Annotated in this window: 49 protein-coding genes, 1 tRNA gene and 3 pseudogenes (1 of these 53 cut by a window edge); 24 read left to right on the top strand and 29 right to left on the bottom strand. The window is 70.0% G+C overall.

Annotated features, from left to right (window positions below; translation table 11 throughout):
• Positions 1-626, bottom strand: the 5' portion of a protein-coding gene (locus tag AB0D12_RS25120) for a phosphatase PAP2 family protein (protein ID WP_362686986.1). The gene continues 253 nt to the left of window position 1, outside the view; only the first 626 of its 879 coding nucleotides appear in the window; the start codon lies at positions 624-626; its stop codon lies off the left edge, out of view.
• Positions 627-811: 185 nt separating this feature from the next.
• Here AB0D12_RS25120 and AB0D12_RS25115 point away from each other — a divergent pair, with 185 nt between their 5' ends.
• A complete protein-coding gene (locus AB0D12_RS25115; protein ID WP_362686983.1) occupies positions 812-1,408 on the top strand; it encodes a histidine phosphatase family protein in 597 nt (198 codons plus the stop codon).
• A gap of 27 nt (positions 1,409-1,435) precedes the next feature.
• On the opposite strand, the gene AB0D12_RS25110 is transcribed toward AB0D12_RS25115, so the two are convergent.
• Positions 1,436-2,833 carry a tetratricopeptide repeat protein gene (locus tag AB0D12_RS25110; RefSeq protein WP_362686980.1) on the bottom strand — a complete coding sequence of 466 codons (1,398 nt, stop codon included), beginning with the start codon at positions 2,831-2,833 and terminating at the stop codon, positions 1,436-1,438.
• A 240-nt stretch (positions 2,834-3,073) separates the two neighbouring features.
• Here AB0D12_RS25110 and AB0D12_RS25105 point away from each other — a divergent pair, with 240 nt between their 5' ends.
• Positions 3,074-3,529, top strand: coding sequence for a hypothetical protein (locus AB0D12_RS25105; protein WP_362686977.1), 456 nt, complete (start codon positions 3,074-3,076; stop codon positions 3,527-3,529).
• Positions 3,530-3,660: 131 nt separating this feature from the next.
• Positions 3,661-4,545, top strand: a complete 885-nt coding sequence (locus AB0D12_RS25100; RefSeq protein ID WP_362686974.1) for a fused MFS/spermidine synthase — start codon at positions 3,661-3,663, stop codon at positions 4,543-4,545.
• On the opposite strand, the gene AB0D12_RS25095 is transcribed toward AB0D12_RS25100, so the two are convergent.
• Positions 4,542-5,090: a hypothetical protein gene (locus tag AB0D12_RS25095; protein ID WP_362686971.1), complete on the bottom strand. Its 549-nt coding sequence runs from the start codon at positions 5,088-5,090 to the stop codon at positions 4,542-4,544. The genes AB0D12_RS25100 and AB0D12_RS25095 overlap by 4 nt on opposite strands.
• A gap of 69 nt (positions 5,091-5,159) precedes the next feature.
• Between AB0D12_RS25095 and AB0D12_RS25090 the strand changes: the two genes are divergently transcribed.
• The 3 genes from AB0D12_RS25090 to AB0D12_RS25080 all read left to right on the top strand — a co-directional run bounded on the left by AB0D12_RS25090 (position 5,160) and on the right by AB0D12_RS25080 (position 9,021).
• Positions 5,160-5,936 (top strand): response regulator transcription factor, encoded by a 777-nt coding sequence (locus tag AB0D12_RS25090; RefSeq protein WP_362686968.1) that lies wholly within the window; start codon positions 5,160-5,162, stop codon positions 5,934-5,936.
• Complete coding sequence (locus AB0D12_RS25085) at positions 5,933-7,333, top strand: HAMP domain-containing sensor histidine kinase (RefSeq protein ID WP_362686965.1); 1,401 nt, start codon at positions 5,933-5,935, stop codon at positions 7,331-7,333. The genes AB0D12_RS25090 and AB0D12_RS25085 overlap by 4 nt, the downstream gene beginning before the upstream one ends.
• 200 nt (positions 7,334-7,533) lie before the next feature.
• The gene (locus AB0D12_RS25080; RefSeq protein ID WP_362686962.1) at positions 7,534-9,021 is read left to right on the top strand and encodes a cellulose binding domain-containing protein; all 1,488 of its coding nucleotides are present in this window, start codon (positions 7,534-7,536) and stop codon (positions 9,019-9,021) included.
• An 85-nt stretch (positions 9,022-9,106) separates the two neighbouring features.
• Here AB0D12_RS25080 and AB0D12_RS25075 read toward each other — a convergent pair whose 3' ends face one another.
• Positions 9,107-10,522, bottom strand: coding sequence for a S41 family peptidase (locus AB0D12_RS25075; RefSeq protein WP_362686959.1), 1,416 nt, complete (start codon positions 10,520-10,522; stop codon positions 9,107-9,109).
• 159 nt (positions 10,523-10,681) lie between these two features.
• Between AB0D12_RS25075 and AB0D12_RS25070 the strand changes: the two genes are divergently transcribed.
• Both AB0D12_RS25070 and AB0D12_RS25065 read left to right on the top strand, forming a co-directional pair.
• On the top strand, positions 10,682-11,128 hold the full coding sequence (locus AB0D12_RS25070; protein WP_362686956.1) for a haloacid dehalogenase-like hydrolase: 447 nt from the start codon (positions 10,682-10,684) through the stop codon (positions 11,126-11,128).
• A gap of 99 nt (positions 11,129-11,227) precedes the next feature.
• The gene (locus AB0D12_RS25065; protein ID WP_362686953.1) at positions 11,228-12,187 is read left to right on the top strand and encodes a trypsin-like serine protease; all 960 of its coding nucleotides are present in this window, start codon (positions 11,228-11,230) and stop codon (positions 12,185-12,187) included.
• Here AB0D12_RS25065 and AB0D12_RS25060 read toward each other — a convergent pair.
• From AB0D12_RS25060 to AB0D12_RS25045, 4 genes are read right to left on the bottom strand one after another with little or no spacing between them, the layout of a single operon-like run.
• Entirely contained in the window at positions 12,155-13,600 is a 1,446-nt protein-coding gene (locus tag AB0D12_RS25060; protein WP_362687343.1) for a GH1 family beta-glucosidase, read from the bottom strand. The two genes, AB0D12_RS25065 and AB0D12_RS25060, sit on opposite strands and share 33 nt — an antisense overlap.
• Before the next feature lie 55 nt (positions 13,601-13,655).
• Positions 13,656-14,501 (bottom strand): carbohydrate ABC transporter permease, encoded by an 846-nt coding sequence (locus AB0D12_RS25055; RefSeq protein ID WP_362686950.1) that lies wholly within the window; start codon positions 14,499-14,501, stop codon positions 13,656-13,658.
• Positions 14,502-14,510: 9 nt separating this feature from the next.
• A complete protein-coding gene (locus tag AB0D12_RS25050) occupies positions 14,511-15,557 on the bottom strand; it encodes a sugar ABC transporter permease (protein ID WP_362686947.1) in 1,047 nt (348 codons plus the stop codon).
• 12 nt (positions 15,558-15,569) lie between these two features.
• The gene (locus AB0D12_RS25045) at positions 15,570-16,883 is read right to left on the bottom strand and encodes an ABC transporter substrate-binding protein (RefSeq protein ID WP_362686944.1); all 1,314 of its coding nucleotides are present in this window, start codon (positions 16,881-16,883) and stop codon (positions 15,570-15,572) included.
• A 233-nt stretch (positions 16,884-17,116) separates the two neighbouring features.
• Between AB0D12_RS25045 and AB0D12_RS25040 the strand changes: the two genes are divergently transcribed.
• Positions 17,117-18,166, top strand: a complete 1,050-nt coding sequence (locus AB0D12_RS25040) for a LacI family DNA-binding transcriptional regulator (protein ID WP_362686941.1) — start codon at positions 17,117-17,119, stop codon at positions 18,164-18,166.
• A gap of 126 nt (positions 18,167-18,292) precedes the next feature.
• Here the strand turns inward: AB0D12_RS25040 and AB0D12_RS25035 are convergent.
• The 4 genes from AB0D12_RS25035 to AB0D12_RS25020 all read right to left on the bottom strand — a co-directional run bounded on the left by AB0D12_RS25035 (position 18,293) and on the right by AB0D12_RS25020 (position 21,131).
• Positions 18,293-18,365: transfer RNA gene (locus AB0D12_RS25035), tRNA-His, on the bottom strand.
• Positions 18,366-18,479: 114 nt separating this feature from the next.
• Positions 18,480-19,082, bottom strand: coding sequence for an oligoribonuclease (gene orn / locus AB0D12_RS25030; RefSeq protein WP_362686938.1), 603 nt, complete (start codon positions 19,080-19,082; stop codon positions 18,480-18,482).
• A 10-nt stretch (positions 19,083-19,092) separates the two neighbouring features.
• On the bottom strand, positions 19,093-20,310 hold the full coding sequence (locus AB0D12_RS25025) for a helix-turn-helix domain-containing protein (RefSeq protein WP_362686935.1): 1,218 nt from the start codon (positions 20,308-20,310) through the stop codon (positions 19,093-19,095).
• Positions 20,311-20,696: 386 nt separating this feature from the next.
• Positions 20,697-21,131 carry a hypothetical protein gene (locus tag AB0D12_RS25020; RefSeq protein ID WP_362686932.1) on the bottom strand — a complete coding sequence of 145 codons (435 nt, stop codon included), beginning with the start codon at positions 21,129-21,131 and terminating at the stop codon, positions 20,697-20,699.
• 367 nt (positions 21,132-21,498) lie between these two features.
• Here AB0D12_RS25020 and AB0D12_RS25015 point away from each other — a divergent pair, with 367 nt between their 5' ends.
• Positions 21,499-22,020, top strand: coding sequence for a universal stress protein (locus tag AB0D12_RS25015; protein ID WP_327328326.1), 522 nt, complete (start codon positions 21,499-21,501; stop codon positions 22,018-22,020).
• A gap of 256 nt (positions 22,021-22,276) precedes the next feature.
• On the top strand, positions 22,277-22,849 hold the full coding sequence (locus tag AB0D12_RS25010; protein WP_327323731.1) for an acetate uptake transporter: 573 nt from the start codon (positions 22,277-22,279) through the stop codon (positions 22,847-22,849).
• A gap of 140 nt (positions 22,850-22,989) precedes the next feature.
• Here the strand turns inward: AB0D12_RS25010 and glmS are convergent, their stop codons facing one another.
• The 3 genes from glmS to AB0D12_RS24995 all read right to left on the bottom strand — a co-directional run bounded on the left by glmS (position 22,990) and on the right by AB0D12_RS24995 (position 26,092).
• Positions 22,990-24,807, bottom strand: a complete 1,818-nt coding sequence (gene glmS / locus AB0D12_RS25005) for a glutamine--fructose-6-phosphate transaminase (isomerizing) (RefSeq protein ID WP_327328325.1) — start codon at positions 24,805-24,807, stop codon at positions 22,990-22,992.
• A 46-nt stretch (positions 24,808-24,853) separates the two neighbouring features.
• On the bottom strand, positions 24,854-25,132 hold the full coding sequence (locus AB0D12_RS25000; RefSeq protein WP_327323730.1) for a hypothetical protein: 279 nt from the start codon (positions 25,130-25,132) through the stop codon (positions 24,854-24,856).
• A 66-nt stretch (positions 25,133-25,198) separates the two neighbouring features.
• A complete protein-coding gene (locus AB0D12_RS24995) occupies positions 25,199-26,092 on the bottom strand; it encodes a DUF4429 domain-containing protein (protein ID WP_362686928.1) in 894 nt (297 codons plus the stop codon).
• 207 nt (positions 26,093-26,299) lie between these two features.
• On the opposite strand from AB0D12_RS24995, the gene AB0D12_RS24990 reads away from it, so the two are divergent.
• Positions 26,300-27,907 carry a beta-N-acetylhexosaminidase gene (locus tag AB0D12_RS24990; RefSeq protein ID WP_362686925.1) on the top strand — a complete coding sequence of 536 codons (1,608 nt, stop codon included), beginning with the start codon at positions 26,300-26,302 and terminating at the stop codon, positions 27,905-27,907.
• 190 nt (positions 27,908-28,097) lie between these two features.
• On the opposite strand, the pseudogene AB0D12_RS24985 reads toward AB0D12_RS24990, so the two are convergent.
• The 6 genes and pseudogenes from AB0D12_RS24985 to AB0D12_RS24960 all read right to left on the bottom strand — a co-directional run.
• Positions 28,098-28,634 (bottom strand): annotated as a pseudogene (locus AB0D12_RS24985) (siderophore-interacting protein); the annotation flags it as partial.
• A 2-nt stretch (positions 28,635-28,636) separates the two neighbouring features.
• Positions 28,637-29,662: an ABC transporter substrate-binding protein gene (locus tag AB0D12_RS24980; protein WP_362686922.1), complete on the bottom strand. Its 1,026-nt coding sequence runs from the start codon at positions 29,660-29,662 to the stop codon at positions 28,637-28,639.
• A gap of 219 nt (positions 29,663-29,881) precedes the next feature.
• On the bottom strand, positions 29,882-31,042 hold the full coding sequence (locus AB0D12_RS24975; protein WP_327323726.1) for an acyl-CoA dehydrogenase family protein: 1,161 nt from the start codon (positions 31,040-31,042) through the stop codon (positions 29,882-29,884).
• Between the two features lie 2 nt (positions 31,043-31,044).
• Positions 31,045-31,986, bottom strand: coding sequence for a hydroxymethylglutaryl-CoA lyase (locus AB0D12_RS24970; protein WP_362686920.1), 942 nt, complete (start codon positions 31,984-31,986; stop codon positions 31,045-31,047).
• Positions 31,983-34,013, bottom strand: coding sequence for an acetyl-CoA carboxylase biotin carboxylase subunit (locus AB0D12_RS24965; RefSeq protein WP_362686917.1), 2,031 nt, complete (start codon positions 34,011-34,013; stop codon positions 31,983-31,985). Before AB0D12_RS24965 ends, AB0D12_RS24970 begins: the two co-directional genes overlap by 4 nt.
• A gap of 8 nt (positions 34,014-34,021) precedes the next feature.
• Positions 34,022-35,638 carry a carboxyl transferase domain-containing protein gene (locus tag AB0D12_RS24960; protein ID WP_362686914.1) on the bottom strand — a complete coding sequence of 539 codons (1,617 nt, stop codon included), beginning with the start codon at positions 35,636-35,638 and terminating at the stop codon, positions 34,022-34,024.
• 121 nt (positions 35,639-35,759) lie between these two features.
• Between AB0D12_RS24960 and AB0D12_RS24955 the strand changes: the two genes are divergently transcribed.
• On the top strand, positions 35,760-36,353 hold the full coding sequence (locus tag AB0D12_RS24955; RefSeq protein WP_362686911.1) for a TetR/AcrR family transcriptional regulator: 594 nt from the start codon (positions 35,760-35,762) through the stop codon (positions 36,351-36,353).
• Positions 36,354-36,451: 98 nt separating this feature from the next.
• Positions 36,452-37,231, top strand: a complete 780-nt coding sequence (locus AB0D12_RS24950) for a phosphatase (protein WP_362686908.1) — start codon at positions 36,452-36,454, stop codon at positions 37,229-37,231.
• On the opposite strand, the gene AB0D12_RS24945 is transcribed toward AB0D12_RS24950, so the two are convergent.
• The 4 genes from AB0D12_RS24945 to AB0D12_RS24930 form a co-directional block, all read right to left on the bottom strand.
• Positions 37,201-38,202, bottom strand: a complete 1,002-nt coding sequence (locus tag AB0D12_RS24945) for a cation diffusion facilitator family transporter (RefSeq protein WP_362686905.1) — start codon at positions 38,200-38,202, stop codon at positions 37,201-37,203. The two genes, AB0D12_RS24950 and AB0D12_RS24945, sit on opposite strands and share 31 nt — an antisense overlap.
• 20 nt (positions 38,203-38,222) lie before the next feature.
• Positions 38,223-39,095 carry an acyl-CoA thioesterase II gene (tesB, locus tag AB0D12_RS24940; RefSeq protein WP_327323719.1) on the bottom strand — a complete coding sequence of 291 codons (873 nt, stop codon included), beginning with the start codon at positions 39,093-39,095 and terminating at the stop codon, positions 38,223-38,225.
• 19 nt (positions 39,096-39,114) lie between these two features.
• Positions 39,115-40,272, bottom strand: a complete 1,158-nt coding sequence (locus tag AB0D12_RS24935; protein WP_362686902.1) for an acyl-CoA dehydrogenase family protein — start codon at positions 40,270-40,272, stop codon at positions 39,115-39,117.
• Between the two features lie 185 nt (positions 40,273-40,457).
• Complete coding sequence (locus AB0D12_RS24930) at positions 40,458-42,050, bottom strand: PucR family transcriptional regulator ligand-binding domain-containing protein (RefSeq protein ID WP_362686899.1); 1,593 nt, start codon at positions 42,048-42,050, stop codon at positions 40,458-40,460.
• A 126-nt stretch (positions 42,051-42,176) separates the two neighbouring features.
• On the opposite strand from AB0D12_RS24930, the gene AB0D12_RS24925 reads away from it, so the two are divergent.
• From AB0D12_RS24925 to AB0D12_RS24915, 3 genes are read left to right on the top strand one after another with little or no spacing between them, the layout of a single operon-like run.
• Positions 42,177-43,643, top strand: a complete 1,467-nt coding sequence (locus AB0D12_RS24925) for a sodium:solute symporter (protein ID WP_362686896.1) — start codon at positions 42,177-42,179, stop codon at positions 43,641-43,643.
• Between the two features lie 41 nt (positions 43,644-43,684).
• Entirely contained in the window at positions 43,685-44,653 is a 969-nt protein-coding gene (gene speB, locus AB0D12_RS24920) for an agmatinase (protein ID WP_362686893.1), read from the top strand.
• Entirely contained in the window at positions 44,650-46,332 is a 1,683-nt protein-coding gene (locus AB0D12_RS24915; protein WP_362686890.1) for a thiamine pyrophosphate-binding protein, read from the top strand. The genes speB and AB0D12_RS24915 overlap by 4 nt, the downstream gene beginning before the upstream one ends.
• Before the next feature lie 147 nt (positions 46,333-46,479).
• Here the strand turns inward: AB0D12_RS24915 and AB0D12_RS24910 are convergent, their stop codons facing one another.
• Both AB0D12_RS24910 and AB0D12_RS24905 read right to left on the bottom strand, forming a co-directional pair.
• Positions 46,480-48,507 (bottom strand): TerD family protein, encoded by a 2,028-nt coding sequence (locus AB0D12_RS24910; RefSeq protein WP_362686887.1) that lies wholly within the window; start codon positions 48,505-48,507, stop codon positions 46,480-46,482.
• Positions 48,508-48,731: 224 nt separating this feature from the next.
• Positions 48,732-49,166: an ATP-binding protein gene (locus AB0D12_RS24905; RefSeq protein WP_362686884.1), complete on the bottom strand. Its 435-nt coding sequence runs from the start codon at positions 49,164-49,166 to the stop codon at positions 48,732-48,734.
• A gap of 191 nt (positions 49,167-49,357) precedes the next feature.
• Between AB0D12_RS24905 and AB0D12_RS24900 the strand changes: the two genes are divergently transcribed.
• The gene (locus AB0D12_RS24900) at positions 49,358-50,116 is read left to right on the top strand and encodes a GntR family transcriptional regulator (RefSeq protein ID WP_362686881.1); all 759 of its coding nucleotides are present in this window, start codon (positions 49,358-49,360) and stop codon (positions 50,114-50,116) included.
• A 109-nt stretch (positions 50,117-50,225) separates the two neighbouring features.
• Here AB0D12_RS24900 and AB0D12_RS24895 read toward each other — a convergent pair.
• Together AB0D12_RS24895 and AB0D12_RS24890 are read right to left on the bottom strand one after the other, a co-directional pair.
• A pseudogene (locus tag AB0D12_RS24895) lies at positions 50,226-50,875 on the bottom strand (response regulator transcription factor).
• A 4-nt stretch (positions 50,876-50,879) separates the two neighbouring features.
• Positions 50,880-51,320, bottom strand: a pseudogene (locus AB0D12_RS24890) (ATP-binding protein); the annotation flags it as partial.
• 30 nt (positions 51,321-51,350) lie between these two features.
• Between AB0D12_RS24890 and AB0D12_RS24885 the strand changes: the two are divergent.
• The 6 genes from AB0D12_RS24885 to AB0D12_RS24860 all read left to right on the top strand — a co-directional run.
• Complete coding sequence (locus AB0D12_RS24885) at positions 51,351-51,647, top strand: hypothetical protein (RefSeq protein WP_362687368.1); 297 nt, start codon at positions 51,351-51,353, stop codon at positions 51,645-51,647.
• On the top strand, positions 51,644-52,393 hold the full coding sequence (locus tag AB0D12_RS24880) for an ABC transporter permease subunit (protein ID WP_362686878.1): 750 nt from the start codon (positions 51,644-51,646) through the stop codon (positions 52,391-52,393). The genes AB0D12_RS24885 and AB0D12_RS24880 overlap by 4 nt, the downstream gene beginning before the upstream one ends.
• A 140-nt stretch (positions 52,394-52,533) precedes the next feature.
• A complete protein-coding gene (locus AB0D12_RS24875; RefSeq protein WP_362686875.1) occupies positions 52,534-53,049 on the top strand; it encodes a DUF3592 domain-containing protein in 516 nt (171 codons plus the stop codon).
• Positions 53,050-53,623: 574 nt separating this feature from the next.
• Positions 53,624-55,114, top strand: a complete 1,491-nt coding sequence (locus AB0D12_RS24870; RefSeq protein ID WP_362686872.1) for a UDP-N-acetylmuramoyl-L-alanyl-D-glutamate--2,6-diaminopimelate ligase — start codon at positions 53,624-53,626, stop codon at positions 55,112-55,114.
• Positions 55,115-55,277: 163 nt separating this feature from the next.
• Entirely contained in the window at positions 55,278-56,213 is a 936-nt protein-coding gene (locus AB0D12_RS24865) for a serine hydrolase (RefSeq protein ID WP_362686869.1), read from the top strand.
• A gap of 102 nt (positions 56,214-56,315) precedes the next feature.
• Positions 56,316-56,404, top strand: an 89-nt coding sequence (locus AB0D12_RS24860; protein WP_362687339.1) for a leucine zipper domain-containing protein, incomplete at its 3' end; no start/stop codon positions are given.

Genomic DNA, 56,404 nt, shown 5'->3' with positions numbered 1-56,404 from the left:
ACGAACGTGGTGAGCAGCGGGTAGGCGACGCCGAGGACCTTCATCAGGGGCGTACGGCCGTGCCGCCACAGCATCACACCGCACCACAGGGCCCAGCCGACGTGCAGGCTCGGCATCGCCGCGTACTGGTTGGTCATCCCGCCCATGCCGCGCGGCGCACTCGCCTCGCCGCCCCACCAGCCGTACGAGCTGTACTGGGCCATCGTGTCGACGAACCCCTGGCCGGCGTCCAGCAGCCGCGGCGGGCAGGTCGGCAGCAGCGTGAACCCGACGAGGCCGAGGAGCGTGGAGAGCATCAGCCAGGTGCGGGCGGCCCGGTAGCGGCCGGGGCGGCGCCGGAAGAGCCAGACCAGAACGGCCGGAGTGACCAGGTAGTGCAGGGACGCATAGGCGAAGTCGGCGGGAACGCCGAGGGCCGGGGTGCTGGTGAAGAGGCGGTTGAGCGGGTGCTCGGCGTTGAGGAGGAGTGCCTTCTCGGCCCGGAGTATCGCCATGCCGTGGTCGACCGCGGCCGACTCATTGCCGCGCGCGAGCAGCCGGCCGGCCGAGTACGCGGCGTAGACCACGACGATGAGCATCAGTTCGGTCCACCAGCGTGGCCGATGACGGGGCGCGGTGTGCGGCATCCGAACGATCTCCATTTTGTATTCAGGGGGCCATCGGCCACCGTTCAACCGTACGGTGTACAAGAAGGCGCGCGTTCATCGGGTACCCGACCTGTACGAGGACGTCGAGATCGCCCGAGAGGTTGCCCTGCGTTCAGGTGCGCGATGATGGAGTGCCACCGAATGTGAACCTCAGGGAGCCCTTCATGGCACCGCGCATCCTGCTGGCCCGGCACGGGCAGACCGAATGGTCCTTGCTGGGCAAACACACCGGCAGGACGGACATCCCTCTTCTCGAGGAGGGCCGGCGCGGCGCGAAGCTGCTGGGCGAACGGCTGCACCGGGCGCCGTGGTCGGGCCTGGAGGGCGTCGAGGTCCGCACCAGCCCACTCGTTCGGGCCAGTGAGACCTGCGCGCTCGCGGGTTTCGGCGACCGGGCCTCCGACTGGGGCGCGCTCATGGAGTGGAACTACGGGGACTACGAGGGCCTGACCCCGGCGGAGATCCACGCGGACCGGCCCGACTGGTTCATCTGGCGCGACGGGGTCCCGGGCGGCGAGGCGCTGGCCGATGTCGGCGCCCGCGCGGACAAGGTCATCGACTGGGCGCGCTCGGCCGACCGCGATGTGCTGGTCTTCGCGCACGGCCACATCCTGCGGGTCCTCGGCGCACGCTGGCTGGGCCTGGACCCGTCCTTCGCGGCCCGTATCCGCCTGGACCCGACCAGCCTGTCGATCCTGGGCTGGGCCTACGGCTCCCCGGCGATGGACCGCTGGAACGACACGGGCCACCTGGAGGTCTGAGCCCGCGACCGCGGCCCGGACCGGGCGCTATGCCTCGCTGAGTGTCATCGCGTGGCGGTCCAGGAACGCCCCCACCCCCGCCGCCCGCCGCTGCGGCAGCAGCACCCTCGCCGTGTCCGACAGCATCGACTGGATGCGCGAGGACTGGACCCGGTCCAGCAGGTCCAGCACCTGGTGGCCCGCCTCCGCCGCCTCGTCCGGTGCGCCCGCCCGCGCAAGGTCCGCCGCCAGTTCGGCCCGGTACAGCGCCAGGTTGCGCGTGAAGCGGCGGTCCTGGAGCGCCGCCGCCCGGCGGGCGTGGCGGGCCGCTCGCGACCATTCGCCGAGCGCCGACCAGCACTGTGCCTGGAGCGCCTCCAGCTCCGGCTCCCCGAAGAACGACATCCACTCCGGGTCCGCGTCCGTCACGCCCAGATCGAAGTACGAGTGCGCCCGCGACAGCGACTGCTCGCAGCTCGTGCGGTCGCCGAGCCCCGCCCAGCCGCCCGCCTCCCGAAGTGAGAGCAGCGAGAGCAGTCGTGGCGAGGCCAGCTGCCGCGCGGCGCGCTGCCCGGCCTGCGCCGAGCGCACCGCCTCGCGGTACCGCCCCGCGTCCCGCGCCAGGAACGACGTATTGCAGAAGGCGTGTGCCTCAAGGGCGGGGTCGCCCGCGACCCGCGCTGTCGCCAGCGCCTCCGCGTAGTGCGAGCGGGCGTCGTCGAAGCGGCCCGAGTCATGGGCCAACCAGCCCACCGAGATGGCGAGTTCGCCCGCTCCGGCGTGCAGTCGGCCGGCGGTCGAGGCGCGGGCCGTCGTCCCCGCGTCGAGCAACGCGTACGCGGCCCGCAGCGGCTGCGCGGCCCGCTGGTAGAGCCCGTCCGCGCCGTGCCGGTCGTCGAGCAGCCGGATCCGTCGTACCGCCTCTTCGACGGCGCTCACCTCCGCCTCGCCGACTCGCCGCTGTGCGGGCACGGTGCCGGAGAGGCCGGGTGTGGAGCCGGGCCTGCCGGGTACGGGCCCGAGTCCGAGCCCGAGGGACGCGGCCGCCACCGTGGCGGAGCCGCTCGTCATGAATGCGCGACGCAGCACGTCGCTCTCCTCGTCGAAGTCGCTGTCACTGTTGCCGTCGAAGGGGCAGAAGGGATGAGCCGGCACGAGCGGCCGGCCCCGGCTGCCCCGTACTTGTTCCCGCGCCGTGAAGCCCAAATCCGCCAGCGTCAGACCGGGGAACATGTGCAGGAACACCCGCTCGTACGCGTAGTTCGGACAGCGAATCTCGCCGGCCTCGACGCGCCCGATGTAGCGGGCATCGCAGGAGACCTGCTCACCGATCTCGCGAGCGGCCTTGCGTACTGCCGCCGCGAACTCTCCGGGCGAGCGTTGCCCGCGCAGTCCGCGGAAGGCGAGGTTGGGAACTGCCCGTGATGCCTGTGACGACGACGCCATGGCCGAGCCCTCTCTTGGTGCAGCCGTGTTCCGGCGGAGCAAGAACGTACCGGCTGTGACGGGCCGCGCACGCAGAGTTTGCCTACAAAAGGGATATGTCCCCCTCGATCTGCCATGAACTGCCATCCTTTGCGGCGGCGTGCCGCCGTAGCCATTGACGCCAACGGGCGTTGAACCATGCGGAGACCCGCTACGTGTCTCCACTCGAGCGAGGAGGGGATCCCCTTGTTGGAGGTCGGCATGGAGAACAGCGTCAACGGCGCCCCACGGAGGACTGCGACGACGGCGACGACTGCTCGGCACACGCCCACCCAGGACAGCAGCGCACCACCCGGGGACGGCGCCGCTGCCGAACCCTGTGATCTGGTGACCGTCCCCGCCCGGCAGGGCCTCGAGGCGGTGGACATCCTGCGCCGGGCGGACGCTCCGGCCGTCGGCCCGGTTCTCCACGACGGCGCCTGCGACACTCTCGGCTTCCTCGTGCCGCCCGGCACCGCAGACGGCTGGGACATGCCGGGAAGTGCCTGTACGCAGACGTCGGGGCGCGGTCTGCGCATCCCGGCCGAGCCGCCGGTCACCGGCAGCGGCTGGCTGCTGCCGCCGGACGACGCCGACCCGGTCACCGACCCCGCGGTCCTGCGCAAGGCGCTCGGCGAGGCGGCCCGCCTCATCGAGGCCGCCGACAACTGCAGCTGAGCCGCGGCCGCCGCCGAGCCGTGCACGACCGCCGAGCCGTGCACGCTGCTGAATCGTGCACGATGCCAAGCCGTGCCGGCCGCCGGGCCCTGCGCGGGCAGCCCACCCGGATCGGTGCCGATAATGGGCTGATGGCAAAAAGTAAACGGCGCGGCCGTACGGGCGGGGGCGGCAGCCCCGAACCCGTCGTCGAGCAGGTGGACGGCGGGCTGGCCGAGCTGATACCCGACCGCGAGCGCCCCCGCGCCTGGACGCTGCTCATCGACGGTGCGCCGCAGTCCCATGTCGACCTCGACGACCCCGCGTTTCTCTCCTTCGAGTACCAGCGCCGCCTCGGCCACATCGTCGATCTCGTCGCCCCGCCCGGCCGCCCCCTCCAGGTCGTCCACCTCGGTGGCGGAGCCTTCACGCTCGCCCGCTACATCGCCGCCACCCGCCCCCGATCCACCCAGCAGATCGTCGAGTTGGACGCCGGGCTGGTCCAACTGGTCCGCAAACAGCTCCCGCTGGACCCCACTGCGCGCATACGCGTCCGGTCCGGCGACGCCCGCGAGGGCCTCGGCAAGATCCCGGACGGCTGGGCGGACCTGGTCATCGCCGATGTCTTCAGCGGCGCCCGCACACCCGCGCATCTGACCAGTACGGAGTTCCTCACCGAGGTGCGAAGGGCCCTGAAGCCGGGCGGACACTACACAGCGAACCTCGCCGACGGTCCGCCGCTCGCCCATATCCGCGCCCAGGTCGCCACCGCCGCCGGCGTCTTCCCCGAACTCGCGCTCGCCGCGGACCCGACCGTGCTGCGCGGCCGCCGCTTCGGCAACGCCGTGCTCCTCGCCTCGGACGTACCGCTGCCGGTCGCCGAACTGACCCGCCGCGTCGCGAGCGACCCGCACCCCGGCCGGGTCGAACACGGAAGGGCACTCGCCGACTTCACGGGCGGCGCGGCCGCGGTCACCGACGCCAGCGCCAAGCCCTCACCCGTACCGCCACCGGCTGCGTTCCGCCAGCTCCGCTAGCGCTCGTCGAACTCGACCATCGGCGGGTGGCCGTTCCAGGTGCAGAACACCGAGACCTCGCGGCCGTTCTGCGTGAAGGTCACCCGGATCCACGACGGCTGCTTCCACACCTGCATCTGCCAGCCGGCGTCCGGGGTCGCCGAGACCAGCTCGGCCGAGACCTGGCCGATGTCGAAGACGACCCGGCCGCCGTCGACCGTGTAGCTCTTCACATTCCCGGACGTCGGCGTCGACGAGGGCGTCTTGGACGACGGCGGCTTCGTCCTGCTCGGCTTGGCGGCGGGAGACGTGTCCGACGGCTTACTGCTCTTGTCCGGCGCGGACGGCTTCGACGGCGAGGGGGTCGGCGGCCGTTGAGTGGAGGAGACCTGCGGCCTCGCTCCCTGCGTGGTGGCGCTGTCCGCGCTGATCGGCAGCGCGCGCGGCCGGTCGTACGCCGTCCCGGACATGACGGTATGGACGCCCCACCAGGACAGCGTCACCGCCGCGCCGGTGGACAGCGACCACGCCATGGCATGTACGAGTCCTCGATGCATCCGGGACATAGTGCACCACGCGCCCTGCGTCTGTCCTTAGGGGGACCCGGGTACTCCGGATGGCGTACGGTGCCGCCCATGGCAAGTGTGCTCGTGGTCGAGGACGACCAGTTCGTGCGCTCCGCCCTCATCCGGCACTTGACCGAGGCCTCCCACACGGTACGGAGCGTCGGTACGGCCCTCGAGGCGCTGCGCGAGGTGGCCCATTTCCGTTTCGACGTGGTCATTCTCGACCTCGGCCTGCCCGATCTGGACGGGTCCGAGGCGCTGAAGATGCTGCGCGGTATCACCGACGTGCCGGTCATCATCGCCACCGCGCGCGACGACGAGGCGGAGATCGTCCGGCTGCTCAACGACGGCGCCGACGACTACCTCATCAAACCGTTCTCGGTGGAGCATCTTTCGGCGCGGATGGCCGCCGTACTGCGCCGCTCGCGCGCCGCTGCCGGAGAGGCCCCGCCCTCGCGCGTCATCCAGGTCGGCGGGCTCTCCATCGATCCGCTGCGCCGTCAGGCCGACCTGGACGGCGCCGCCCTCGACCTGACCCGTCGCGAGTTCGACCTCCTGGCCTTCCTGGCCGGTCGGCCCGGCGTGGTCGTACCGCGCAAGGAACTGCTCGCCGAGGTCTGGCAGCAGAGTTACGGCGACGACCAGACCATTGACGTACATCTGTCCTGGCTGCGGCGGAAACTGGGCGAAACGGCGGCCAGGCCCCGGTACCTTCACACCCTGCGCGGAGTCGGCGTCAAGCTGGAGCCGCCGCACGGACCACAGCCGAACGTACCGCAGCCCAATGGGCCGCAGCCGAACGGTCAACAGCCAGGCGGACCACAGCCGAACGGACACCGGCCATGAGATGGGCACTCGTCAAGGTCTCCCTGGCCGTCACGGCGATGGTCGTGGTGGCCTTCGCCGTGCCGCTGGGGCTCGTCGTCCAGGAGATGGCCAAGGACAGGGCTCTCTCCAACGCCGAGCGGCAGGCCGCCGCCATCGGCCCCACCCTCTCCATCACCGCCGACCGCGATCCGCTGGAGCGGGCCGTCATGTCCACCCAGGCCGGTGCGGCCGGGCGGATGGCCGTGCACATCCCGGCCTCCGGCGAGGCGGGCAGCCAGCCGGTGAACATCGGCACCCGCCGGGCCGCACAGAAAGACCTGGAGGCCACGCAGCGGCTCGGCCGTGCCTCCATCACCGAGGTCACCGACGGCTCCGCGCTGCTCCAGCCGACCGCCATCAGCACCGGTCAGATCGCCGTCGTCGAGGTCTTCGTGCCCGAGGGCGAGGTCTCCAACGGCGTCGACACCGCCTGGCTGGTGCTCGCCGGCGTCGGCATCGCGCTCATAGTCGGCTCCGTCGCCGTCGCCGACCGGCTCGGCGTCCGGATGGTGCAGCCCGCCCAGCGGCTCGCGGGCGCCGCGCACGATCTGGGGGAGGGAAGGCTCGGCGCGCGCGTCCCGGAGGAGGGGCCGACCGAGCTGCGCTCCGCCGCCGTGGCCTTCAACTCCATGGCCGACCAGGTGGTCCAACTCCTCGCCAATGAGCGCGAGTTGGCAGCCGATCTCTCGCATCGGCTGCGTACGCCGCTCACCGTGCTGCGCCTCAACGCGGCCTCGCTCGGCGAGGGCCCGGCCGCCGACCAGACCCGGGCCGCGGTCGCCCAGCTCGAGCGCGAGGTCGACACGATCATCCGTACGGCACGGGAGGCCAAACCGCAGACCGCGGCAGTCGGTCCCGGTGCCGGCTGCGACGCGTCGGAGGTCGTCCGGGAGCGGATGGACTTCTGGTCGGCGCTCGCGGAGGACGAGGGCCGCAAGGTACGGGTCGCGGGTGTCGACCGTCCCGTACGTATCCCGGTCGCGCGCCCCGAACTGGCCGCCGCGCTCGACGCGCTGCTCGGCAATGTCTTCCGCCACACCGCGGAGGGGACGGCGTTCTCGGTCGACGTCCACAACGGCGAGGACGCGGTGATCGTCCTGGTCTCGGACGCGGGTCCGGGCATCACCGACCCCGAGGCGGCGATGGCCCGCGGCAACAGCGGTGGCCGGGACGGCTCGACGGGCCTCGGCCTGGACATCGTGCGCAGGGTGGCGGAGTCGACGGGCGGGGACGTACGGATCGGCCGTTCGGTGCTCGGCGGCACGGAGATACGGATCTGGATCGGGCTCGACGGCCGGGAGGGCGCGGGCGGTGAGCGCAGGCGCGGCCACCGCGGAACGGTCAAGCGCCGCAAGCGCGCGGGCCTGGTGCGGTGACCGCGATGCGTGACGGGGGCCGCAGCCCGTTCCGCCCCCGAGAACGAACCGAGTGGTCTCGACCATTAATCCGCTCCCATGCCTTCCTTAAGGCCGTCCTAAGAAGCTCAACCTCCGCCCTGAACCGGCCATTTGTCCGTTTCCAGGCCGCTAGCGTGCTGCCACACCCCCCACCCCCGTAACGCAGAGGCAGGCACGCAATGGGCAGCACTACGCACCGGCGCAGGGCGAGCGTCAGGACCAAGGCGGTCGGCGCGGTCGTCGCCGCCGCGGTGATCGGTGGCGCGGCGTTCGCGCTCACGGGCACGGCCCAGGCCGCCGCGGTGGGCGCCGCATACACCAAGACCAGCTCCTGGAACGGTGGTTACACCGGCCAGTACGTCATCGCCAATGACACCGACAAGGCGCAGTCGGGCTGGACGCTCGAATTCGATCTGCCCACGGGAACCACGATCGGTTCGCTGTGGAACGGTGAGCACACCGTCAAGGGGCAGCACGTCACGGTGACGCCCGCGAGCTGGAACAAGGAGATCGCGCCCGGCAAGTCGGTCACCGTCGGTTTCGTGACCTCCGCGAGCGGTACGGGTACGGCCGCCGACCCGACCTCCTGCACGATCAACAAGATCAAGTGTTCGGTCGACGACGGCGCGACGCCGCAGCCGAGCGGCCGGCCCACCGAGAAGCCCACGCCCACCCCGACGGCGACCGCCACCCCCACGCAGAAGCCCACACCCGCACCCACGCCCACCAACCCCACCCCGACGCCGACCGGAACCCCCGGCGGCGGCACCGCGGCAGGCGCCGGCTTCGCGCCGTACGTCGACACCTCGCTCTACCCGGCCTACGACCTGGTGGACACCGCGACCAAGGCCGGGATCAAGGAGTTCAACCTCGCCTTCATCACCTCCGGCGGCAGCTGCGCGCCGCTCTGGGGCGGCGTCACCGACCTCGCCAGCGACAAGGTGGCTTCCCAGATAGGCGCGCTGCGCGCCAAGGGCGGTGACGTCCGGGTCTCCTTCGGCGGCGCGGCGGGCTCCGAGCTCGGGCTCAAGTGCTCCTCCGCCGACGAGCTCGCGAAGGCGTACGGCAAGGTCATCGACGAGTACAAGCTCACCAAGGTCGACTTCGACATCGAGGGCGCCGCCCTGCCGGACACCGCCGCCAACACCCGCCGCTCGCAGGCGATCGCGCAGCTGCAGAAGTCCCACCCGGGGCTCGATGTCTCCTTCACCCTTCCGGTCATGCCCGAGGGCCTGACCCAGCCCGGCGTGGACCTGATCGCCGACGCCAAGAAGAACGGCGTGAAGGTCGACGCGGTCAACATCATGGCGATGGACTACGGACCGGCGTACAGCGGTGACATGGGCGACTACGCGATCCAGGCCGCGACGGCGACCCAGGCGCAGATCAAGGGCGTACTCGGACTCTCCGACGCCGCCGCGTGGAAGGCCGTCGCCGTCACGCCGATGATCGGCGTCAATGACGTCGCGACCGAGATCTTCAAGGTCGACGACGCGACTCAGCTGGTCGACTTCGCGAAGTCGAAGGGCCTCGGCTGGCTGGCGATGTGGTCCGCGGCCCGCGACAAGGCGTGCCCGGGCGGCGCGAAGAACACCGCGGACGCGACGTGCAGCTCGATCGTCCAGGAGCCGCTGGCCTTCACGAAGGCGTTCGCGGCCTTCAAGTAGGCACCACGAGCCACCCGCCCCCCACCCGCGCGTCCCGGCCGGACCTCCCCCCATCCGGCCGGGGCGCGCGCCCCTGCGTCGTCCTTCAGTGGCCGAGTACGGCGACGGCCCGGTCGAAGGCCGAGTCACGGCCCTTCGCGAACTCCTCGTCGGTGAAGACCGGTTCGCGCAGCTGCGGCGGGATTCCCGGGCCGTCGAACGTACCGCCCGAGCGGGTCAGGAACTCCTCGTTCGGCAGCCGGATCTGCCAGCCTCCGGGCAGCTTGCGCTCCATCGCGTCGGAGAACACGCCCTGCGTGTTCTCGCCGATCCGCACGGTCCGGCCGGGCCGCTCCATCAGCGCCTGTGTGAAGGTCTCGCCGGCACTGATGGTCGAGCCTCCGGTCAGCACCGCGATCGGGCCGGTGTACCGGGGTGCGGCCGCGCGCCGTACGTACTGCGGCTGCGGGCGGGTGAACCGGCTCGCGTCGGCGGGGTCGTTACGGGCCCGCTTGGCGTAGGCGAAGTACGGATGGCCGGTGAAGCGCCCGGCGAGCTGGAGCCCGAGCGAGTCGGAGCCGCCGCCGTTGATCCGCAGATCGATGATCAGGCCGCGCAGCCGGGCGGTGCTCGCGCGGGTGAAGATCGTGTCCAGAGCCTCATCCAGTACGGCGCTGTTGGCGGCGAAGTCGCTCGCCTCGGCGTAGCCGCCGAATCCGGAGATACGCAAGTAGCCTTGGCCGCCCGGCAGTTCGGCGTATCCGATCCTGCCGCGCGCGAACTTCCTGAGCTCGGTGCCCTTAAGATCGCGCTTCTCGATGTACGAGGTGACCTTGGTGTCCAGCTCCTCTCCGGGCATCACGGTGCCGGGCCGGGTCATGCCGAAGCGGCCGGTCTCGCCTGCGAACACGGCGACATGCGCGTCATGCAGCGGTGAGACCATCTCCCGGAAGACCGCGAAGAGTTCGGCGTCGGTGGTGCGCGGGCCGATTCGGGGGCGGTAGCGGTCCCGGACCGCCTGCCAGTCGATGCCCTTGGCGGCGAAGAAGGGGTAGTTCTCCTCGAAGGTCTGCCAGAAGACGTCGAAGGCGGCGACCGGTCCGCCGGGCTTCTCCTTGAGGCAGTCGGCGGGCAGGGCGGCGATGCGCCGCAGACCGCGGTCGCCGGGTGAGCCGTCGATATGCATCGCGGCCCGGTCGGGACGGCCCGTGGACCGTACGCCGAAGACATCGCCGCCTGCGTTGGCGTACCGGGCGGTTCCCCCCTGCCCGCCCGCGCGCCCGGCCGAAACGCCCTTGATGCAGCTGACGCCGGTGACCTGGTACTCCTGCAGCCGGCTCCCGTCCAGCGAGAACACCTCGCCGTAGCCGTCGACCTGCCACACACCGGCGGGCGGCTGCGGCGGCTGCGACGGCCGCGCGCCGGCGGGGGCGAGCGGCAGGGCCACGCTCGCGGTCACGGCCAGCAGCGCCGCCGCCGCGATCGTCCTGCAGATGGTGCCCGAACCACTCCTGAGCTGCATGATGGTGCCTTCCCCTTACGTCGTCCCACGTCGTCGATCACGTACCACCACGATCGACGGTCCGACCTGTCGGGGACATCCCGCTGTCCGGTCACTCCGGGGTGGGGAAAACCCCCACGACTTTTGAGTGATGTGTGGCGGCACCTCGTATTGATGGGCATGAACGAGACGGTTGTCCCGATCACTCCTGTCGCCGCCAAAACCCGCCAAGTCCCGCGTAGGGCCGCGTTCTTCGACGTGGGCGGCACGCTGGTGCGGCGGGCACTGTGGAACGAGCCCGGCCTCACCGCGTATCTGCGGCACGCGGTGGCGGGCGATCTGATGGTGCTGGTCTCCAGCTCTCCGCTGCCCGTGGTGGCGCCGCTGGCCGCGCGTCTGGGCGCGGACGAGATGCTGACGTGCACGCGGGGCCACGGGAAGGGGTACGCCGCGCGCACGCTGATGCGGGAGTACGGCTTCGACCCGGCGGACTGCTCGGCGTACGCGGACGAGGCGGCCGACCTCGCCCTGCTGACCGAGGTCGGCAACCCGGTGGTCGTGGGTGACGATCCGGTGCTGCTGCGTCACGCCCGACGGGGTACGTGGAGAGTGCTCAGCGACGACTGAGGTCGCCGGCCTTGACGTGTCCTGGAGCGTCACCGGATCCCTTTTGTGTGCAAGTGTCGCTTTGTCACGGCCGTGATCCTCTACCAGAGAGACAGTGTCTTGCGCTCACGTTGGCTGCTTGCACTCACGCTGATCGTCTTCGCGGGAGTGCTCCGCCCCGGTCCTGCCACGGCGGCGACCCTCACCGAGGACGAGCGGTTCTGGACGGCCGAGCGCATGGCGGACGCCGTATCTGCCGACGCGGACCAGTACGGGCCGAGGCGGGCGGACACGCCTGTCGGCACCAGGAACGGGACGTACTTCGGTGGCCTGCCGATGGTGGGCACGTTCTTCTACGACGGCAAGCCGTTCGGCGGCAGGGAGACATCCTGCACGGGCAGCGTCGTCCACAGCCGCGGGAAGGACCTGGTCCTCACCGCCGCCCACTGCGCCATCGGCCTCAAGAGCGCCACGCACCCCGTCTTCGTACCGCAGTACCGCCACGGATCCTCCGCCGCCGACCAGCCGAGTGGCGTCTTCGAGGTGAAGAGGATCTTCGTCGACCCGAGGTACCGGCAGAACACGACGGAGCCCGTCTCCGATCTGGACTTCGCCTTCGCGCGGCTCGCGCCCAACGGCAAGGGCAAGGCCGAGAACGTCACCGGTTCACTCACCTTCACCCGGGCGTCCGGGTACCGCCACAGCCCCACCGTGATCGGCTATCCCGGCGACGAGGAGGTCAACAAGAAGCACCAGGCGCTCCGTTGCGATGTCACCACCTCCCGACTGCCCGGCTTCCGGCAGATGCAGATGGTCTGCGGCGGCTTTCACGGTGGGGTCTCCGGCGGTCCGTGGATCACGGACTACGACTCCCGCACCCGCACCGGCAAGGTCATCGGCAACACCGGCGGCTACAACGGCGGCGGAAACGACCAGAACGTCGACTGGATCACCTACTCACCGCTCTACGCAGCCGACGCGCAAGCCCTCTACGACGACGCCGTCGCGGGCACGAAGGACGCGGACATCAAGCGTCCGCCGTATGTGTCAGGCCTCGGGCAGCTCGGGCAGCCCGGGTAGCTCCGGCCGTTCCGTCAACTCCGGCAGCACTCCGGTCTGCGCCAGCGCGGCGTACCAGCGGGCGCTGGACTTGGGCGTACGGGTCTGGGTCTCGTAGTCGACGTAGACCGCGCCGAAGCGTTTGCCGTAGCCGTAGGACCACTCGAAGTTGTCCATCAGTGACCAGAGGAAGTAGCCGCGTACGTCCGCGCCGTCGGCGATCGCCCGGTGGACCGCCGAGAGATGGCCGTGCAGATAGCGGATGCGGTCGGGGTCGTGGACCGTGCCGTCGGCGGTCGGCTTGTCGACGTACGCGGCACCGTTCTCGGTGATCACCAGCGGTAGTCCCGGCGCCTCGCGGGTGTAGTGGAGCAGCAGGTCGTACAGCCCGGTCGGGTCGACCGACCAGCCCATCTCGGTGCGTTCGCCGGGCGGCTGGTGGAAGGAGACCGCGTCCGCGCCGGGCCACGGCGAGTGCTCGGCGGCGGCATGGCCGTCGCTGCGCTCGGCGTGACTGTCAGTGGCGTCCGATACAACTGCAGGTGCGTAGTAATTCAGTCCGAGCGAGTCCAGGGGGTGCTTGATGACGGCCAGATCGTCGCCGTGGACGAAGGACCAGTCGGTCAGAGCCGCCGTGTCCGCGAACAGATCCGGCGGATACGCGCCCTTGAGGAGCGGGCCCGCGAAGATCCGGTTCGCGAGCGCGTCGATACGGCGCTGGGCGTCCAGGTCACCGGGGCTCTGGCTCCTCGCCCTGACGACGCTCGGGTTGAGGCTGATGGAGAGCTTCGCGCGGGCGGGGAGCACGGAGCGCAGCGCCTGGGCGGCCAGGCCGTGGCCGAGGTTGAGATGGTGGGCGGCACGCAGGGCGGCGACCGGGTCGGTGCGGCCGGGTGCGTGGACCCCGGAGCCGTATCCGAGGAAGGCGCTGCACCAGGGCTCGTTGAGGGTGGTCCACATATCGACGTGGTCGCCGAGCGCTTCCCCGACGATACGGGCGTAGTCGGCGAAGCGGTGCGCGGTGTCCCGCTCCGGCCAGCCGCCCGCCGCCTCCAGCTCCTGGGGCAGATCCCAGTGGTAGAGGGTGAGCACGGGACGGATGCCGTGGTCGAGCAGATCGTCGACGAGGCCGCGGTAGAAGTCCAGGCCGCGCTGGACGGCGGGGCCGCGGCCGGTGGGCTGCACCCGCGGCCAGGAGACCGAGAAGCGGTACGCGTTGACGCCGAGGCCGGCCATCAGCTCGACGTCCTCGGCCCGGCGGTGGAAGTGGCCGACGGCCGTGTCCCCGGTGTCACCGCCCTCCACCTTGCCCGGCGTATGGCTGAAGGTGTCCCAGATCGACGGTGTGCGGCCGCCCTCGCGTACCGCGCCCTCGATCTGGTAGGCGGCGGTGGCGGTGCCCCACAGGAACGCGGGAGGAAAGGTCACAGGCATGACGGACATGTGTGTGCTCCCAACATGTGTGTGGATAGGGGAGTGTGAGGAGGTATCAGCCCTTGACCGCGCCCTGCATGATGCCGCCGACGATGTGCTTGCCGAAGACGACGAACGCGATCAGCAGCGGCAGCGTGCCCAGCAGTGCGCCGGCCATGATCACCGACTGGTCGGGGATATAGCCGCGGCCGAGCCCGGTCAGTGCCACCTGCACAGTGGGGCTGCCGTTCTGGGTCAGCGCGATGATCGGCCAGAAGAAGTCGTTCCAGGCCATCACGAACGTCAGCATGCCCAGCACTGCCATCGCGGGCCGGGCCGCGGGGAAGACGACATGCCACACCACGCGCCAGCTGTTCGCGCCGTCCACCCGGGCCGCCTCGATCAGCTCGGTGGGCAGCGCCTCGATCAGGTATTGCCGCATGAAGAACACTCCGAAGGCGCTGACCAGGGTGGGCAGGATGACGGACTGCAGCTGATCGGTCCAGGACAGCTCGGCGATCAGCATGTACAGCGGTACGACGCTGAGCTGCGGCGGCACCATCATCGTGCCGATCACCAGCAGGAGGAGGAGGTTCTTGAAGCGGAAGCGGAGTTTGGCGAAGGCGAAGCCGGCGAGCGTCGAGAAGACCACGGTCCCGGTCGCGATCGACCCGGCGACGATCGTCGTGTTGAGCAGGGCGGCGCCCATATTGGCGTCCGTCCAGGCGATGTCGAGATTCTTGAAGAGATTGCCGCCGAACCAGAAGGGCGGGGGAGTCTGCGCGAGCCGGGAGCTGTTGCGGGAGGCCGCGATCGCGGTCCACACCAGCGGAAAGAGAGAGCCGGCAGTGAACACGATCAGTACGGCATAGGTGATCCGGCCACCGTGGAACTGGCGTCCGGCACGCTTGGCGCTGAACATGTCGTCCCCCTACGCGCTCTTGCTCAGACGGCGGGCGAGCAGCCAGTTCACCGCGCCGATCACCAGCAGGATCAGGAACATCGCCCAGGCGATCGCCGAGGCCCGGCCGAGGTGGAGATTGACCCAGCCCTGCTCGTACAGATAGAGCCCGAGCGTCTGGAACTGGTGGTCGGCGCCACCGGTCGCGCCCGCGCCGCCGTTGAACAGCAGCGGCTCGCCGAACAGTTGGGTCGCGCCGATCGTCGAGACCACACAGGTGAACAGGATCGTCGGCCGCAGCGAAGGGATCGTGACATGGATGAACTGCTGCCGGCGCGAGGCACCGTCCAGCGCGGCCGACTCGTACAGATCCTTGGGGATGGCCTGCATCGCGGCGAGATAGATCAGCGCGTTGTAGCCCGTCCACCGCCAGATCACGATGGTGGAGACCGCCAGCTGGGAGGTCCATTCGCCGCTCTGCCAGTCGATGTTGTCGAAACCGACCAGCCCCAGCGCCCAGTTGATCATCCCGTAGTCGCGTCCGAAGAGGAGCACGAAGACGAGCGTCGCCGCGGCCACCGAGGTGGCATAGGGCGTCAGCGCGGCCACCCGGAAGAACATCGACCCGCGCAGCCGGTAGTTGAGCAGATGCGCGATGCCCAGCGCCATCAGCAGCTGCGGCACCGTGGAGATCAGCCCGATGGTGACGGTGTTCCTCAGCGCGTTCCAGAAGAACTCGTCCTCGAGCAGTCGCGAGAAGTTCCGCAGACCCACCCACTCCATGTCGGTGGGCGCCGTCAGCTCCACCCGGTGCAGCGAGGCCCAGCCGGTGTAGAGCAGCGGGAAGAGCCCGAATGCCATGAAGAAGACGAAGAACGGCATGACAAAGGCGTACGGGCTCCACTTCACATCCAGCCGGTAGCGACGGCTGCGCCGGGCGCGGCGCCGCGCCTCGGCCGCGGACGGTATCTGCGCGCGCGGCGAGGCCGCGCCCTCCTCCCCCGGGGAGGGCACGGCGGCTTCCGGCGTGGTGCTGTGTTCTACCGGGGGACGACCACTGGACCCCCGCATGCTCATGCTCACCGGCGCTCACTGGTCCAGAGCGTTGTCGATCGCCTTCACCGCCGCGTCCCAGCCTTCCTTGGGTGAACGGCCCTTCTGGTCGACCTGGAGCATGCCGATGTCCGCCAGGTTCTGGGCGATGATCAGGTCTTTCGGCCCGATGATCTGGACCGGCACACCCTCGGCGGCCTTCGAGAAGATCTGCCCGATGGGCGCGTTGCCGAAGTACGCGTGCTTGGCGCCGGAGACGGCGGGCAGGGAGTACGCGGCCTTGGCGCTGGGGAAGCTGCCGCGCTTGGCGAAGAGCTTCGCCTGCTGCTCGGGCGCGGTCAGCCAGGCCGCGAGCTTCGCCGCCTCGGCCTTGTTCCTGCCGGCGTCGGGGACGGTCAGGAACGAGCCGCCCCAGTTGCTGGGCCTGGGCGCCGCGGCCACATCCCACTTGTCCTTGCCGGCGGCCCCGGCCTTGTCCTGGATATAGCCGAGCATCCAGGCCGGGCAGGAGACGGTGGCGAAGGTGCCGTTCGCGTAGCCCTGGTCCCAGGCAGGCGTGAACTGCTGGAGCCTGCCCGTAAGACCTTCCGTCGCGAACGCCGCTGCGATGTCCCAGGCCTGCTTCACGGACGGGTTGGTCTTGTAGACGACCTTGCCGTCCTTGTCGTAGAAGCGGTTCTCGTTGCTGCCGGTTATCGCCGCCATCACGCCGGACGCGGAGTCCACGAACGCCGTGCCCTTGGGCGCCTTGGCCTTGAACTGCTTGCCCGCGTCCAGGTACTTGTTCCAGTCGCCGGCCCACAGCTTGCCGACCGCCTCACGGTCGGTGGGCAGCCCGGCCTTGGCGAAGAGGTCCTTGCGGTAGCAGATGCCCTGCGGTCCGATGTCGGTGCCCAGCGCGATCGTCCTGCCGTCCTTGGTGGTGGCCTGCGCCAGCTTCCACGGCAGGAACGCGTCCTTCTGGACCCCGTCCGCCTTGCCCAGGTCGACCAGCTTGCCGGCCTGAGTGGCGGTGATCTCGGCGATGTTGTTGACCTCGACGGCCTGGATGTCGGCGAGTCCGCTGCCGCTGCCCAGATGCGTCAGCAGCTGCGGGTAGTAGTTCTCGTTCCGCTCGATCGAGGTCTGCTTGATCACGATGTTCTTGTTGAGCTTCATGTACTCGTCGTAGAGGCCGGCCTCCTTGAGACCGAACGCGCCGAAGACCCCTACGGTGAGCGTGGTTGAGCCCTTGCCGCCACCGCCGGCCTTCGACGGGCTGTTGGCAGGTTCGTCACTGTCCTTGGCACAGCCGGTCAGCAGACCGGCGCCGAGCGCGGCGACGACCGCGAGGATTACTGCCCTGCGCATTGCGTCCTCCTTGTGCCGTGACGTGCCGACCTCCCGGCCAACCGGCTTGCAGCGCCGTTACGTTGACGTTGTGCGGCTCGGGCGGGGAACGTGCGGGTTGTGTATGGGTCAGGTACGGTGGGAGCGCTCCCATATGTGATGTGTTGAAGGGTCGCGGCTCCCTGAGGGGGTGTCAAGGCACCCGACGCGTAATGTTCTCGGCCCGGGAAGCCCGGGAAGCCTGGGGAGGCGACATGGTGTCTCGGACCATCCGTACGCGGAACGGCGGGCGGCGTACGGGCAGGCCCACCCTCGAAGAGGTGGCTGCCCGCGCCGGAGTCGGCCGGGGCACGGTCTCCCGCGTGATCAACGGCTCGCCACGGGTCAGCGACCGCACCCGTGCCGCCGTCGAGGCGGCCGTCGCCGAACTCGGTTACGTACCCAATCGCGCCGCCCGCGCGCTCGCCGCCAACCGCACCGACGCGATCGCGCTCGTCGTCCCGGAGCCGGAGGACCGGTTCTTCGCCGAGCCGTACTTCTCCGACATGGTCCGCGGCGTCGGCGCGGCCCTCGCCGACACGGAGATGCAGCTGCTGCTCACACTGGCCGGCAGCGACCGCGAGCGCCGCCGGCTGGCCACATATCTGGCCGCGCACCGCGTGGACGGCGTCCTGCTGGTCTCGGTGCACGCCGACGATCCGATCCCCGACATGCTGGAGCAGCTCTCCATCCCGGCCGTCATCAGCGGCCGCAGGTCCGAGCGCGAGACACTCGCCGCGGTCGACTCCGACAACTTCGAGGGCGCGCGCAGTGCGGTCGCCCATCTGCTGGCGCGCGGCCGCCGCACCATCGGGACGATCACCGGACGCCTCGATGTGTACGGCGCCCAGTGCCGTCTCGACGGCTACCGCGCGGCCCTGGAGGCGGCGGGCCAGGCCCCCGAGGCCCGGCTGACGGCACCCGCCGACTTCACCGAGGAGGGCGGCCGCCGCGCGATGCGGGAACTCCTGGAGCGCTGCCCGCACGTGGACGCCGTCTTCGCGGCCTCGGACGTGATGGCGGCGGGCGCGCGCCATGTGCTGCGCGAGGCGGGCCGCCGGATACCGGACGATGTGGCGCTCGTCGGCTTCGACGACTCGGCGGTGGCCCGCCATATGGATCCGGCGCTCACCAGCGTGCGTCAGCCGATCGAGGAGATGGGCCGCACGATGGCCCGGGTGCTGCTCCAGGAGATAAAGAGCGGCTCGGCGGAGCGACCCCAAATCGTGCTCCCTACAGAGCTGGTCGTACGCGAGTCGTCGTAGACCACGCGGACAGAGATCACACACAGACAGGGATCACACGCGGACGAAGATCACGCCCAGACGGAGATCACACGCGGAAAACGATCAAGGGCCCCGGTCCGAAGACCGGGGCCCTTGATCGTTCAGGGTGAGTAACGGGACTCGAACCCGCGACATCCTGGACCACAACCAGGTGCTCTACCATCTGAGCTATACCCACCACGACCGGTCCTTCTCCCGACCGGCCGAGAAAAAGTGTACAGGGTCGGGGAGGGTGCTCGCGCCCGGGTTGTTGCGGCCCTGACGCGGGACTCACGTCTGCGTCAGTCCCGCCTCACTCCACTGGCAGGACGTGCTTCGCCGCGATCGCCTTCGCGGTGTCCGAGTCGGGTCCGGGCTGCGGTACGAAGACCGCCTCGCGGTAGTAGCGCAGTTCCGCGATGGATTCGCGGATGTCCGCCAGCGCCCGGTGGTTGCCGTTCTTCTCCGGACTGTTGAAGTACGCCCTCGGGAACCAGCGGCGAGCCAGTTCCTTGACCGAGGAGACATCGACAATCCGGTAGTGGAGGTAGTCCTCCAGCGTCGGCATGTCTCGCAGCAGGAAGCCGCGGTCGGTACCGACCGAGTTTCCGCACAGCGGGGCCTTGCCGGGCTCCTTGACTTGCTCGCGTACGTACGCCAGGACCTGCGCCTCGGCGTCCGCGAGCGTGGTACCGCCCGCGAGCTCCTCGAGGAGGCCCGAGGCGGTGTGCATCTGCCGCACCACCTCGGGCATCGTCTCCAGCGCAGCGTCCGGCGGGCGGATCACAATGTCCACCCCTTCACCGAGCACGTTCAGTTCCGAGTCGGTGACCAGTGCGGCCACCTCGATGAGTGCGTCTTCCGTCAACGAGAGCCCGGTCATCTCGCAGTCGATCCACACCATGCGATCGTTCATGCGTCCTACCTTATGGCGCACTCCGCTGGCCGGGCAGGCTCGGACGGCCGTGACCTGTCGCGTACGCCTCGGAACTGGTCTTGCTGAGCTCCGGCGGCGCGGCCGAGACGGCGGCAGGACCGGACGGTCCCGTCGCCGCGGCCGCACGCCTGGCCTGCAGCGAGGCCTGCGCCGGCACGACCGGCTCCACCACCGGGGCCGGGACGGACTCGCTCTGCGGACGGCGCACCCGGTAGGCGGCCCGGTACGCGGCCGGGGATGAGCCCAGCTGGCGCCGGAAATGGCCACGCAGGGCCACCGGGGAGCGGAAGCCGCAGCGGCCCGCGACCTCGTCGACCGAGTAGTCGGAGGTCTCGAGCAGCCGCTGGGCCTGCAGCACCCGCTGGGTGATCAGCCATTGCAGCGGCGCGCTGCCGGTGAGCGAGCGGAATCGCCGGTCGAACGTCCGTCGGCTCATGTACGCCCGCGCGGCCAGAGTCTCCACGTCGAACTGTTCATGGAGATGCTCCAGTGCCCACGAGACGACCTCAGCCAGCGGGTCCGACCCGATTTCCTCTGGTAAAGACCTGTCCAGATAGCGCTCCTGCCCGCCACTGCGCCGCGGCGGCACGACCAGCCTGCGGGCCAGTGCCCCGGCCGCCTCGGTGCCGTGGTCCGTACGCACGATGTGCAGGCAGAGATCGATTCCGGCCGCCGTGCCCGCGGAGGTGAGCACATCGCCGTCGTCGACGAAGAGCTCCCGCGGATCCACATGGACGGACGGATACCGCTTGGCGAGTGTCGGCGCGTACATCCAGTGCGTGGTCGCCGGTCGGCCGTCGAGCAGACCGGCCGCGGCGAGTACGAACGCACCAGTGCACAGTCCGACGATTCTGGCTCCCTCCTCATGCGCTCTGCGCAAGGCGTCGAGCGCCTCGACCGGTGGCGGTGACGTGATCGACCGCCAGGCCGGCACGACGACGGTGCCTGCTCTCCCTATCGCCTCCAGTCCGTACGGCGCGGTCAGTTCCAGCCCGCCGGTGGTCCGCAGCGGGCCCTCCTCGCCACCGCAGACAAGCAGCCGATAACGGGGAACTCCGGCGTCCTGACGGTCAATTCCGAACACCGAGAGTGGGATGGAACTTTCAAAAATTGGGCCGCCGCTGAACAGCAGCACTGCGACGACTTCCCGGCGCCGGCGCCCGGAGAGCTTACGTGCCACCTCCGGTGCGGCGGAGTCCTGACTCATGACGCTAAGCCCCCCTCGGTGTTCGCGTCTCCCCGTTCGTTTCGGGCCTCTCGCTCCTGCACGTTTCCCCTCGGTTTTGCACGAGTCCCCAGCCTTAGATACTCATGATCGAATCTACTGCGTCCCGTGGCGCCGCCGTGACAAGTTCGGCATGCCCCGCTATGTCGACTTGGCAACTTGGCGCGAAGCATTCGATCACGAAGCGTTCCACTCGTGGGCCGCGCAGGGAAGTGTGCATCGCGTGCATGGCCCGTCCCCGTAGGGTGCGCGGGCCGCGAATGGCCCTTTCTTCCCTGGTGGCAAGGGGGTTGGCAGGCCATTTCGCCAAGAGGAGGCTACAGGCGCGAAGTTGGCTGAAAACATACGGGTCCGAGTGTGTGAACCCGTCAGTCTCCGGACGTACTTCCCGCCCCGCGCCGACGGCTCCGGGCCCCCGGGGCGGTCCTGGCGCGTCGCCGGCGGGTGGGTGCCGATTCGGCCGCGCGGGCGCGGGCCGCGCTGCGCTCGGACTGGCGCAGCAGCACCCGGCAGGCGGCGGTCACAGCGGCGAGGCCGAGGGCCGCGGCGGCAGCCCCGCCGACGGAGGTGCCGTACACGACCAGCACGACAGGGACCAGCAGACAGCTGAACGCCGCCCAGCGGACCACCTGGCTCGCCGACTCGCACGAGGACGACGAGGGGTGTGAGGAGCGCGAAGTGTGCTCGGCCGGCGCGGCGGCCGCGTCCGGCGCCCGGCGCGGCGCCCGGCGCGGCGCCCGGCGCCGTCCGCGCTGACGGGCCGGGGAGGGTGCGGGGGCCGGGGCGGACGGTCGTGCGGGCACGGAAGCTCCCTGGAGGCGGCGGGGTGACCGAGGTGCCAACGAGGAGCGGAGCCTTCCGGTCACTGGGACCGACGTCCATATGCACCTATGGACGCCGGTAGATGCCGGTAGACGCCTGCGGGCGCCGGTAGCGGGGTGTAGACGGCTGTATACGCCAAGCGGCATTGCGCTCCGGGGCGGGCTCGGGCATGCTCCCTGGAACGCCGCGCATGGGGCGGGCAGGCTCTGGGCAGGAGAGGAGTGTCGCCGTACCCTTGGGGGTATGGGGTTGGGAAGATGATTCCCGGACACAGCTCCGCCGCCATGCCAACCGACGCACCCTCCCTTGACGATCCCTCTCAAGAGGACCTTCTTCGCCGAGACACCGATGGCCGGTCACGAAATCCCCGAACCCGCGGACCGCAAGCAGGTAGCCGACCCCCTGTCGGACCTGCAAGCGGCAGAAGAGACATGTCATTCCTGCGATCCGGCCTTCCGGCACGGAGTCGTCGTCGGTTTCGACGGATCGACCTCCAGTGAGCGGGCGCTCGCGTACGCCATCGGAATGGCGAGACGGTCCGGCTCGGGCCTGATCATCGTGCATGTCGCCAATCGGCTGCCGACCACCGTCTGGGCGGGCTGTGAGCCCCCGGTCTTCGTGGACGTCCCCGATCACCGCACCGAGGTGCTCGGTCTGGAGCTGGCCTGCGCGGACTATCTCACCGAGGTGCCGTGGATCCTGGTCGAGCGCGGCGGCGACATCTGCCATGAGCTCGAAGAGGTCGGCAAGGAGTATTCGGCCGACGCGATCGTGGTCGGCTCCACGCACGGCATCGTCGGACGCATCTTCGGTTCGGTGGCGGGACGGCTGGCGCGGCGCGCGCAGCGTCCGGTCATCGTGATCCCGTGATCCGCATCCCGTAACCGATATCCCGTAACTGATGTCCCGTCACCGGTGTTCGGGGATCCCGTAGATCGACGTTGTCCCGCGTACGCCCGGTCGTGGCTGTCCCGTAATCGCGGCTTCGACGCAGGTGAGGCGGCGTCAAATCCCTCTGCGCGGAAGGAAATCTACTGGTGCGTAGAGGTGGATTGTGCGCTTGTGAAGGGTACATAGCGGTCGCTGGGTAGCAGCACAACTGCACAGGACACGAAGGGAGCCCGCCGTGGACAACGACGTCTCTGCGGGAAGCGCTACTTCTACTTCGACTCTCGGCCATCTCGCGCTCGGACTGACCCTGCTGGCATTCGGCGTCGGCAACACCGGCGTGATCGACAATGTCGCCGCGGCCGATGCCTCCTCACTCGCCACCTGGGTCGGCGGCGTCGCACTGTTCATAGTCGGCCTGCTCGAGTTCCGCGCGGGCAACGCCGGTACGGGCACGGCGTTCTCGGGCCTCGGCGCCTTCTGGTTCACCTGGGGCACCGGCGTCGGCACCGAGGTCTCCGCCGAGGCGGCAGGGCTCTTCCTGCTGCTGTGGGCGCTGCTCGCGCTGACCCTGACAGCCGCGTCCGCGGGGAGCGGAATGTTCGGACAGGGCGTGTACGGGCTGCTGTTCGTCTCGCTGCTGCTGCTCGGCATCGCCTCGTTCGCGGAGAACGACGGGCTGGCGAAGGCGGGCGGCTGGGTCGGCTCGGTCGCGGGTCTGGCGGCCTGGTACGGCGCGACGGCCGCACTCGCCAAGTGGCCCACGTTCTCGGGACGCGCTGCCGGCCGGGGAGTGACGGCCACCGGCTGAGGCAGCCACAAGCCGGTGCTCAAGGGCTGCACCGGCTTACGAAAAGGCGGTCCCCCCCGCGCGTATCGGTGGCAACGCGCGGGGGGACCGCCTGTGTCCGGCTGCGTCCCGGGGGCCGTATCCCCGGGCGGACGGCTCTACTACTCGACCGTGACGGACTTCGCCAGGTTGCGCGGCTTGTCGATGTCGCGGCCCATGGCCAGCGCCGTGTGGTACGCGAACAGCTGGAGCGGGATGCCCATCAGGATCGGGTCCAGCTCGTGCTCGTTCTTCGGCACGACGATGGTGTGGTCGGCCTTCTCCTGCTCGCGGTGCGCGACGGCGAGGATCTTGCCGCTGCGGGCCTTGATCTCCTCCAGGGCCGCGCGGTTCTTCTCCAGCAGGTCGTCGTCCGGGACGATCGCGACCGTCGGCAGCGCCGGCTCGATCAGCGCCAGCGGACCGTGCTTGAGCTCCGAGGCCGGGTACGCCTCGGCGTGGATGTAGGAGATCTCCTTGAGCTTCAGGGAGGCCTCCAGCGCCACCGGGTAGCCGCGCACCCGGCCGATGAACATCATCGACTTGGCGCCCGCGTACTCCTCGGCCAGCTTCTTGATGTCTGCCTCGGACTCGAGGATCTCGCTGATCTGCTCGGGCAGCTTGCGCAGGCCCTCGATGATCCGCTTGCCGTCGGTCACGGAGAGGTCGCGGATGCGGCCGAGGTGCAGCGCCAGCAGCGCGAAGGCGACCACCGTGTTGGTGAAGCACTTGGTGGAGACGACGCAGACCTCGGGACCGGCGTGGACGTACACACCGCCGTCGGCCTCGCGGGCGATCGCCGAGCCGACGACATTCACCACGCCGAGGACGCGCGCGCCCTTGCGCTTGAGCTCCTGGACGGCGGCGAGTACGTCGTACGTCTCACCCGACTGGGAGACCGCGATGTAGAGGGTGTCGGGGTCCACGACCGGGTTGCGGTAGCGGAACTCGGAGGCCGGCTCGGCGTCCGCGGGGATACGGGCGAGGCCTTCGATCAGCCCGGCGCCGATCATGCCGGCGTGGTACGAGGTGCCGCAGCCGAGGATCTTGATCCGGCGCACGCCGCGCGCCTCACGCGCGTCCAGGTTCAGGCCGCCCAGGTGCACGGTGGAGAACCGGTCGTCGATGCGGCCGCGCAGCACGCGGTCCACGGCGTCGGCCTGCTCGGAGATCTCCTTGTGCATGTACGTGTCGTGGCCGCCCATGTCGTACGACTCGGCCTCCCACTCCACGGTGGTCGGCGTGGCCGTCGTACGCGAACCCTCGGTGGTGTAGGTGCGGAAGTCGTCGGCCTTGAGGGTGGCCATCTCGCCGTCGTCGAGGGTGACGATCTGGCGGGTGTGGGCGACCAGCGCGGCGACGTCGGAGGCGACGAACATCTCCTTCTCGCCGATGCCGAGGACGACCGGGGAGCCGTTGCGGGCGACGACGATGCGGTCGTTGAAGTCGGCGTGCATCACGGCGACGCCGTAGGTGCCCTCGACCAGCTTCAGCGACTGGCGGACCTTCTCCTCCAGGGTCTCCGCCTGGGAGCGGGCGATGAGGTGGGTCAGCACCTCGGTGTCCGTCTCGGAGAGGAAGACGACGCCGTCGGCGACGAGCTTGGCGCGCAGCTCGGAGGCGTTGTCGATGATGCCGTTGTGGACGATCGCGACCTTGTTCTCGGGGTCGAGGTGGGGGTGGGCGTTCTCGTCGCTCGGGGCGCCGTGGGTGGCCCAGCGGGTGTGGGCGATGCCGGTGGTGCCGGCGAAGCGCTTGGGGACACGGGCCTCCAGGTCACGGACCCGGCCCTTGGCCTTGACCATCTTCAGCCCGGCGGTCTTGGGGCTGGTGATCACGATGCCCGCGGAGTCGTAACCCCGGTACTCCAGCCGCTGCAGGCCTTCCAGCAGCAGCGGTGCCACATCACGCTTGCCGATGTAACCGACAATTCCGCACATAAAGTCTCTTCCCCTCCATAGGTCAGTGGTGTGCCCGGCGGGCCGGTCAGCCGTAGACGATGCGGCGCAGCTGGCGGAGCGAGAGCTCCGGCGGCGCCACGGCGCGGTGCGGCAGTTCGGCCGCGATCCGCTCGAAGATCTCCGTGTTCGCCAGGCCACCGGACTGCAGCTCGCGGTGGCGGCGGCGGACGAATTCTTCGGTCTTCTCGTCGAAGTACGCCAGCACGTCGAGTACCACCCGGGCTGCCTCACCGCGCTGGAGCGCGGTGCTGCGCACCAGATGGTCGATGAGTTCGTCGTGTGACGATGGGCGGCGTTCGAGCACCCGTAGATATTGCTGGGTGACCTACGGTGTTTGCAAGAATCCTGCCCGATTCCGGGCAGATGTCACTCAGAGGCGCTTCAGAACGGCCTGTTTGGCGGTCGCGAACTCGTCGTCCGTCAGTATCCCGGCCTGATGCAGCTCGCCCAGTTCACGCAGTCGGCGCAGCAGCGCGTCATGATCGTCGCCGGACGGCGCGGCGGCGGGTGCGGGTGCGAGTGCGCCCGGCGCGAGCCGCGGGGGAGTGTCGACGGGCGCCGGGGCGTACGGATGCGGCATACGGGCCACCACGGCCGCCGCGACCAGCGCCATCAGCGGGTCCTTGCGGAAGCCCCACAGCTCCACGGCGTGCGGGTCGTACTTGGCCGGGGCCTTCGTCGGGGCCTTGGTCACGGCGAAGCGCAGATAGCCGTTCTCCAGGCCGGCGGAGGGCAGCCACTCCACCGACTCCACGTCCTCGAGCGCGAGCGTGCGCGGGCCGCCCGAGGACTTGGACTCCTCGGTCTTCCAGTTCCAATCCAGCCGGATCCGCTCCCCGTCGAAGGTGGCGGTGCCGTCGCCCGCGCCGACGGTGATCGGGAGAGCGGGCCCGGGCAGCAGATAGCCGGTGACAGGGCTGGTCTGCACCTGGTCGAGCAGCAGGGCGTGGCGCACCTCGTCGACGAAGTACTCGGCGACGCCGGTCCGGTCGTTCTCCACCGTCAGCCGGTAGGGGTCGGAGCCGTCCTCCAGCTTGCCGCCGGTGATCTGAAGGAGCGGGTCGGCGCCGTTGCGCAGCCGCAGTCGCAGCCGTCCCGACTTCTTGCCCGGCTCGAAGGAGATCCCGGCGAGCCCCTCCAGGGGTACGGCGACTTCACCGAGGGTCTTCCGCAGCAGGCTCACGCCTTTGTCGCTGCCGGGCACGATGCGCACCGTGTCCCCGTCGAAGGTCCAAGTGCCGTCCTTCTGGATGATTTCCGCCATACGGGGATTCTCGCACCGGCGGTGGCGTACGTGGGTTCGCCCAGGGCGAGTTGGCGAGGGCTCCGGCCCAGGTGATTCCGGCCGGGGTCCGGGGGATGCGCAGTGTGGTCTACACCTTGACCGGAGTTGGGGCTCGCGGTACGCATGATGACTGCCGTTCGGTTGCTCAGCACCACAGTTGCGACGCCCGTCGAAGGGACCCGGCCTGTGAGACAGCCCAGAACGTTCCCCCGTCTGTTCGGTTCGCTGCTGCTCGTCGTGGCGGCAGGGATCTCCACCGTCGGGGCCGTGCCCGCGGGCGCGGAACCGGCTCCCGCCGTCCGCCCGCTCGGCCAGATCGTCCCCGCGCCCGCCTCCGTACAGCCGGGCGGAGCGCCGTACACCCTCACCCCGTGGACCCGTATCCGCGTCGACGACCACTCCCGCGAGGCACGGCAGATCGGCACGTATCTCGCCCGGATCCTGCGGCCCTCCACCGGCTACGCCCTGCCCGTCACCGACGACCACCTCCCCGGCGGCATCCAGTTGCGGTTGAGCCCCCGGGACCAGGGCCTGGGCGAGGAGGGCTACCGGCTGGAGTCCACGCGCGGCTCGCTCACCCTCACCGCCCACAAGCCCGCCGGGCTCTTCCACGCCGTCCAGACGCTGCGGCAGCTGCTGCCGGCCTCGGTGGAGAAGGACAGCAGACAGCAGGTGCAGTGGAAGGTCGCGGGCGGCACCATCACCGACACCCCGCGGTACGCCTACCGAGGCGCGATGCTCGACGTCTCACGGCACTTCTTCACCGTCGACCAGGTCAAGCGCTATATCGACCAGCTGGCCCTCTACAAGATCAACAAGCTGCATCTGCATCTCTCCGACGACCAGGGCTGGCGGATCGCCATCGACTCCTGGCCGCGTCTCGCCACGTACGGCGGCTCCACCCAGGTCGGCGGCGGACGCGGCGGCCACTACACCAAGAAGGACTACCAGGAGATCCTCGGCCACGCCGCCTCGCGCTATCTGGAGGTCGTCCCCGAGATCGACATGCCGGGACACACCAACGCGGCGCTCGCCTCGTACGCCGAGCTGAACTGCTCCGGCATCGCGCCGCCCCTCTACACCGGCACCGACGTCGGCTTCAGCTCGCTGTGCGTGCCCAAGCCCGTGACGTACGACTTCGTGGACGACGTGGTACGTGAGCTGGCCGCGCTCACCCCCGGCAGATACCTCCACATCGGCGGCGACGAGGCCCACTCCACCAGCCACGCCGACTATGTGGCGTTCATGGACAAGGTGCAGCCGATCGTCGCCAAGTACGGGAAGACCGTGGTCGGCTGGCATCAGCTGACCGGCGCCACACCGGCGAAGGGAGCGCTCGCCCAGTACTGGGGCCTGGACGACACGAGCGACGCCGAGAAGGCGCAGGTCGCGCGGGCGGCGCGGAACGGCACCGGGCTGATCCTGTCGCCCGCCGACCGGGTCTACCTCGATATGAAGTACAACAAGGACACGCCGCTCGGCCTGGACTGGGCCGGCTTTGTGGAGGTGCGGCGCTCCTACGACTGGGACCCGGCGACGTATCTGCCGGGCGCGCCCGGATCCGCGGTCGCGGGTGTCGAGGCGCCGCTCTGGTCGGAGACGATCTCCACCAGCGACCACATCGAGTTCATGGCCTTCCCGAGGCTGCCGGGGGTTGCGGAGCTGGGGTGGTCGCCGGCGTCCACGCATGACTGGGAGGCGTACAAGGTGCGGCTGGCGGCGCAGGGGCCGAGGATGGCGGCGCTCGGGATCGACTTCTACCGCTCGCCGCAGGTGCCCTGGCCTTCGGCCTGAGCCCGACCCCCGGGGCCCCCGCTCCCGGGCCCCCTGCGCCTCAATCGCCGGCGGGGTTGGGTTTGGGGGTTCGGCTCCCGGGACCCTGCGCCTCAATCGCCGGCGAGGCTCATGTTGGGGTTCCGCCCCAAGCCCCGCTCCTCAAACGCCGGAGGGGCTGGGATGTCCGCCGACGGGGCTTATTGTCGCCGATCGCCGCGGCGGCCGGCAGGGCCGTCTCGTCGGCCCAGATCAGCACCCACTCGGTGTCCTCGGGCGGTCGGCAGCGTACGGCGGTGTTGTCGGCGACGGCCGGGCCGAGCACCATCACGCGGTGGCCGGGTGCGGCCCGGCCGGCCCAGCGGCAGGCCGGTCCGACGCCCGCCCCGTCAGCGGCCGACGTCGCGGCGTGGATCGCGAAGTCGATGTCCACCTCGCCCGCCTCGCCCGGGAGTTGGCGCTGCTCCCGCACCGTGTACGAGCGCATCACGGCCCGCACATCGTCGGGCAGCGCCCGCCAGGCGGCGAAGACGGCGCTGCTGTCACCGGCGTCCACGGGAACCACGGGCGCGTCCTGGCCCGGCTGCGGAAGGAAGAGCGAGAGGGACTGGTCGCGTCCTCCGGCGGCGAAGTCCTTGAGGTCCTCGCCGCCGAAGGTGACGCGGACCATGGACGGGCCGAGCCGCCGGGTCCGTATCACCCGCAGGTCGAAGAAGCGGAACGGGGCGGGCTCGGCCGTTGTTGTCATGGTCAGGCGACCTTCTTCGCGGTCTCGATGGCCTTGGCCAGGTCCTCGAGGATCGGCGCGCACTTGTCGTACGAGTAGATGGGCTCGGTGACGCGCGGGAGGACCTGTCCGGCCTTGACCGCGGGCAGCTCGGCCCAGGTCGGCTTGGAGGTGAGTGCGGCGGGCTGCAGGGCCGAGGAGCGGTTGTCCATGATGATGATGTCGGCGCCGTACTTGCCGACGTTCTCCCAGCTGAGCTCCTCGAAGAAGCCCTGGGCGTTCGCCTTGGGCTCGACGAACTTCACGCCCAGCTCCTGGAAGTACAGGGTGTCGGCGGACATCTTCGGCACGGAGACGTAGAAGAGGTCCTGGCTGGCGGAGCCGATGAGCACCTTGATGTCCGGCTTGGCCTTGGCAGCCGCGCGCAGCCGGGCCGCTGCCTTCTCGAAGCGGGCCTTGGCGGCAGCGGCCTGCTTGCCCTTGACGTCACCGCCGAGGGACTCGGCGAGTTCGGCGTGGCGCTGCAGCGCCTTCTGCATCGTGGTTCCGGCCGCCCACAGCAGAACGCTGGGAGCCAGTTTCATGATCTTGTCCTTGGACTGCGGCGGGACGTACCACGGGTCGTCCTTGGCCCACATGTTGGTGATCAGCAGCTCGGGGCTCAGGGCCGCGTACTGCTCGATCTTGAACTCGCCGTAGACATTGCCGATGATCTCGACCTTGTTGATGTCGAGGTCGCCGGCCTGGACGTCGGGCTTGTCGTCCTTGCCCTTGGTCGGGCCGAAGACACCCTTGACCTCGACGCCGTAGTCGTACAGGGCCGCGGCGGTGCCGATGAACGCGACGATGTTCCTCGGGGTCGTCTTCAACTGGACGTTCGTGCCGCGGTCGTCCTTGAAGGACCAGGGGCCGGACTTCTCGCCGGCCTTGCCCGAGCCGCCCTTGTCGTCGCTCTTGCCGCAGGCGGCGAGCGCGATGCCGAGCCCGAGGGCGCTGCCCGCGGCGAGCACGCCGCGACGGGTGAGATGGGAAGGACGGGCGTTGGGCATGATGATGTCCGTTTTCGTGCGTGCCGGTTCGGCCACTGACAGTTCGAAAGGTAGGTTAGCCTAACCTTAGCTGCTGTCCAGCAAGTGTCTGCCGTGATGCGCACACCGAGGCCCGATGAGCAGACCGGACCCCCAGGGGCCTGCCCGCAGCCGGTCCGAAAGCGGCCCGAACGCGAACGGGGGGCGACCCTTTCCAGGCCGCCCCCGTTCACCCGCGCGTCAGCCGGACAGGCCCAACTCCCGTGCGATCAGCATCCGCTGGACCTCGCTCGTGCCCTCGCCGATCTCCAGGATCTTGGAGTCCCGCCACATCCTGGCCACCGGGTACTCGTTCATGAAGCCGTAGCCACCATGGATCTGGGTGGCCTCGCGGGCGTTGTCGACGGCGACGGTCGACGAGTACAGCTTCGCCAGCGCCGCCTCCTTCTTGAACGGCTCACCCTGGACGAGACGCGAGGCCGCGTCCCGCCAGCCGACCCGGGCCATGTGCGCCCGCATCTCCATGTCGGCGATCTTGAACTGGATCGCCTGGTTGGCGCCGATCGGCCGGCCGAAGGCGTGCCGCTCCTTGGCGTACTTCACGGACTCGTCCACGCAGCCCTGCGCGAGCCCCGTCGCCAGCGCCGAGATGGCGATCCGGCCCTCGTCGAGGATCCGCAGGAACTGGGCGTATCCGCGACCCTCCTCGCCGAGCAGGTTGGCGAGCGGCACCCGGACGTCGTCGAAGGACAGTTCGCGGGTGTCCGAGGCGTTCCACCCGACCTTGGAGTAGGGCGCGGCGACGGTGAAGCCGGGAGTGCCGGACGGGACGATGATCGAGGAGATCAGCGGCTTGCCGTCGGGCGTGCGGCCGGTGACCGCCGTGACGGTCACCAGGCCCGTGATGTCCGTACCGGAGTTGGTGATGAAGCACTTGGAGCCATTGATGACCCACTCGTCGCCGTCCCGGACGGCCGTCGTCCTCGTGCCGCCCGCGTCCGAGCCGGCGCCGGGCTCGGTCAGCCCGAACGCGCCGAGCAGCTCGCCCGAGCAGAGCCGCGGCAGCCACTCCTGCTTCTGCTCCTCCGTGCCGAAGCGGTAGACCGGCATCGCGCCCAGCGAGACGCCCGCCTCGAGCGTGATCGCGACGGACGAGTCGACGCGCGCCAGCTCCTCGAGGGCGATGCCGAGGGCGAGATAGTCGCCGCCCATGCCGCCGTACTCCTCGGGGAAGGGCAGTCCGAACAGGCCCATCCGGCCCATCTCGCGGACGATCTCGTACGGGAACTCATGGCGCTCGTAGAAGTCGCCGATCTTCGGTGCGACGACGTCGTGCGCGAACGCCTCGACGGTGCGGCGCAGTTCCTCGTGTTCAGGGGTGAGGCGATGGTCGAGCGACATTGCTACGACTCCTTGTGGGAGAGGGCACGCACGGTGCGGGAGGGGCTTGGACGGCCCAGCTGTTCGGCCATCCACGCGCTGGTGGCGGTGAGCCGGCCGAGGTCGACCCCGGATTCGATGCCGAGGCCGTCGAGCATCCATACAAGGTCTTCGGTGGCGAGGTTTCCGGTCGCGCTCTTCGCGTACGGGCAGCCGCCGAGGCCGCCCGCGGAGGCGTCCACGGTGGTCACACCGTGCTGGAGCGCGGCGAAGGTGTTGGAGAGGGCCTGCCCGTAGGTGTCGTGGAAGTGCACGCCGATCGCCGAGGTGGGCACGCCCTCCTCGTTGAGCTCGGCGAGCAGGCTCTGCACATGGCCGGGCGTCGCCACGCCGATGGTGTCGCCGAGACTCAGTTCGTCGCAGCCGAGGTCCATCAGCTGCTTGGCGACCCGGACGACCTGGTGGACCGGGACCGGGCCCTCCCACGGGTCGCCGAAGCACATGGAGAGATAGCCGCGGACATGGATCTTGTCGGCGCGGGCCTTGGCGACGACCGGCTCGAACATCGCGAGCGACTCGCCGACGGTGCGGTTGAGATTGCGCTGTGCGAAGGTCTCGGTCGCCGATCCGAACACCGCGATCCGGCGCGCACCGAGGGCCGTTGCCCGCTCGAGCCCGCGTTCGTTCGGTACGAGGACGGGCAGCTCGACGCCTTCGATGTCGCCGAGCAGCGGGAACAGCTGCTCGGCGTCGGCGAGTTGGGGCACCCACTTGGGGTGGACGAAGCTGGTCGCCTCGATCGTCGTCAGACCGGCGTCGGCGAGCCGGTGGATGAACTCGGCCTTGACCTCGGTCGGAACGACCGTTTTCTCGTTCTGCAGCCCGTCGCGGGCGCCGACCTCGTGGATACGGACGCGGGGCGGCAGATCCTGCACGGGAACGGCCATGGGCAGCCCGTCGGTCATGCTTCCTCCCTCGGGGTGACGACCGCCAGGATCTGGTCCATGGCGACGGTCGAGCCGGGTGTGACGTCCAGCTCGGTGACGGTGCCGGCGTGCGGGGCGGAGATGACGTGCTCCATCTTCATCGCCTCGACGACCAGCAGACTCTGGCCCGCGTCGACCTCGTCCCCGACGGCGACCTTCACCACGGTGACGGTGCCCGGCATCGGTGCGGCCAGGGTGTCGGCGCCGGCGTGCGCGGCGCCGCTCAGGGAGGCCTCGACCGGGTCGTGGTCCAGGACGTGCCAGCTGTCGCCGTCCTGGCCGAACCAGGTCCCCTCCGGGGAGAGGGCGTGGGTGAAGGTGTGGGTGACGCCGTCGAGTTCGATCGTCACCCGGCTGGGCTCGAGCGCGACAAGGCGGATGCGGGCCCCCCGGCCGGGCGGCTCCGCACCGGCCGCCGCCGCGGCCTCACCGAGCGCGATCTCCATGGTTCCGGCCACCGTGCGCGTGCGCACATGCACCGGGTCGCGGCCGGGGATACGGAAGTCATGGACCGTCCAGGCGGGGGTGCCGCCCAGGCGCCAGGCGTTCGACACCGAGAAGGGATCCACCCAGCCCGCACCCCGCCGCGGACTCAGCCCGGCCAGTCGTACCGCCGCGGCCGCCGCGTACACCTCGTCCGGGACACCTTCCGGGACCAGGTCGTCCGCCTCGCGCTCCACCAGGCCCGTGTCCAGGTCGCCGGAGACCACCGACTCGTGGGCCAGCAGACGGCGCAGGAAGCCCGCGTTCGTCGGGACGCCGAGGGTGACCGTGTCCGCGAGAGCCGCGCGCAGTCTGCGCAGGGCGGTCGGGCGGTCGTGGCCGTACGCGATGACCTTCGACAGCATCGGGTCGTACAGGCTGCCGACCTCCGTGCCCTCGGCCAGGCCCGAGTCGGTGCGCACCCCGTCGCCCTGCGGCTCGTGCAGCGCGAGGACCGTGCCGCCCGAGGGCAGGAAGCCGCGTGCGGGGTCCTCGGCGCAGACACGGGCCTCGACCGCATGGCCCGTGAGGCTGATGTCCTCCTGCGCGAAGGGCAGTTGCTCGCCCGCCGCGACCCGCAGCTGCCACTCGACCAGGTCCAGACCGGTGATGAGCTCCGTCACCGGGTGCTCGACCTGGAGGCGGGTGTTCATCTCCATGAAGTAGTACGCGGACGGGTCATGGCCAGGGACGATGAACTCCACCGTGCCCGCGCCCCGGTAGCCGCACGAGCGGGCCGCCTGGACCGCGGCCTCGCCCATCGCGGCGCGGGTCTTCTCGTCCAGCAGGACGCTCGGCGCCTCCTCGATGATCTTCTGGTGGCGGCGCTGCAACGAGCACTCGCGCTCGCCGAGGTGGACCACATGGCCGTGGCCGTCCGCCAGGACCTGGATCTCGATATGCCGGGGCCGGTCGATCCAGCGCTCCACAAGGAGGGTGTCGTCGCCGAAGGAGGCACGGGCCTCACGGCGGGCCGCCGCGATCTCCTCGAGCAGCGCCGATTCGAGCCGGGTGAGCCGCATGCCCTTGCCGCCGCCGCCCGCCGAGGGCTTCAGCAGCACCGGCATTCCGATCTCCCGGGCGGCAGCCGCCAGTTGATCGTCCGTCAGTCCCGAACCGGACGAGCCCGGCACCACCGGGACGCCCGCCGCCTGCACCGTCTCCTTCGCACGGATCTTGTCGCCCATCAGCGAGATCGCCGAGGCGGGCGGGCCGATGAAGACCAGGCCGGCGTCGGCGCAGGCCTGCGCGAAGCCCGCGTTCTCGGCGAGGAAGCCGTAGCCCGGGTGGACCGCCTCGGCGCCGGTCCGGGCCGCGGCCTCCAGCAGGCGCTCCACACAGAGATAGCTCTCGGCCGCGGGCGCCGGGCCGATACGGACCGCCGTGTCCGCCTCCCGTACATGCCGTGCGTCCGCGTCCGCGTCGCTGAAGACGGCGACCGATCGGATGCCCATCGCGCGCAGGGTGCGGATGACCCGTACCGCGATCTCGCCTCGGTTGGCGACCAGGACAGTGCTGAACATGGAGGTCCTCACATCCGGAAGACGCCGAAGCCGGGCTCACCCAGCGGGGCGTTGGCACACGCGGTCAGGGCCAGACCCAGCACCTGCCGGGTCTCCAGCGGGTCGATCACGCCGTCGTCCCACAGCCGTGCCGTGGCGTAGTAGGCGTTGCCCTGCTGCTCGTACTGCGCGCGGATCGGCTCCTTGAAGGCCTCCTCCTCGGCGGGGGGCCACACCTCGCCGCGCCCTTCGAGCTGGTCGCGCTTGACCGTCGCCAGCACCGAAGCGGCCTGCTCGCCGCCCATCACCGAGATCTTGGCGTTCGGCCACATCCACAGAAAGCGCGGCGAATAAGCCCGGCCGCACATCGAGTAGTTCCCCGCGCCGTACGAGCCGCCGACGACGACCGTCAGCTTCGGCACCCGGGTGCAGGCCACGGCCGTGACCATCTTCGCGCCGTGCTTGGCGATACCGCCCGCCTCGTAGTCCCGGCCGACCATGAAGCCCGAGATGTTCTGCAGGAAGAGCAGCGGGATACCGCGCTGGTCGCACAGCTCGATGAAGTGCGCGCCCTTCTGGGCGGATTCGGAGAACAGGATGCCGTTGTTGGCGACGATGCCGACCGGATGGCCGTGGATCCGGGCGAAGCCGGTGATCAGCGTCGTGCCGAACTCCGACTTGAACTCCGCGAACCGGGAGCCGTCCACGACCCGGGCGATCACTTCGCGTACGTCATAGGGGGTGCGGGAGTCGACCGGCACCGCGCCGTACAGCCCGGCGGGGTCCACCTTCGGCTCCTCGGCCGGCTCGACCGACCAGGGGAGCGGGCCGCGCTCGGGGAGCGTCGCCACGATGTTCCGTACGATCCGCAGCGCGTGCGCGTCGTCCTCCGCGAGATGGTCGGTGACGCCGGAGATCCGGGAGTGGACCTCGCCGCCGCCCAACTCCTCCGCCGTGACGACCTCGCCGGTCGCGGCCTTCACCAGCGGCGGGCCGCCGAGGAAGATCGTGCCCTGGCCCCGCACGATGACCGCTTCGTCACTCATCGCCGGGACGTACGCCCCGCCGGCCGTGCAGGAGCCGAGGACCGCCGCGATCTGCGGGATGCCGGCGCCGGACATGCGCGCCTGGTTGTAGAAGATCCGCCCGAAGTGCTCGCGGTCGGGGAAGACCTCGTCCTGCATGGGCAGGAAGGCGCCGCCCGAGTCCACCAGATAGACACAGGGCAGACGGTTCTCCAGAGCCACTTCCTGGGCGCGGAGGTGCTTCTTCACCGTCATCGGGTAGTACGTGCCGCCCTTGACCGTGGCGTCATTGGCGACGACGACCACCTCGCGGCCGCTGACCCGCCCGATCCCGGCGATCACTCCGGCGGCCGGGGCCTGGCCGTCGTACATCCCCTCCGCCGCGAGCGGGGCGAGCTCCAGGAAGGGCGAGCCCGGGTCGAGGAGCGTGTCCACGCGGTCGCGCGGCAGCAGCTTCCCGCGCGCCGTGTGCCGGGCGCGGGCCTTCTCGCCGCCGCCGAGGCGGGCCGCCGCCAGTCGGCCGCGCAGGCCGTCGGCGAGCTCCTGGTGCGCCGCCTCGTTGGCCTGCCAGGCCGTCGAGGCGGGATCTGCCGCGCTCGCCAGCACGGGTGCCTGCTGCATCGTCTTGAGCCCCCTTGCCCGTACGACTCCGTTGTCGCTTCCGTACGAGGATCAGTTAATGAGCGTTAACGCGTTTCCTCCAGGTTAACGAGCGCTAACAGGCTTGTCTAGAATCAATGCCATGACCACCAGGACGGATGCGCCGAAGCGCCGCGAGCAGATCCTCAAGGAGGCCGCCCGCCTCTTCGCCGAGCGCGGCTTCCACGGCGTCGGCGTCGATGAGATAGGGGCGGCTGTCGGCATCAGCGGACCCGGGCTGTACCGCCACTTCGCGGGCAAGGACGCCATGCTCGCCGAACTGCTGGTGGGCATCAGCGAACGGTTGCTGAGCGGCGGCCGGCTACGGGTGGAGGAGGCCGATGCCGACCCCGAGGTGCTGCTCGCCTCCCTCATCGACGGGCACATCGACTTCGCTCTCGACGACCGGCCGCTGATCACCCTTCACGACCGTGAGCTGGACCGGCTGCGCGACAGCGACCGCAAGCTGGTGCGGCAGCTGCAGCGGCAGTACGTCGAGTTGTGGGTCGCCGCGGTACGGGAACTGCATCCGGAAGTCCCCGAGGCGGAGGCACGGGCGGCGGTCCACGCGGTGTTCGGCCTGCTCAACTCGACGCCGCACCTCGGCTCGTACGGCAGCGGCCTGCCCGGCCGGGCGGCGACGGAGACACTGCTGCGGCGCCTGGCGCACGGGGCGTTCGCGTCGTTGACGGGCTGAAGGCCCGCGCCGCGCGGCCGCCGCAGGTCATCGGCCGGGTACGTCCAGCGTTCGGGATGCCCGGCACGCTGCGTGTACCTGACGGCACAATGGGGCTCATGCCGATACCCAGCCGCGCCGCCCTTGTCGACCACCTCGTCCGCTCACGTATCGCCGGAGACGTCGCCACCCCCCGCGACAACAACCTCTCCCACTACCGCAAGCTCGCCAACGGCGACCGGCACTACTGGCTCGGCCTTGAGCTCGGCGACCGCTGGACCGACGAGCAGGACGTGCTGGCCGTGATGGCCGAGCGGTGCGGCGTCAGCGACGATCCCGGGCACCGGCAGGGCCAGGACACCATCGACCCGGAGCTCACCGTCGACGCCCTGGAGCGGATGGCGGCCCGGCTGCGCAAGGCCGCCGCCGGGCAGCAGCGGGTGCTCTTCGCGACCGGTCACCCGGGTGGGCTGCTGGATGTGCACCGACAGACGGCCGACGCGCTGCGGGCCGCCGGCTGCGAGATCGTACGGATTCCGGGCGGGCTGACGGCCGACGAGGGCATGGTCTTCCAGTTCGCGGACGTCGCGATGCTGGAGCGCGGCGCGACCCTGTGGCACACGCATTCACCGGCGCCCATGGCCGCGATCCTCGACGGGCTCGAGCGGGAGGGCCGCGAGCTGCCCGATCTGGTGGTGGCCGACCACGGCTGGGCCGGGTGCGCGGGGCAGCGCGGTCTCGACTCCGTCGGATTCGCGGACTGCAACGACCCGGCGCTGTTCATCGGCGAGGCGGAGGGCACCCTCCAGGTGACCGTCCCGCTCGACGACCATGTCACCGATCCGCGCTTCTACGACCCGATGACCGCCTATCTGCTGGACGCGGCCGGCCTCTCCTGACCGAGTCCCGGTGTCGGATCCAGATACACACGCCGGATCGCGGGGAAGCGCTCCCGCAGCTGCTCCTCCGCCTCCTCGCACGCCCACTCGATCTGCCGGGCGCTCGAGGCGTCCCGGAAGTCGACCTTCGCGGCGATCAGGACCTCGGCCGGGCCCTGGACGAGCGTGGTCAGCTCCAGTACGTCCACGATGTGCGGAACGGTGAGGATCTCCTCCCGTACGGCTTCGCGCATCGGCTCGGGGACCGGGCGGCCGATCAGCAGCCGGGCGTGGCCGCGTCCCAGCACCCAGGCCACGTGGACCAGCAGCACGCCGATCAGGACCGACGCGACACCGTCCCAGACGCCGGAGCCCGTCAGCTGCCCGCCGAGCAGTCCGCCGGCCGCGAGCAGCAGACCGGCGAGTGCCGCGGTGTCCTCCAGGACGACCGCCTTGACCGCGGTGTCGGGGGTCAGCCGCAGATGGCGGCCGACCGGCGCCGCCGGCCGGGCGGCCTCGGCGCGGACCTGCCGGACGCCAGTACACAGCGCGTAGCCCTCCAGCAGGAAGGCGACGCCGAGCACGAGGTACGAGACGAGCGGATCGCCCGGTTCCGCGCTGTGGGTGAGCGTGAGGATGCCGTCGTAGACGGAGAAGACCGCACCGCCGACGAACGTCGCGACGGAGGCGAGCAGCGCCCAGACGTAGCGCTCGGGGCCGTAGCCGAGCGGATGGTCCTCGTCGGCCGGCTTCGCACTCCGCTTGAGGGCGGTGAGCTGCAGCAGCTCGGTGACCGCGTCGGCCACCGAGTGCGCGGCCTCGGAGAGCATGGCGCTGGAACCGCTGATCGTGCCGGCGACGGCCTTCGCCACGGCGATGCCGAGATTCGCCACCGCCGCGACGATCACCGTGAAGGTGCTCTCCCCTGTGCCCGCAGGCTCATCGCTCGTGCCCGCAGGCTGTTCGCCGGTGCTCGCAGGCTGTTCGCTCATGTACCGGACCGTATGTCCGATCAGTGGGGTACGCGAACGACGCCTTCCTGGATGACGGAGATGGCAAGCCGCCCGTCCTGGGTGTAGATCCGCGCCTGGCCGAGACCCCGGCCGCCGGACGCCGACGGTGACTCCTGGTCGTACAGCAGCCACTCGTCGGCTCTGAAGGGCCGGTGGAACCACATCGCGTGGTCCAGCGAGGCGCCGACCACGTCGCCGACCGCCCAGCCGCCGCGGCCGTGCGCCAGGAGCACCGAATCGAGCAGCGTCATGTCGGAGACATAGGTGGCGAGGCAGACATGCAGCAGTGGGTCGTCCGCGAGCTTGCCGTTCGCCCGGAACCACACCTGCGAGCGCGGCTCGCGCGGTTCGCCCACGCTGCCGTACGGCGGAGCGTCGACATAGCGCAGATCGACCGCGGCCCGTGCCTCGAGCAGCCGCTCCACTGTGCCGGGGTCGACGAAGTCGCCCGCGTACCGCGGCAGGATCTCGGCCGCCGTCGGCAGGGTCTCCGGTTCGGGCGCGGACGGCATTGCCGCCTGGTGCTCGAGTCCCTCCTCGTACGTCTGGAAGGACGCCGAGAGGTGGAAGATCGGCTGTCCGTGCTGGACGGCGACGACCCGGCGCGTGGTGAAGGAGCGGCCGTCGCGGATGCGGTCGACCGTGTAGACGATCGGCGCGCCGGGGTCGCCCATGCGCAGGAAGTACGCGTGCAGGGAGTGGGCCGTGCGGTCCTCGGGGACGGTGCGGCCCGCGGCGACGAGCGCCTGGGCCGCGACCTGTCCGCCGAAGACGCGCGGTACGAGGGCGGAGCGGGACCGGCCCCGGAAGATGTCCTGCTCGATCTGCTCCAGGTCGAGCAGATCGAGCAGGTCGTCAAGTGCTGAGCTCATGGGAGGAAGGTAACTGTCCTTACAGGCCCATGGACTTGGCGATGATCGACTTCATGACCTCGCTGGTGCCGCCGTAGATGCGGTTGACGCGGTTGTCGGCGTAGAGACGAGCGATCGGGTACTCGTTCATGTAGCCGTAGCCGCCGTGCAGCTGCAGGCACTTGTCGATGACGCGGTGCGCGACCTCGGTGCAGAACAGCTTCGCGGACGCGGCCTCGGCGGGCGTGAGTTCGCCCGTGTCCAGAGCCTCCAGCGCGCGGTCGGCCACGGCCTCGGCGGCGTCCACCTCGGCCTGGCAGGCGGCCAGCTCGAACTTGGTGTTCTGGAAGTGCGCGACCGGCTTGCCGAAGACCGTCCGGTCCTGCACGTACTGCTGGGCGAACCGGACGGCGGCCTTGGCCTGCGCGTACGCGCCGAACGCGATGCCCCAGCGCTCGGAGGGAAGGTTCGCGCCGAGGTAGTAGAAGCCCTTGTTCTCCTCGCCGAGCAGGTCCTCGGCCGGGACCTTGACGTCGACGAAGGCCAGCTCGGCGGTGTCGGAGGTCTTCAGGCCGAGCTTGTCCAGCTTGCGGCCGACGGAGTAGCCCTCGGACTTGGTGTCCACCGCGAACAGGGAGATGCCGAAGCGGCGGTCGTCCTCGCGCGGGGCCGAGGTGCGGGCGCACACGATCACGCGGTCGGCGTGCACACCACCGGTGATGAAGGTCTTGGCGCCGTTGAGGACGTAGTGCGTGCCGTCCTCCGAGAGCTTGGCGGTGGTCTTCATGCCCGCGACGTCGGAACCGGTGCCCGGCTCGGTCATCGCCAGCGCCCACATCTCCTCGCCGGTGACGAACTTCTCCAGGTAGCGCTTCTTCTGCTCGTCGGTGGCCAGCATCTGGATGTACGGCAGGGCGAGCAGCACATGCACGCCGGAGCCGCCGAAGTTGACGCCCGCGCGGGCCGTCTCCTCGTACATCACGGCCTCGTACTTGTGCGACTCGATGCCGGCGCCGCCGAACTCCTCGTCGACCCGGATGCCGAAGACGCCCAGCTCGCCGAGCTTGTAGTAGAAGTCGCGGGGCGCCTGACCGGCGGCGAACCACTCGTCGTAGACGGGCACGACCTCGGCCTCGATGAAGGCGCGGATGGTCTCGCGGAACGCCTCGTGGTCCTCGTTGAAAACGGTACGGCGCACGGGACGCCCTCCTTTTTGCCGCTAAACCGCGGCCGCTCTCGCGGACGTGGTTGCTCGCCATTGGGGTTGCTCAATTGATGGTGCTGTACTAAGCGCTTGCTCAGGCTGAAGTTACCCGTCGGTCACCGGGGCTGTCCAGAGTGAGGCTCGGTCGTACGCGTCACAGTTGCCGGCTCGGTGCCGGCTCAGAGGGAGCGCAGGGCGAACCAGAGCTCCATCCGTACGTCGGCGTCGTCGAGGTCCTCGTCCAGCAGCGTCGCGCAGCGGGCGATGCGCTGGCGGACGGTGTTGCGGTGGACCTCCAGCGCCGCGGCCGTACGGTCCCAACTGCCGTGCAGGGAGAGCCAGCTGCGCAGGGTCTCGACCAGGGCGGGGGAGTCGACGAGCGGGGCAAGACGCATCCGGGCGTGGGCGGCCGCCTCGTCGGGCGAGAGCAGTGCGGCCAGCGAGGTGCCGCGGTGCCTGACCACATCGGTGCGGGTGGCAGCGGCGCGGTGGACGGCCCTGGCCGCCTGGGTGTCGGCGGCGCCGAGCTCCTCGGGGCGGACGGGGGCGCTCACGCCGAGGACCCAGCCGGGCTGCGGGGTCACCTCGCGGTCGGCCGGGAGCAGGATCCGTACGGTGCCGTCCTCGGCCGGGTCGACGAGCGCACTGCCGAGCCCGGCGCCGAGCGCGGACGCGGCGAAGGGCGTGCCGCGCTCACCGCGCGCGTGCACGACGATCCACCGCTCGGCCCCCAGCAACGGCGCGGCCTCGGCGGGCCGCGCGCCGAGCAGCAGCCGTACGAGAGCGGCACTGCGGCCGGTGCTGTCGGCGCCCTGGTGGGGCGCGGTCAGCAGCGAGAGCAGCACGACGGCGACACCGGCGACGGTGTGGTCACCGGGCTCACGGTGGGGAGTGGCGAGGCCGAGGACGAGCCCTTGGCTGCCGCCGAGGGCGTAGGCGGCGAGATGGGTCCCGCCGACGGCGTCACTGGCGGACGCGGGCGCGGGCCGGCTGGTTTCCCCGGCGGGCGGCCCGCCGTCCGCCGGGCCTCGCCGCGAAGCGGGCGCGGCGGGCGCGGTGGGGTCGGTGGGGTCGGTGGGCGCCCCCTCGGTTCGGGCAGGGGCGGAGCGGGGGACTTCCTCCGTGTCCGCCGACGACGGGTTCACCTGGGGGCTCACCACCTGCGCCAGCCGCTTCAGCGCCGCCCGCGCCTCCGGGCCCGGGGCGCCCCCCGCGGCCGACAGTTCCGCGCCCGAGGCGTCGAGCAGCACCGCCCGGCCGCCCAGGCGGGCCGCCAGCTGGTGGAGGACCGCCGGGACCGGGTCCGGGCGGGCCGCCGCCGTGGCGAGGCCCTGCTGGGCCTGGGTCACCCGGCGCAGCTCCCGGTGGCGGGCCTCGGCCATCAGCCGCCACACCGCGCGGGCCACCGCCGTGAACGGCGTCTTCGGTGGGACCTCCAGCAGCGGCAGTCCGTGCCGGTCGCACGCCTCGATCAGCGCGTCCGGCACCGTGTCGTACACCGGCGCGACGCCGAAGCCGAGTGCTGCCGCGCCCGCCTGCACAATGCGCGACACATACCTGTCGGGGTCCTTCAGCAGCACCCCGGCGCTCATCAGCAGCTCGCCGCCGAGCAGATACGGATAGGGGTCCTCCATCTCCGAGGTGTGCACCCAGTGCAGCACCGTGCCCGCCTCCATCGGCCCGGCGATCTGGCGCAGGCCGAGATCCTCGCGGGCGAGCAGCGCGGCGAGAGGGATACCTGGGGTCGGTGGGGCTGCTGCAGATTCCGGCATGGACGGTCCATCCATCAGCGGTGTTGAGAATGGATAAAACGTACACTTCAGCGTTGCTTTCCAGCCACCTAGCGTCGTTTCGCACAAGACCTGAGGACCCCGGGGGACGAGACGGAAGGAAAGCCGATGGCTGTCGACTACGCAGTAATCGTTGTCTATCTGGCCGGCATGCTCGGCGTGGGCTGGTGGGGCATGCGCCGCGCCAAGTCCAAGAGCGAGTTCCTGGTCGCGGGCCGCCGACTCGGCCCCTCGATGTACTCCGGCACCATGGCGGCCATCGTCCTCGGCGGCGCCTCCACCATCGGCGGCGTCGGCCTCGGCTACAAGTTCGGCCTCTCCGGCGCGTGGATGGTCTTCACCATCGGCCTCGGCCTCCTGGCCCTCTCGGTGTTCTTCTCCGCGCGCATCGCCCGGCTGAAGGTCTACACCGTCTCCGAGATGCTCGACCTGCGCTACGGCGGCAAGGCCGGCCTCATCTCCGGCGTGGTGATGTGGGCGTACACGCTGATGCTCGCGGTCACCTCCACGATCGCGTACGCCACCATCTTCGACGTCCTCTTCGACCTCAACCGCACCGCCTCGATCATCCTCGGCGGCGCGATCGTCGTCGCGTACTCGACGCTCGGCGGCATGTGGTCGATCACCCTCACCGACATGGTGCAGTTCGTCGTGAAGACGGTCGGTGTGCTCCTGCTCCTGCTGCCCATCGCGGTCGTCAAGGCCGGCGGCTTCAGCGAGATGAAGGCGAAGCTCCCCACCGAGTACTTCGACCCGCTGGGCATCGGCGGCGAGACGATCTTCACCTACGTCCTGATCTACACCTTCGGCATGCTGATCGGCCAGGACATCTGGCAGCGGGTGTTCACGGCGCGCAGTGACAAGGTCGCGCGGTACGGCGGCACGGTCGCCGGTACGTACTGCCTCGTCTACGCCCTGGCCGGCGCCGTCATCGGCACCGCCGCCAAGGTCCTCTACCCGAAGCTGCCCAACGCCGACGACGCCTTCGCGACCATCGTCAAGGACGAACTGCCCATGGGCGTACGCGGACTGGTGCTGGCCGCGGCCCTCGCCGCCGTCATGTCGACGTCCTCCGGAGCGCTCATCGCCTGCGCCACCGTCGCCAACAACGACATCTGGTCGCGAGTGCGGGGCCTGACGTCCCGGAACGGCGACGACCACGACGAGGTGAAGGGCAACCGCGTCTTCATCCTGATCATGGGCATCGCGGTCATCTGTATCGCCATCGCGCTCAACAACGTCATCGAGGCGCTGACGGTCGCGTACAACCTGCTCGTCGGCGGTCTGCTGGTGCCGATCCTGGGCGGCCTGCTGTGGAAGCGCGGCACCGTGTACGGCGCGCTGGCCTCGGTCACCGTCGGCGGCCTCTCGGTCATCGGCCTGATGGCCACGTACGGAATCCTCGCCAACCAGCCCGTCTACTACGGCCTGCTGCTGTCGCTGGCGGCGTACGTGATCGTCTCCCTGGCGACCAGGCCGACGGACGCGGCAACGCTGGCGAACTGGCGCGAACGCCTGGCGGGCCGCGGCGCCGAGGAAGAGGCCCCGGCCGAGCCCGTGACCGTCGCCAGCTAAAGTCGTAAACCGCAACGAAGCGTAGGAAAGTAGGAAATCTCATGAGCAGCAACGAGCAGCCGCGCGGCCCGATCGACTCGTCCCGTATTCCGCGGTACGCCGGACCCGCGACGTTCGCCCGGCTGCCCCGGCTCGACGAGGTCGGCCGCGCCGATGTCGCCGTGGTCGGCGTTCCCTTCGACTCCGGGGTCTCCTACCGTCCCGGAGCACGCTTCGGCGGCAACGCCATCCGCGAGGCGTCGAGGCTCCTGCGCCCGTACAACCCGGCGCAGGACGCCTCGCCCTTCGCACTCGCGCAGGTCGCGGACGCGGGTGACATCGCCGCGAACCCGTTCAACATCAACGAGGCCGTCGAGACGATCGAGGCGGCGGCCGACGACCTGCTGGGCACCGGCGCGCGGATGATGACGCTCGGCGGCGACCACACCATCGCGCTGCCGCTGCTGCGCTCGGTGGCCAAGAAGCACGGCCCGGTCGCGCTGCTGCACTTCGACGCGCACCTGGACACCTGGGACACGTACTTCGGCGCCGAGTACACGCACGGCACGCCGTTCCGCCGGGCCGTCGAGGAGGGCATCCTCGACACCGAGGCGCTCTCGCACGTCGGCACGCGCGGTCCGCTGTACGGCAAGCAGGACCTGGACGACGACGCCAAGATGGGCTTCGGCATCGTGACGTCGGCCGATGTCTACCGGCGGGGCGCCGACGAGGTCGCCGACCAGCTGCGCCAGCGCATCGGCGACCGGCCGCTGTACATCTCCATCGACATCGACTGCCTCGACCCGGCGCACGCGCCCGGCACCGGCACGCCCGAGGCCGGCGGCATGACCTCCCGCGAACTGCTGGAGATTCTGCGCGGTCTGGCCTCCTGCAACCTTGTCTCGGCCGACGTCGTCGAGGTTGCGCCCGCGTATGATCACGCCGAGATCACCTCGGTCGCCGCGTCCCACACGGCGTACGAGCTGACCACGATCATGTCCCGCCAGATTGCCGAGGGGCGCGCCAAGTGACGCACGATCACGACCTGGTACTGCGCCCCACCGAGGCTCAGACCGCGGCCGCGCTGAACCCGCCGCCCGGCCGCAACGGCGGCGACCTCGTTGTCGAATCCCTGCAGGGCCTGGGCGCGACCACGATCTTCGGCCTGCCGGGCCAGCACGCGCTCGGCATGTTCGACGCGCTGCGCCGCTCGCAGCTGGAGTACGTCGGGCTGCGCGTCGAGAACAACGCGGGCTTCGCCGCCGACGCGTACGGCCGGGTCACCGGCGAGGTGGCCCCGCTGCTGCTTTCGACCGGCCCCGGCGCGCTGATGTCCCTGGCCGCGCTCCAGGAGGCGGCCGCGGCCTCGGCGCCGGTGCTCGCCATCGGCAGCCAGGTCCCGACGCCCGGTCTCGGCGGTGGCCGCCACGGCTATCTGCACGAACTGCGCGACCAGCAGGCGTCGTTCCGCGACATCGTGAAGTCCGTGCACACCGTCCGTACGGCCTCGCAGATACCGTCCGCGATCGCCGCGGCCTGGCAGTCGGCGCTGACGGCGCCGCACGGCCCGGTCTGGGTCGAAATCCCGCAGGACGTGCTGCTGGCCGAGACGACCCTGCCGGTCGTCACGGCCATGGACGCCACGCCGCAGGAGGTCGTGCCGCGCCCCGAACTGACGGCTGTGGCTGCGCACTTGCTGTCCACCGCATCCCGTCCGGCGATCATCGCGGGCGGCGGAGTCGTCCGCTCCGACGCGTGCGGCAAGCTGCTCGCCCTCGCGGAGAAGATCGACGCGCCGGTCGTCACCACCTTCGGCGGCAAGGGCGCCTTCCCCTGGGAGCACCCGCTCTCGCTCCAGTCCTGGCTGGAGGACCGCCACACCACGGACTTCCTCGAATCCGCGGACGTCCTGCTCGTGGTCGGCTCCGGCCTTGGCGAACTGTCCTCGAACTACCACACGTTCGCGCCCCGCGGCCGGGTCATCCAGATCGAGGCGGACGCCGGCAAGCTGGAGTCCAACCACGCGGGCCTCGGCATCCACGCGGACGCGCGCCTCGCGCTGTCGGCGCTGCTGGAGACGGTGGAGGAGCGCGAGGATCCGGCCGCGGCCGAGTCCGTACGCACGGTCCTGACCCAGGTCCGGGCCCGCATTGCGGCCCAGGACCTCACCCTGGAACAGCAGATGCTGGCTTCCGTCCGCGAGGCCCTGCCGGACACGTCCCCGAGCTTCTGGGACATGACGATCCTGGCCTACTGGGCCTGGTCGGCCTTCGACGCCCGCCACCCGAACACCATGCACTCGGCCCAGGGCGCGGGCGGCCTCGGCTACGGCTTCCCGGCGGCGCTGGGCGCGGCGGCGGCGGACCGTACTCGTCCGGTCCTCGCGGTCTCCGGCGACGGCGGCGCGATGTACTCGATCGCGGAGCTGGCGACGGCTCGCCAGTACGACCTCCCGGTCACCTGGCTGATCGTGGACGACGGCGGCTACGGCATCCTGCGCGAGTACATGGAGGACGCGTTCGGCGAGGCGACGGCGACGGAGCTGTCCCGCCCGGACTTCGTGGCACTGGCGGAGTCCTTCGGGGTCCCGGCGGTCCGTACGACTCCGGAGTCGCTGAGCGAGGACCTGGCCAAGTCCTTCGCCGAGCCCGGCCCTTCGGTGGTCGTACTCCCGGCGGTCCTCCGCATGTTCGCCCCGACGCACCTCTGAGCTCCCTGCCCGGCCCTCCTGACTCCTGCGCCCTGCTGCTTCTACCCCCCGTGGAGCGGCGGGGCGCAGGTCATTCGGCTGCCGCCGGAGCTGATCGGACAGGGCGGATCCGCCGTTGTTCTCGTCGTCCGCGCGGACGGTCCGGGATCAGCCGACAGCAGCCGGTTCCATGGGCTGTGCGCGGCTTCCCGGGCGCCGTTCGAAAGAGATCAGCTGTGCGACGACGCTCGCGTAGAACCGGTCCACGGACTCGTCGACGCTGCGGATGAATCCGGATTCGGCGCTGCCGCGAGTGGCACCCATGCCCTTGAACAACGACAGCCGGAAACCGGTCATTTGTGTGCCGCCCTTGGGCAGCATGTCGGCCGGTTCGGGCCGTAGCCGCTCCAGGGTGCCGCGTGGACCGTTGCCGCCCTCGACAAGAGTCTCGACATGGAGGTCCGCAGGCGCCTCGGCCAGCAGCCGGATCAGACGCTTGGCCGAGGTGAGGGGGTAACTCCCGTCCGGGGCCTGGATTTCGATGGATGTGCGAAGTCTGGCGGTCCGCAGATCGGCCGTGATCGCGAGAATGCCTGGCGTACCGTCGATGCGCAGCTCGGCGGTCAGACGGCCTTCGTCGCACAGCCGGTCGGCGAGCACGGTGCGCCGCGAGTGCGGATCGGTGCCGCGCTTGGCGCGCTGTACCGGCAAGGCCTTCTGGCCGAGTTCGCCGCCGAGGCGCAGGCAGACCTGGCGGATGAGCCGTTCCCAGCTCTCGACGACCTCCACGGCACGTTGGTCGCCCTGACAGAGAGTTTCCGAATCGATGCCGTTTCGTACGGGCACCCAGGCCGGTCCCATGTTCTGGAAGCCGTGGCAGCCGGAATTTTCGTGCTGAAGGTAGTGCAGCAACTCCTGCAGGAGCCACGCATGGGCGGCATTGCCGACGCCCTCATGGCGGATCAACATCTGTGCTTGGTGGGCCACTTCGGCCCAGGACAGATGCCAGAGGGCGACCTTGTGCTTGCGCCGCCCATCGGTTCTGACATCCACCAGCGGACTTCCCTCCAGGGCAACGTCGTTGGAGAGTGTGATGACGGCCTCGTATCCGCGGCGGGCGGCAATGTCCATGTAGTTCTGAACCTGATCCGGCTTGAGCGGGTTCCCATTGGTCTTCGTCTCGACCAGAGCGGTCCACAACTTGCCCGCTCGCTCTACGCGGATCACACCGTCCGGGCGCTTGGGGGTATCTCCGTGCGGCAGCGTGACCTCCGTGAAGGTCTGCATACGGCCCGCCGGTGCCCCGAAAGCAGCGGTGAGCCGACGCCCCAACTCCGGCACTTCGGCCATCACTGACAGCAGAACGGAAGTGGCCCGTAGCTCGCGCTCCTTGTCGCTTTTGAGCGACGGCGCGGGGAGGAGCCTGGCAGGCCTCCACGAGTCGTTCTCGGCGAGGGACTTCTTGGCCACCTTGGGCAGTGTGACCTTCTTCTTGGCGGTGCGGGGGCCGGGGACGCGCTTTGTCGTCGGCTCAACTCCGGTCGACTGCACTTTGCTTGCTACCTCAGTGGGGAACGCCGCCGGTGGCCGAGGCTCATCGGACTTCGGTACCTGCTCCACCGCAGGTACCTCCACGGCGTCGTCGTCGCTCTCGTCGTCGATATCGATGCCGAAGTCTGTGGCCAGACCAGCCAGGCCCGTCTCGTAGCCCTGGCCGATTGCACGGAACTTCCACTCTTCGCCCCGCCGGTACAGCTCACTGAAGATGAATGCGCTCTCGACGCCGGCGTCGGTGATGGAGAATCCGAGCAGAGCCTCGCCACTACGATCGGCGAGGGTCACCCGAAGGTCGTCCAGTTCACCGAAACAGGAGCCGCCGTACCGACTGGCTGCCACAACGATGCGTTCAACATCCTGGGGCACTGCGGTCAGATCGAGGCTGATGCGGTCTTCGCTGCCACTGTCGGTCGGTGTCTTGCCCAACAACTGCACGCTGCCGTCGGCTGCGGCGGGGTTGTTGTAGAAGAAGAAGTCGGAGTCGCCGCGCACCTTGCCGTCGCCGTCCAGCAGCAGCACGGACACATCCGCGTCCCCATCCCCCGCCGCGCTGCTCCAGCGCAGACTCACGATCACCGAACCGGTCTCATCGCCCAGGGCTGCCAGGCCGACATTGGAACCCTTGGCCATTTCGCGCATGCCGTTCCCCCTGACGTGCAGCCGCCTCCGGGCAGGCCCGGGCAGCCGCAACATGTCGATCTGTGACGTAGCTTGCACTCGGTGCGACGAAAAGAACCGTAGCGCTCGCAACCGGTGTGGGAGGAGATGATGTGAAGAATGGGGCCACCAAGGGACGGGCATCCGAATTTGCGGACTCCTCGTCTGCTGCTGTGCGTCGAGCCCTGGGGGCAACTTGGCCAGGATCACCCGAGCTTGAGTTCTGCCCAGACCGACTTGCCGATGCCGTGGCGACGAGGGCAGCAGCCCCAGCGTTCCGCGAGAGCGGCGACGAGGGTGAGGCCCCGGCCGCCTTCATCATCGGAGGGGGCTGAACGAGGTTCGGGGCGACGGTTGTTGGCATCCGCGACCTCCACTCGGAGCATCCCGTCGTAGCGCGCGAGCCGCACCCCGATCTCGCGGCCTGCGGGGGTGCGCGCGTGCTGGATGACGTTGGTTGCCAGCTCCGAGAGTAAGAGTTCGGCGATCTGGACGACCTCGCCCTCGACATTCCAAGCGGCGAGCTGTTCCCGCAGCAGCACTCGTGCACGCCCTGCGCTTCGAGGGCTGCTCGGGAATTGCCACCAGGCTTCGAGGGAGTCGGTGGCGACGGGCGCCTCAGTCTCATGGCGATTCGGCACGGGAACCTCCGTGTGGTCGCGAAGTGGAGAAACAGACATCTCTAGAGATGTCTTGAGTGAAGCGTGACGAGGTGATCCCAGTCACGCCTTCTCTAGAGATGTTCGCGATTGGCTGTGTGTGTTCATGGGGCGGCGGCTCGTAGGTGAGGGAAGGTGCCTAGGATGTCTAGAGATGATCAGGAGGACTGTCCATGGGTAGCCAGGGCGCCGGCCAACAGCCCAAGTACCAGCGCATCGCTGCCGAGCTGAAGGCTGCGATCGAGGCGGGCGAGTACGGTCCTGGGGATCGGCTGCCCGGAGAGAACGACCTGATGGCCACGTACGAGGTCGCACGTATGACCGCCAGACAGGCTCTCGGTGTTCTCCAGTCGGAAGGACTGGCCGAAGCTCGCAAAGGTGCGGGCGTCTTTGTGCGGGAGTTCAGACCGATCCGTCGCCATGGCGTGCAGCGACTCTCTCCCCGGCTGTGGGGTGAGGGCCAGTCTGTCTGGGCGGCCGACACCGAGGGTCGGGACCTTGTGGTCGATCTGATTTCGGTGACGGAGGAGGAAGCGCCCGAGGGGATCGCGCGCGTCCTCGATATTGGTGCCGGGGCATCGACATGTGTGCGCCGCCGAAGGTTCGTGCTCGACGGGAGGCCGGTGTTGCTGGCCACCTCCTATCTCGACGCCGAACTTGTGGCGGGAACGGCGATCACGGAGCCGGACACGGGCCCCGGCGGCATCTATGCCCGGCTCGACGAGATCGGCCGCAAGCCGGTGCGGTTCCGCGAGGAAGTCCGCTCACGCATGCCCAGTGCGGACGAAGCCGAGCGGCTCGGTCTGGCATCGGGCACCCCGGTCGTCCTCATCTGCCGCACGGCCTTTGCGGAGGGAGGGCGAGCGGTCGAGGTGAACGACATGGTCCTGGACGCGTCCGCCTACATCCTGGAGTACGACTTCGAGGCGTGAGGTACTCCGCCTCGCTGGTCCAACCTCCATGCGTGTGCAGATCACGCCCACGTGACTTCGCGCCCGTCGGCGCAACCGGCGTCGACTGCGGCTGATCCTGACGACGCCGTCAAGCCGGAGCCACGAACCCCGACTCGTACGCGGCGATCACCGCCTGCGTTCTGTCCCGCGCCCCCAGTTTGGACAGCACCGCGCTGACATGAGTTTTGACCGTCTCGGTGCCGACCACGAGCTGACCCGCGATCTCCGAGTTCGACAGTCCCCGCGCCATCAGCCTCAGTACCGCCGCCTCCCGTTCGGTCAGCGCCGCACGCTCCATCGCAGCGCGGGCGGCCCGGCTGCCGTACTCCGCTGCCAGCGAGCGCACCGCCGCGGGAAGAGGAGTGACTCGCCCTCCGCGACCAGTCGCACCGCGTGCACGATCTCCGCGGGGCGCGCCCGCTTGAGCAGAAAGCCGTCGGCGCCCGCGCGCAGCGCCTCGTACACGTACTCGTCGTTCTCGAAGGTCGTGATGACCAGGATCTTGGGCGGATCGTCGACGGTACGCAGTACGGCGCGGGTGGCCTCGATGCCGTCAAGGAGCGGCATACGGACGTCCATCGCCACCACATCGGGCCGCAGTTGCCGCACGAGGGGGATCACCGCGGCGCCGTCTGCCGCCTCGCCGACCACCTCGATGTCCGGCTGGGCCTCGAGCACGGCTCGCAGCCCCGCCCGTACGAGAGGTTCGTCGTCGACAAGCAGCACAGTGATCGGCACCCGGTCAGCGTAGGCCGTCCAGCGGAAGCCCCACGTGCACCCTCCATTCGCCGCCGTACGGGCCGGTGTCGGCCTTCCCGCCGAGCAGCGCCGCCCGCTCCCGGATGCCGCGCAGCCCGCTGCCGCTGCCGCGGGCGGTCGAAGTGGCCGGTCCCGAAAGGGGGTTGGTCACCTCCAGCTCAAGCCGGCCGTCGGTGACGGCGATCCGTACGCGCGTCGTCACCGGACCCGCGTGCCGCAGCACATTGGTCAGCGCCTCCTGCACGATGCGGTAGCCCTCCCGGGAAACAGGACCCGGCACATGCTCCACCGGGCCCGTCACCGTGGCGTCGACCGTGGCGCCGGAGGAACGCGCCGACTCCAGCAACCGGTCCGCGTCGGTGAGCGTCGGACGCCTGCTCACGGGCTGTCCGGACTCCCGCAGCACGAGCAGTACGCGCTCCAGGGCAGGGGCCGACTGCTCGCCGACACCGGTATGCAGGACTTCATCGACGCGCGTACCACACCGCGGGTGCGGCTGCGCACCAGCGAGAGCGAGCGGCTGCGCACGGCCCTGAGGGGCAAGGGATTCACGCCCGTCGAGGGCGCGGACGGCCGCTGGACGGTGGCAGGTGCCCGAGTGGAGGACATCGGCCCGCTCGCCGCACATCAAGGCATCCCGATCCTTGAACTCGCCAATGAGGAGGCCACTTTGGAAGAGGCCTATCTCGCGCTCACCGCGGACGAGACCCAATTCGCCGCACCCCGTCCGGCCGTGGCCCAGGAGGTATGACCGTGTCCATCACGCCCGTGGTCCACTCCGAGTGGCTCAAGATCCGCTCCGTACGCTCCCTCGGCGCAACGCTCGGGTCCGTCTTCCTCGCCACCGTCGCCTTCTCTCTGCTGATGTGCGCGACGCTCGGCACCGAGGAGACCGGCAAGACCGACTTCGACCCGCTCCGCTCCTCGTTCTTCGGCCTCAACTTCGGCCAGGTCGCGGCCATCTGCTTCGGAGCGCTCGCCGTCTCGGGGGAGTACAAGAACGGTGCCGTCCGTATCTCGCTGGCGGCCGTCCCGCGCAGAGGTGCCTTCTACGCGGCCAAGCTCGCCGTCATCGGCGGTCTGGCGCTCCTGGTGGGACTGGCGACGAGTCTGACCTGCTTCCTGGCCGGCCAGGCGTTCCTCGGTGACCGGGGCGTGAGCCTCGTGGCCCCGGGCGCCCTGCGCGTCGTTGTCGGCTGCGGGATCTATCTGGCGCTGGTCACCCTGTTCTCGGCCGGACTCGCGGCAGTGCTGCGCAGCAGGCCCGCGGTCATGGGCATCCTCATCCCGTTCCTGCTCATGTTGTCGTTCGTGCTCGGGGACATCTCGGAGGACGGCGGCATCGTCGAGTTCCTGCCCGACCGGGCGGGCCGGCAGGTGCTGCTGCAGGAGTCCACCGGCACGCTCGGCCCGTGGAGCGGGCTCGGCGTCCTCGGGCTCTGGGTCGCCGCGGCCCTGTGGGCCGGCTGGCAGTCGCTCCACCGCCGGGACGCCTGAAGGACATCGGCCCGCGGCATTGAGGCCCGCCGTGACTGAGCGCCTGGGAATGGGAACCGCTGTTCCCTGCTGGGTATCTTCACGGGCGTCGGCGGCCCGGCGTGCAGAGGTCTGGGGCCGGTCCATCAGGGGGATGCGGAATGTCTGTTTTGGGCGGAATGTTCGGCTTTGTGTTCGGGGTGTTCGGGCTGCTGTTTGCGGCCTTCGGGATCGGGATGCTCATCTGGATGGTGCGGAGGGCCTCGGAGTACAAGCGGACTTTGCGGGAGGGACTGGTCGCGGAGGCTCGCTGTCTGGAGACGTTCGTGGTGCACCGTTCCTCGGACGGGCATGGGCACAGCCAGCGCCGTCAGATCCTCGGGTTCCGGACGTCCGACGGACGGGATGTGCGGGCCCAGGTCGCCTCGGAGCAGCTCTATGTGGTGGGGGACATCGTGCCCGTGCGGTATCTGCCGCAGCGCCCCGAGCGGGCGGTGCCGGCCGCTGCGCCGCCCGTCCTCGGGGTCATGTCGTGTCTGACCGCCGGGGTGCTGGTGGTCTTCACATGCCTGGGGCTCTTCTTCGCCGCGATGGGCTTCGGTCTGGCCGTGTTCATCGACTCGTCGGTCGATGACGGCGGGACCAGTCCGGAGCAGAGCTGGACTGCCGAACCCTAGGTTCTGCCCCGCGGCGTGCTTGGGCCAGGCCGCTCGCCGGGCACCGAAGTGGCTGTGGCCGTGCTCAGAACGCGGATGTGAGACGTAGCGATCACGGAAGAGCGGCCGCAACCCGCCAGTTTGGCGGGCACCGGGCGGGTCGCGCTCCGGGTGCCGAAGTTGCCGTCAGCCTTCCTTTCACCGGCGAATCCCGCTCAGTCACACCTGCGACCAAGGGCCACGAAACGGGGCGGGGTCCGGGACGCTCTGTGGGACGTACACTCCACCCATGGGTTGCACATATGCGGTGACGGAGGGCCTGCGACAGGCACCTCGCGCGCTGTGCACCACCGGCCCCGGGGCCCGCTGCCGTGCTTTGCACGGCCACGGCTGACCGGCTCGACGGACCCTCTCCCCCCTTCCGCCCCGCCCGTGGAGCTCTCTCCGCGCAGCCGGGGCCTCTTTCCGGTTTCCGGAACACCGCTCCACTGCTCTGTCTGTTGAGCACCACCCCCGCGACTCCTCGGCGTGCCGTCGGCATCGCCATCGGCGACGGCCGGACCACCGGCCCCGTCGCACCCTCGAGAGGACCCCTGTGAAGTTGAGCGAGTTGCTGGCCGGGCACGACCATGAGGTTCTCCTGGGCGATCCGGAGACGAGGATCACCGCGGGAACGTGCTTCGATGCCCACCGCGTCTCGCCGGGTTCGCTGTTCATCGCGGTGCCCGGTCACTGCGAGGGCGGCCCCGAGCTGGTCGGCCCCGCTCTCGCACGCGGGGCGGTCGCGGTGCTCGTCGACGACGCGGCGCCCGATCTGCCGGCGGCGGTGTGGGCGTCGGCCGCCGGTGTGTGTGTCGTACGGGTGCCGGACACGCGGAAGGCGGCTGCGGTGGTCACCTCCCGCTACTACGGCGAGCCGGGGCGGGAGATGGACATGGTGGCCGTCACCGGCACCAACGGGAAGACGTCGGTGTCGTACATGGTCGAGTCCGTGCTGCGGATCGCCGAGGGCGCACGGGTGGGGGTCATCGGGACGGCCGGCAGCCGGATCGGCGACGAGCTGATCCCGATGCCGAGATCGGTGCTGACCACACCGGAGTCGCCGGACTTCCAGTACCTGCTGGGGTGCATGCGCGACCGCGGGGTGGGCACCGTGGTCCTGGAGGCCACGTCGATGGGCCTGTTGACCCACCGGGTGGACCGCGCGTTCCTCGACGTGGGGATCTTCACCAACCTCACGCAGGACCACCTGGACGACCACGGCACCATGGAGAACTACCGGGACGCCAAACTCCGCCTGTTCCAGGGGCTGTGCCGGCGCGCGGTGGTCAACGCGGACGACCCTGTGGGAGACGGAATCCGGGCGATGATGCCCGGTGCGGTCACCACGTACGCCCTCGACACCGAGGCCGACTACCGGGCGACCGACCTCAGCATGGACGCCCTCGGTACGCGCTTCACCCTCCACCACGACGGACGCAAGTACCCCGCGGCGATCCCCGTCCCCGGGCGGTTCTCGGTGGCCAACGCGCTGGCCGCCGTGGCGGCCTGCCATCTCCTGGGGCACGATCTGACAGGACTGGTCGCCGCACTCGACCGGATGCCCCCGGTCCCGGGGCGGTTCGAACGCTTCGAGACTCCCCGCGGCACGTCCGTGATCGTGGACTACGCGCACTCTCCCGACTCCCTGGACAAGGTGCTCACCGCCATCCGGGACTTTGCCACCGGCCGGGTCATCACCGTCTTCGGCTGCGGCGGCGACCGGGACGACACCAAGCGCGCGCGGATGGGGGAGATCGCCGGGACTCTCTCCGACCTGTGCGTCCTCACCTCGGACAACCCGCGGAACGAAGACCCCGAGACGATCCTGGACCAGATCACGCCGGGTCTCACGGCGACCGGCACCCGGTTCGAGCGGGTCGCCGACCGCCGCCGGGCGATCGCCTTCGCGCTGTCCGCCGCGGAGCGGGACGACATTGTCCTGGTCGCGGGGAAGGGCAGCGAGCCGTACCAGATCGTCGGCGAACAGCTGCTCCCCTTCAGCGACATGGCGACGGTGCGCGAACTCGCCGCTGCGCAGGGGTAGTACGCGGGGCAACGCCGGTCACGGCGCCCGGTGGCTCGCTGCGCCACCGGCCGGCCTGTGAGACGTATTACGTCGTACAACTTTTCAGACGCTCGTGAGTCATGTGTGGCGGGTGCGCCGGAGAGCGCGCGCCCGCCACAGCACAAGGGGACGGGAAGCCTCCATGACTCACCACCGAATATCCCGCCGCGCGCGGGCCGCTGCGGCGGTCCTGGCCGCGGGAACGCTCGTGCCGCTGGCCGCGGCCACGACGCCCGCGGCCGCCGCCACGCCGACGGTCGCCTGTACCTCCAAGAAGGCCGGCCTCGCCGACAAGCTCAGCCAGGACATCACCGCTGCGCTCAAGGGCCGGAAGTCGACGACCGCCGTACTCGTCAACGACCGGGTCAGCAAGACCAGCTGCGTACTGCGTCCGGACCAGAAGTTCGACTCGGCCAGCGTCGTGAAGGCGACCGTGCTCGCGGCACTGCTCCAGGACGTGCAGATACAGAAGCGCGGATTCACCCAGCGCGAGTTCACGCTGGCCAACGACATGATCACCAAGTCGGACAACGCAGCCACCAGCGCCTTGTGGAAGCAGCTGGGCCTGACGAAGATCAAGAGGTTTCTGACGGCGGCCGGTATGACGCAGACCGTTCCCGGCGCCGACGGCTACTGGGGGCTCACTCAGATCACCGCCCGTGACGAGCAGAAGCTGCTGGCCACGCTGACCGTGCCGAACACCGTGCTCACCGACGCCTCGCGGTCGTACGAGCTCAAGCTGATGCGCAATGTGATCGCCTCGCAGCGCTGGGGCACGCCCGCCGGAGCCCCGTCCACGGTCACCGTCCAGCTCAAGAACGGCTGGCTGTCGCGGGCCACCCACGGCTGGCGCGTACACAGCATCGGCGCCTTCACCGGCAATGGCCACGACTACACGATCACCGTCCTGACGCAGGACAACGCGACCATGAACGACGGCGTGAACACCATCCAGGCCGTCGCCCGCGCGATTCACCTGGACCTCAACCCGACCGCGAACGCGCGCACGGCCGTCACGCCGCCCGCCGTGCCGCGCGAGGCGTTCCCGGCCGTGCCCGAGAGGGGCCCCGCGTCCTAGTTGTATTGATCACGAGCGTTGTTGACACGCACGGGTCTTGATCATGGCGAAGGCCTCCGTGTGTGGTGGAGGTGTCGAATTCTTCACCGCACGGAGGCCTTCGTGTCCCACCGTAATGCCCGGCTGACCGTCTTCGGGAGGCAGCTGCTGGTTGAACGTGTCCGTTCCGGACGGCCGGTCGCTCACGTGGC

The organism is Streptomyces sp. NPDC048479 (assembly GCF_040651435.1).
Classification (GTDB): domain Bacteria; phylum Actinomycetota; class Actinomycetes; order Streptomycetales; family Streptomycetaceae; genus Streptomyces.
Note: the sequence above shows the minus strand (reverse complement) of the source record. Positions and strands in the feature narration are given on the sequence as shown.

Coding starts and splice junctions, on each gene's coding strand:
- AB0D12_RS25115 (WP_362686983.1), top strand. CDS start 812: ATGGCACCGCGCATCCTGCTGGCCCGGCACGGGCAGACCGAATGGTCC.
- AB0D12_RS25110 (WP_362686980.1), bottom strand. CDS start 2,833: ATGGCGTCGTCGTCACAGGCATCACGGGCAGTTCCCAACCTCGCCTTC.
- AB0D12_RS25105 (WP_362686977.1), top strand. CDS start 3,074: ATGGAGAACAGCGTCAACGGCGCCCCACGGAGGACTGCGACGACGGCG.
- AB0D12_RS25100 (WP_362686974.1), top strand. CDS start 3,661: ATGGCAAAAAGTAAACGGCGCGGCCGTACGGGCGGGGGCGGCAGCCCC.
- AB0D12_RS25095 (WP_362686971.1), bottom strand. CDS start 5,090: ATGTCCCGGATGCATCGAGGACTCGTACATGCCATGGCGTGGTCGCTG.
- AB0D12_RS25090 (WP_362686968.1), top strand. CDS start 5,160: ATGGCAAGTGTGCTCGTGGTCGAGGACGACCAGTTCGTGCGCTCCGCC.
- AB0D12_RS25085 (WP_362686965.1), top strand. CDS start 5,933: ATGAGATGGGCACTCGTCAAGGTCTCCCTGGCCGTCACGGCGATGGTC.
- AB0D12_RS25080 (WP_362686962.1), top strand. CDS start 7,534: ATGGGCAGCACTACGCACCGGCGCAGGGCGAGCGTCAGGACCAAGGCG.
- AB0D12_RS25075 (WP_362686959.1), bottom strand. CDS start 10,522: ATGCAGCTCAGGAGTGGTTCGGGCACCATCTGCAGGACGATCGCGGCG.
- AB0D12_RS25070 (WP_362686956.1), top strand. CDS start 10,682: ATGAACGAGACGGTTGTCCCGATCACTCCTGTCGCCGCCAAAACCCGC.
- AB0D12_RS25060 (WP_362687343.1), bottom strand. CDS start 13,600: ATGCCTGTGACCTTTCCTCCCGCGTTCCTGTGGGGCACCGCCACCGCC.
- AB0D12_RS25055 (WP_362686950.1), bottom strand. CDS start 14,501: ATGTTCAGCGCCAAGCGTGCCGGACGCCAGTTCCACGGTGGCCGGATC.
- AB0D12_RS25050 (WP_362686947.1), bottom strand. CDS start 15,557: ATGAGCATGCGGGGGTCCAGTGGTCGTCCCCCGGTAGAACACAGCACC.
- AB0D12_RS25045 (WP_362686944.1), bottom strand. CDS start 16,883: ATGCGCAGGGCAGTAATCCTCGCGGTCGTCGCCGCGCTCGGCGCCGGT.
- AB0D12_RS25040 (WP_362686941.1), top strand. CDS start 17,117: ATGGTGTCTCGGACCATCCGTACGCGGAACGGCGGGCGGCGTACGGGC.
- orn (WP_362686938.1), bottom strand. CDS start 19,082: ATGAACGATCGCATGGTGTGGATCGACTGCGAGATGACCGGGCTCTCG.
- AB0D12_RS25025 (WP_362686935.1), bottom strand. CDS start 20,310: ATGAGTCAGGACTCCGCCGCACCGGAGGTGGCACGTAAGCTCTCCGGG.
- AB0D12_RS25015 (WP_327328326.1), top strand. CDS start 21,499: ATGGCCGGTCACGAAATCCCCGAACCCGCGGACCGCAAGCAGGTAGCC.
- glmS (WP_327328325.1), bottom strand. CDS start 24,807: ATGTGCGGAATTGTCGGTTACATCGGCAAGCGTGATGTGGCACCGCTG.
- AB0D12_RS24995 (WP_362686928.1), bottom strand. CDS start 26,092: ATGGCGGAAATCATCCAGAAGGACGGCACTTGGACCTTCGACGGGGAC.
- AB0D12_RS24980 (WP_362686922.1), bottom strand. CDS start 29,662: ATGCCCAACGCCCGTCCTTCCCATCTCACCCGTCGCGGCGTGCTCGCC.
- AB0D12_RS24975 (WP_327323726.1), bottom strand. CDS start 31,042: ATGTCGCTCGACCATCGCCTCACCCCTGAACACGAGGAACTGCGCCGC.
- AB0D12_RS24970 (WP_362686920.1), bottom strand. CDS start 31,986: ATGACCGACGGGCTGCCCATGGCCGTTCCCGTGCAGGATCTGCCGCCC.
- AB0D12_RS24965 (WP_362686917.1), bottom strand. CDS start 34,013: ATGTTCAGCACTGTCCTGGTCGCCAACCGAGGCGAGATCGCGGTACGG.
- AB0D12_RS24960 (WP_362686914.1), bottom strand. CDS start 35,638: ATGCAGCAGGCACCCGTGCTGGCGAGCGCGGCAGATCCCGCCTCGACG.
- AB0D12_RS24955 (WP_362686911.1), top strand. CDS start 35,760: ATGACCACCAGGACGGATGCGCCGAAGCGCCGCGAGCAGATCCTCAAG.
- AB0D12_RS24950 (WP_362686908.1), top strand. CDS start 36,452: ATGCCGATACCCAGCCGCGCCGCCCTTGTCGACCACCTCGTCCGCTCA.
- AB0D12_RS24945 (WP_362686905.1), bottom strand. CDS start 38,202: ATGAGCGAACAGCCTGCGAGCACCGGCGAACAGCCTGCGGGCACGAGC.
- tesB (WP_327323719.1), bottom strand. CDS start 39,095: ATGAGCTCAGCACTTGACGACCTGCTCGATCTGCTCGACCTGGAGCAG.
- AB0D12_RS24930 (WP_362686899.1), bottom strand. CDS start 42,050: ATGCCGGAATCTGCAGCAGCCCCACCGACCCCAGGTATCCCTCTCGCC.
- AB0D12_RS24925 (WP_362686896.1), top strand. CDS start 42,177: ATGGCTGTCGACTACGCAGTAATCGTTGTCTATCTGGCCGGCATGCTC.
- speB (WP_362686893.1), top strand. CDS start 43,685: ATGAGCAGCAACGAGCAGCCGCGCGGCCCGATCGACTCGTCCCGTATT.
- AB0D12_RS24910 (WP_362686887.1), bottom strand. CDS start 48,507: ATGCGCGAAATGGCCAAGGGTTCCAATGTCGGCCTGGCAGCCCTGGGC.
- AB0D12_RS24900 (WP_362686881.1), top strand. CDS start 49,358: ATGGGTAGCCAGGGCGCCGGCCAACAGCCCAAGTACCAGCGCATCGCT.
- AB0D12_RS24885 (WP_362687368.1), top strand. CDS start 51,351: ATGCAGGACTTCATCGACGCGCGTACCACACCGCGGGTGCGGCTGCGC.
- AB0D12_RS24880 (WP_362686878.1), top strand. CDS start 51,644: ATGACCGTGTCCATCACGCCCGTGGTCCACTCCGAGTGGCTCAAGATC.
- AB0D12_RS24875 (WP_362686875.1), top strand. CDS start 52,534: ATGTCTGTTTTGGGCGGAATGTTCGGCTTTGTGTTCGGGGTGTTCGGG.
- AB0D12_RS24865 (WP_362686869.1), top strand. CDS start 55,278: ATGACTCACCACCGAATATCCCGCCGCGCGCGGGCCGCTGCGGCGGTC.